The sequence below is a fragment of the Streptomyces sp. NPDC093225 genome (assembly GCF_044753805.1).
Taxonomy (GTDB): Bacteria; Actinomycetota; Actinomycetes; order Streptomycetales; family Streptomycetaceae; genus Streptomyces.
Genome location: NZ_JBIVNX010000059.1, coordinates 1 through 41288, shown reverse-complemented (window position 1 = coordinate 41288; position 41288 = coordinate 1). Strand labels below are relative to the sequence as shown.

Below are 41288 nucleotides of genomic sequence, written 5' to 3'. Positions count from 1 at the left end.
GGTGGGTGGGCGGTGTCGGGCCTGTCCGCCTGCCGAGGGTTTCCGGGCCGGGTCGGGGCGTCAAGGGCGCCCTTCGGGCGTCGCCTGCGGCGATTCCGCTGCGCTCCACCCTTGACGCCCCGACCCGGCCCGGAAAGGCAAAACCTCGGCGGACAGGCCCCGGAAAGACGCCCGGGGCAGGTGTGAAGACTTCGGCCTGTCGAGTCCGGCCGGCGGGGTCAGCGCCTCCGATCGCTACGCCCCTCCGGTTCGGGTGGCGGCCTCCGGGTCCGGTGGGGGCTGGGCATAAGCCGCCCACGATCGCTACGCCCCTCCGGTGCGGTGGCGGGTGCGGCTGGGTGGGGGCCGGACATAAGCCGCCCACGATCGCTACGCCCCTCCGGTGCGGTGGCGGGTGCGGCTGGGTGGGGGCCGGACATAAGCCGCCCACGGTCGCTACCCCTACTGGTCGGCTCTGCGGCTGCCGGGCCGGCGGGGGCTGGACGTAGCCGCTTACGGTCGCTGCACCCCCTTGGTCGGGTGGCGGGTGCGGGCCGGTGGGGCCGCCCAACGATCGTCACGCCCCACCGGTCGGTCGTGCCAGGTGGCCGAGTCGGCCGTGGCCGTCGCGTCAGATGTCGATGACGCGGTAGGCGATCGTGTAGACGCCGCCGGAGCCCTCCAGGGAGCGGTACTGGATCTCCGCGTCCGCCTCGGAGCCCGTCACGAGGGTGGCGCCGAGCTTGTCGTCGCCGCTGGTCGTGTCGTCGTCCCAGAGGGTGAGGGTGCGGGCCTGGTCGCGGCCCAGGACGAGGGCGGCGTTGCCGTTCGCGTCGGTCAGGGAGCGGACGTAGTTGGTGCCCATGGTCTGGTACTTCGCGGAGCCGGGCCAGACCTTGATCTGGTTGCCGTTGGCGTCGGTGATCTTGATGTAGGCCTCGTCGTGGTCGCCCTCGCTCTGCTGGTGGCAGGTCAGCTCCAGCAGCTCGATGCGGACCTGGTCGACGGGCGCGGCCTGGGCCGCGCCGGCCAGGGCCGTCAGGGTGGTGAGGGCCAGGGCGGTGGCGGTGGCGAGGCGGGTCTTCGTGCCGAGCATGTCGTTCCCCCGTGGGTGTTCGGCCGCCGGGGCTTTCCCGGTGGTGGGTCCACCGTGCCCGTGGGGCGCGGGGGCGCTCCACGTGCGTTCCGGTGAGTGGAACGGCTATCGGCGGACCACCGGTGGGAGCTGGGGCGCGGCGTGGCGGGACAGGGCCCGGGAGATGGCCAGGCCCGCGTCGGTGACGGCCTGGGCCAGGGCCTCCAGGGGGCGGCCCGCGCGGACCACCCCGGCGAGGGCGGCGACCGTGCGGCCGTCGGGGGTGCGGACGGGGACGGCGGCGCAGGCCACGCCGTCCATGACGGTCTCGCGGTCCAGGAGCGGGGCGGTCCGCCGGGGGCCGCGCAGGGCGCGGCCGGCGGCGGTGTCGAGGAGGAAGCTCATGCCGTCGCGGACGGGGACCAGGGGTTCGGGTTCGCCGGGGACCGAGCAGACCGTCATCGCGAGGTCCTCGCGCAGGACGGTCAGGACGGCGCTGGCGCCGGTGGCGGCGCGGAGGCGGTGCAGCGGGAGCCGGGCGGCGGCGCGCAGGCCCGGGTGGGGCTGCCAGCCCTGGCCGAGGCGGAACAGTTGCGGGCCCGTCCGGTAGCGGGTGCCGCGGCGCTCCACCGCGCCTACGGCTGCCAGCTGGTCCAGCAGCCGGTGCACGGTCGCCTTCGGTACGCCGCAGGCGACGGCGAGCTCCGTGACGCCGGCCTCGTCGCCGTGCAGGCGCAGCGCTTCCAGCAGGGCGAAGGCGCCCTCCAGTACTCCGCGGCCCTGATGCGGGGCGGGTGTGCCCATGGTGTTCCCCCGAACCGGGCCGGTCCGGCCGCATCCCCCCTGGCGCGGCGCCGTTGCCCGACACAGCAGGATGCAACGCGGCGGAGGCCGTTCGCGAAGGGTTGGCGGGCGTGTCCGAGCTCCTATGGACAGGCGCGGTGACCGGGCGGTAACTTAATAGTCTGAGCAAGCGCTTAGACAGGCGGCATCGGCCGCGCGACGGAGGGAGGCGGCCGTGCGCCGTACGGTATTCAACGAGGACCACGAGGCGTTCCGCGAGACCCTGCGGGCCTTCATCGAGGCCGAGGTCGTCCCGGTCTACGACGAGTGGTTCGCCGCCGGCCAGGCGCCCCGAGACTTCTACTACCAGCTCGGCGAGCTGGGCGTCTTCGGCATCAACGTCCCCGAGGAGTTCGGCGGCGCGGGCCTGGACACCCACAAGTTCGAGGCCGTCCTCTACGAGGAGACCGCGCGCGCGGGCGTGAACTTCGGCGGCTCCGGCGTGCACGTGCTGCTCGCCCTGCCCTACATCAAGATGCTCGCCTCCGACGAGCAGAAGAAGCGCTTCCTCCCGAAGTTCGTCTCCGGTGAGGAGATGTGGGCGCTGGCGATGACCGAGCCGGGCACCGGCTCCGACGTCGCGGGCATGAAGACCACCGCCAAGCTCTCCGAGGACGGCACGCACTACGTCCTCAACGGCTCCAAGACCTTCATCACCGGTGGCGTGCACGCCGACCGCGTGATCGTCTGCGCCCGCACCTCCGCCCCGAGCGAGGACGACCGCCGCTTCGGCATCTCGCTGTTCGCCGTGGACACCAAGGCGGAGGGCTACTCGATCGGCCGCAAGCTCGACAAGCTCGGCCTGCGCACGTCCGACACCGCCGAGCTGGCGTTCGTCGACGTCAAGGTCCCGGTCGAGGACCTGCTGGGCGAGGAGGGCAAGGGCTTCTACTACCTCGGCCACAACCTGGCGTCCGAGCGCTGGGGCATCGCCTTCGGCGCGTACGCCCAGGCCGCCGCGGCCGTCCGGTTCGCCCAGCAGTACGTGACGGACCGCACCGTCTTCGGCAAGCCGGTCGCGCACTTCCAGAACACCAAGTTCGAGCTGGCCGCCTGCCAGGCCGAGGTGGACGCCGCCCAGGCCGTCGCCGACCGCGCCCTGGAGGCCCTGGACGCGGGCGAGCTGACCCCGGCCGAGGCCGCCAGCGCCAAGCTGTTCTGCACCGAGGTCGCGCACCGCGTCATCGACCGCTGCCTCCAGCTGCACGGCGGCTACGGCTACATGAACGAGTACCCGATCGCCCGCCTGTACGCCGACAACCGCGTCAACCGCATCTACGGCGGCACCAGCGAGATCATGAAGTCGATCATCGCCAAGTCGATGGGCCTGTAATCCACTTGAACGAGGCACTCACCTCACTCCTCGATCTGCTCGACCTCGAGCAGATCGAGGAGAACATCTTCCGTGGGCTGAGCCGTTCGGCACTGATCCCGCGGGTCTTCGGCGGGCAGGTCGCGGCGCAGGCGCTGGTCGCGGCCGGCCGTACGGTGCCCGGCGACCGCACGGCGCACTCGCTGCACTCGTACTTCCTGCGGCCCGGCGACCCGGGCGCGCCGATCGTGTACTCCGTGGACCGGATCCGCGACGGGCGCTCGTTCACCACGCGCCGGGTCGTCGCCGTGCAGCACGGCCACCCGATCTTCCACCTCTCCGCGTCGTTCCAGACGTACGAGGAGGGGCTGGACCACCAGGCCGTCATGCCCGCGGCGCCGGACCCGGAGTCGCTGCCGACGGCCGCCGAGGCGCTGCCCCGCTACCAGGAGGTCTTCCGGGACCCGGGCACGGTCGGGCGGCTGCTGGAGGCGCGCGGGGCGGTCGACCTGCGGTACGCCACGACGCCCCCGTGGGGGACGGTGGGCGTGCCGGTGGAGCCGCGCTCGCAGGTCTGGTTCCGTACGGCCGGCAAGCTGGCCGACGACCCGCTGCTGCACACCTGCCTGGCGACCTACGTCTCCGACATGACGCTGCTCGACGCCGTCCTGCTCGCGCACGGACGTGGCGGCTGGGCGGTCGGCGACGTGGTCGGGGCCTCGCTGGACCACGCGATGTGGTTCCACCGGCCGTTCCGGGCCGACGAGTGGCTGCTGTACGACCAGGAGTCCCCCACCGCCCACGGCGGCCGGGGCCTGGGCCAGGCCCGCATCTGGACCCAGGACGGCCAGCTGGCCATCACGGTCATCCAGGAGGGCGTGGTCCGCGTCCCGCGCTGATCAGAGCGTTCCTGGCGGGGCGACCCAGACGGTGGGCTGCCCCGTGACCCGGGCCACCGTCTCGAAGTCGGCGTCGTAGTGCAGGACGGTGAGACCGTTGAGTTCCGCCGTGGCCGCCAGGAGCAGGTCCACCGGGCCCGCGCTCCGGTGCTCGCCCCTGTCCGTGAGCATGCGCTGCACCGTGAGCGCGCGACGTACGGCGTCATCGGGCATGGGCACCCAGTTGAACAGTTCGGCCAGCTGTTCCTGCTTGGAGATCCGGTCCCCGAGCGACCTGGCGGAGTACAGCAACTCCAACTCGGTGACCTCGCAGACCGCGACGACGCCCTCGACCAGGTGATCGACCCAGCGGGCCTGAACGTTCTTGTCCTCGAGGACGCGCACGATCGCGGACGTGTCGATGAGGTGTGTCACTGCGCTCATCGACGGTAGTTCGCCTTGTCCTTCAAGATCTCGAAGTCGCCGCGCTCGGCCATGGCGGTGAGTGCTTCCAGCGCCTTGAGACGACGACGGCGCTTCGCCACCTCGAGGAGGGCGGCGTTGACGGTGTCCTTCTTGGTCTTCGTACCCAGTATCGAGGCGGCTTCGCTGAGCGCCTCGTCGTCGACCTCGACGTAGAGGTTGGACATCTTCGGCATCGCCATATCCTCCAATGAGTCGATCCATATAAAGGATAGGCGCGCCGAATCCGTCACGACAACGGTCGTCACCCTGCCGGGTGAGCCGCAGCCGCTACCCCTCCAGCAACCCCGCCCCGTTGAGCAGGTACGCCGTCATCGGGTCGTAGTAGCGCGGGTCGCGGACGTGGTCGTCGAGGGGGACGACGACCTGGAGGGTGCCCTCGGACTCGCCGAGGAAGAGGGCCGGGTCGTTGCAGTCGGCGTAGCCGACGGAGTCCAGACCGCGCTGGCCCGCGCAGCCGGCCCAGCCGTGGTCGGCGACGACCAGGTCGGGCTGGGGGCGGCCCTCGGCCGCGAGACCGTCGAGGATGGCGGCCATCGGGGCGGGCGAGTGGGTGTGCCACAGGGTCGCGCCCCGCTCGAGCACCGCGACGTCCGCGAACTGCCAGACCTGCGCCTCGTCCGCGGTCAGGCCCCCGGGGATGCGGACGATCTCGCAGCCGGCCGCCCGCAGGGCGTCGGCGGTGGCGCGGTGGACGTCGAGCAGGCCGCCCGGGTGGCCGGTGGCCAGCAGCACGCTCTGCTTGTCGACGGCGGCCTTGCGCAGCCGGGCCGCGAGCCGGTCGAGGGCGGCGACGGTCAGCTCGGGGTCGATGGTGTCCTGGCCGGCGCGGTGGTCGTGGTCGTCGACGACGCCGCAGCGCTCGGCCATGACGGCGAGGACGTCCTGCTCGTCGGTCCAGCGGTCGCCCAGGTCCAGGCCCAGCCAGTAGTGGCGGTCACCGTTCGCGAGCTTGCGGTAGTGGCTCAGGTTGTTCTCGCGCGGGGTGGCGACCTGGCCGGCGATACGCGTGCGGACGAGGTGGTCGGTGAGTTCGGCTCGGCTGGGTACCTGGCTGGATATCGGCATGGGGATCATTCTGCCGCCGCCGGGCCCGGCGCGGGCGACACGTCCCGATAGTCGGACCGCCGTCCGGGGAATCCGGCCCGTCGCCCCGGCGGCGCGACACGCCCGGACGCCGCCCGGCGCTAGTCCGACAGCGCCGCGAACGCCCCGTAGGCCAGCCGCCGCAGCAGCGACTCCGTCGCCCCGCGCCCGACCGCCCCCAGGTGCGGGGTCGAGTTCAGCAGGCCGAAGACGGCGTGCACGGCGACCCGGACCTCGGCCTCGGGCACGCCCGGGTGCAGCGCGCGTACGGTCTCCACCCACAGCTCGACGTACTGCCGCTGGAGCTGTCGCACCAGCTTGCGGTCCTCCTCGCGCAGCCGGTCCAGCTCGCGGTCGTGCAGGGTGATCAGCGGCCGGTCGTCGAGGGCGAAGTCGATGTGCCCGTTGATGAGCGAGGCCAGCACCGCGGCCGGGTCGCCGGCCGCCTCGGCCACGCGGTGGCGGCCGCCGGTCAGCAGGCGCTCGCTGATGCCCACCAGCAGCTCCGCGAGCATGGCGTCCTTGCCGGCGAAGTGCCGGTAGAGGCCGGGGCCGCTGATGCCCACGGCGGCGCCTATCTCGTCCACGCCCACGCCGTGGAAGCCGCGCTCGGCGAAGAGTCGGGCGGCCTCCTTGAGGATCTGCTCGCGGCGGCTCGGGGCCGCGGTGACGCCAGTGGCTCCGGTGGCTGCGGCTTCGGCTCTGGTGCTCATGGGAATTCATTCTAGACAGCGCTGTTAGCGCTCGTTAACCTGAAGGAAACGCGTTAACGCTCATTAACCGAGCAAGGGAGCTCGAGGGATGCAGCAGGCACCAGTGCTGGCGAGCGCCGCCGACCCGGCGTCCGAGGCCTGGCGGACCAACGAGGCCGCCCACCAGGAGCTCACGGAAGGGCTGCGGGCCCGCCTCGCGGCGGCGCGCGAGGGCGGTGGCGAACGCGCCCGCGCCAAGCACACCGCGCGCGGCAAGCTGCTGCCGCGCGACCGGGTGGACACGCTCCTCGACCCCGGTTCCCCGTTCCTGGAGCTGGCCCCGCTGGCCGCCGAGGAGATGTACGGCGGGGCCGCCCCGGCCGCCGGCGTGATCGCGGGCATCGGGCGGGTCAGCGGCCGCGAGTGCGTCGTCGTGGCGAACGACGCCACCGTCAAGGGCGGCACGTACTACCCGATGACCGTCAAGAAGCACCTGCGCGCGCAGGAGGTGGCCCTGGAGAACCGGCTGCCCTGCCTCTACCTGGTCGACTCCGGCGGCGCCTTCCTGCCCATGCAGGACGAGGTCTTCCCCGACCGCGAGCACTTCGGGCGGATCTTCTACAACCAGGCCCGCATGTCGGGGGCCGGCATCCCGCAGATCGCCGCGGTCCTCGGCTCCTGCACCGCCGGCGGGGCGTACGTCCCCGCGATGAGCGACGAGGCGGTGATCGTCCGCAACCAGGGCACGATCTTCCTGGGCGGCCCGCCGCTGGTGAAGGCCGCCACCGGCGAGGTGGTCACGGCCGAGGAGCTGGGCGGCGGCGAGGTGCACAGCCGCGTCTCCGGCGTGACCGACCACCTGGCCGAGGACGACGCGCACGCGCTGCGGATCGTCCGCAACATCGTGGCCACCCTGCCCGAGCGCGGCGCGCTGCCGTGGCCGGTGCAGGCCCCCGAGGAGCCCAAGGTCGACCCGGCGGGGCTGTACGGAGCGGTCCCCGTGGACTCCCGCACCCCGTACGACGCCCGCGAGATCATCGCGCGGATCGTGGACGGGTCGCGGTTCGCCGAGTTCAAGGCGGAGTTCGGCACGACGCTGGTCACCGGCTTCGCCCACATCCACGGGCACCCGGTCGGCATCGTGGCGAACAACGGCATCCTGTTCGCCGAGTCCGCCCAGAAGGGCGCGCACTTCATCGAGCTGTGCGACCAGCGCGGCATCCCGCTGCTGTTCCTGCAGAACATCTCCGGCTTCATGGTGGGCCGCGACTACGAGGCCGGCGGCATCGCCAAGCACGGCGCGAAGATGGTCACCGCCGTGGCCTGCACCCGCGTGCCGAAGCTGACCGTCGTGGTCGGCGGCTCGTACGGCGCCGGCAACTACTCGATGTGCGGCCGGGCGTACTCGCCGCGCTTCCTGTGGATGTGGCCGAACGCCAAGATCTCGGTCATGGGCGGCGAGCAGGCCGCCTCCGTGCTGGCGACGGTCAAGCGGGACCAGATGGAGGCCCGCGGGGAGTACTGGTCGGGCGACGAGGAGGACGCCTTCAAGGCTCCGGTGCGCGCCCAGTACGAGGAGCAGGGCAACGCCTACTACGCCACGGCCCGGCTGTGGGACGACGGCGTGATCGACCCGATGGAGACCCGGCAGGTGCTGGGGCTCGCGCTGACCGCCTGTGCCAACGCCCCGCTGGGTGACAGCGGCTTCGGCATCTTCCGGATGTGAGGACGATGTTCAACTCTGTTCTGGTCGCCAACCGCGGTGAGATCGCGGTCCGCGTCATCCGCACCCTGCGCGCGCTCGGCATCCGGTCGGTCGCCGTCTTCAGCGACGCCGACGCCGACGCCAAGCACGTGCGGGAGGCCGACACGGCGGTGCGGATCGGCCCGGCGGCCGCCGCCGAGAGCTACCTGTCGGTGGAGAAGCTGATCGACGCGGCCCGGCGCACGGGCGCGCAGGCGGTGCACCCGGGATACGGCTTCCTCGCGGAGAACGCCGGCTTCGCGGCCGCCTGCGAGGCCGCGGGACTGGTCTTCATCGGCCCGCCGGCGAGCGCCATCTCCCTGATGGGCGACAAGATCCGCGCCAAGGAGACGGTGAAGGCGGCCGGCGTGCCGGTCGTGCCCGGCTCCTCCGGCAGCGGCCTGTCGGACGCCGAACTGACCGCGGCCGCCGCCGAGATCGGCATGCCGGTGCTGCTCAAGCCCTCCGCGGGCGGCGGCGGCAAGGGCATGCGGCTGGTGCGGGACGCGGCGCTGCTGGCGGACGAGATCGCGGCGGCCCGTCGCGAGGCCCGCTCCTCCTTCGGTGACGACACGCTGCTGGTGGAGCGGTGGATCGACCGACCCCGGCACATCGAGATCCAGGTGCTGGCGGACGGGCACGGGAACGTGATCCACCTCGGCGAGCGCGAGTGCTCGCTGCAGCGGCGGCACCAGAAGGTGGTCGAGGAGGCCCCCTCGGTGCTGCTGACCCCCGAGATCCGGGCAGCGATGGGCGAGGCGGCGGTGTCCGCGGCCCGGTCGTGCGGGTACGTCGGGGCGGGCACGGTGGAGTTCATCGTGCCGGGCGGGGACCCGTCCTCGTACTACTTCATGGAGATGAACACCCGGCTCCAGGTGGAGCACCCGGTGACCGAGCTCGTGACCGGGCTCGACCTGGTGGAGCTCCAGCTGCGGGTGGCGGCCGGCGAGGCGCTGCCGCTCGCGCAGGCCGACGTGCGGCTGGACGGGCACGCGATCGAGGCGCGGGTCTGCGCCGAGGACCCCGCACGCGGGTTCCTGCCGTCCGGCGGCCGGGTGCTGGCCCTGTCGGAGCCGGACGCGAGCCCGGTCCGTACGGACTCGGGCCTGACGGCCGGGGTGGACGTGGGCAGCACGTACGACCCGATGCTGTCGAAGGTCATCGCCTGGGGTCCGGACCGGGCCGCCGCGCTGCGGTCGCTGCGGGCGGCGCTGGCGGACACGGTGATCCTGGGCGTGCCGACGAACGCGGGCTTCCTGCGGCGTCTGCTGGCCCACCCGTCGGTCGTCACGGGCGACATGGACACCGGCCTGGTCGAGCGCGACCTCGCCGACCTGCTGCCCGAGGGCGTGCCGGCCGAGGTGTACGCGACGGCCGCGCTGCTGCGCGGGGCCCCCGCGCAGCGGGGGGCGGGCTGGGTCGACCCGTTCGGGTCGGCGAACGGCTGGCGGCTGGGCGGCACCCCCGCCTGGACCGTGCACCCCTTCCGCATCCCGGGCCAGGACCCGGTCGAGGTCCGCACCCGCGCCGTCGCGGGCGGCGTCGAGGTGCTGCTGCCCGGCGGCGACGCGCTGCGGGCCCGGCTCGTGGCGGGCGGCGCCGACCGGGTGACGGTCGAGCTCGACGGCGTCACGCACGCGTTCGCGCACGCCACCTCCCCCGAGGGGGTCTGGCTGGGCCGGGACGGCGACACCTGGCACGTCACCGCGTACGACCCCGTCGAGGCGAGCCTGTCCGGCCGGGCGCACGCCGGGGCGGACACCCTCGCGGCGCCGATGCCCGGCACGGTCACGGTCGTGAAGGTGGCCGTCGGCGACAAGGTCACGGCCGGTCAGAGCCTGCTCGTGGTCGAGGCGATGAAGATGGAGCACGTCATCTCCGCCCCGCACGACGGCACGGTCGCCGAGCTGGACGTCATCCCCGGCACGACGGTCGCGATGGACCAGATCCTCGCCGTCGTGACCCCGGACGCGGAGGAGGAAACGGCATGAGCGTCCCCGGACTGCCCATGAGCGTGCCCGGCGCCGGCCTGCCGGCGCGGGTGCGGATCCACGAGGTCGGCGCCCGCGACGGGCTGCAGAACGAGAAGTCGGCCGTGCCGACCGAGGTGAAGGCCGAGTTCATCCGCCGCCTCGCGGACGCGGGCCTGACGACCGTCGAGGCGACCAGCTTCGTCCACCCCAAGTGGGTGCCCCAGCTGGCCGACGCGGAACAGCTGTTCCCGCAGCTGGCGGACCTCGAGGACGTCCACCTGCCGGTGCTCGTGCCCAACGAGCGCGGCCTGGACCGGGCCCATGAGCTCGGCGCCACCCGCATCGCGGTCTTCGGCTCGGCCACGGAAACGTTCGCTCAGCGCAACCTGAACCGCACCGTCGCCGAGTCCCTGGCCATGTTCGAGCCGGTCGTCGCCCGGGCCAGGGCCGAGCGGATGCACGTGCGCGGCTACCTGTCGATGTGCTTCGGCGACCCGTGGGAGGGCCCGGTCCCGGTCCACCAGGTCGTCCGGGTCGCCAAGGCCCTGCTCGACCTCGGCTGCGACGAGCTGAGCCTGGGCGACACCATCGGCGTGGCCACGCCGGGGCACGTCCAGGCACTGCTGGCGCAGCTGAACGAGGAGGGCGTGGGCACCGACCGGATCGGCGTGCACTTCCACGACACCTACGGCCAGGCGCTGTCGAACACCCTGGCCGCCCTCCAGCACGGCGTCACCACCGTCGACGCCTCCGCCGGCGGCCTCGGCGGCTGCCCGTACGCCAAGAGCGCCACCGGCAACCTCGCCACCGAGGACCTGGTGTGGATGCTCGACGGCCTCGGCATCGAGACCGGTGTCGACCTCGGCAAGCTCACCGCCACGAGCGTGTGGATGGCCGAACAGCTGGGTCGCCCCAGCCCCTCCCGTACCGTCCGCGCCCTCTCCCACAAGGAGTAACGACCCATGCCCCTCGACCACCGGCTCACCCCCGAGCACGAGGAACTCCGCCGTACCGTCGAGGCGTTCGCCCACGACGTGGTGGCCCCGAAGATCGGCGACTTCTACGAGCGCCACGAGTTCCCGTACGAGATCGTCGCCGAGATGGGCCGCATGGGCCTGTTCGGCCTGCCCTTCCCCGAGGAGTACGGCGGCATGGGCGGGGACTACCTCGCCCTCGGCATCGCCCTGGAGGAGCTGGCCCGGGTCGACTCCTCGGTCGCCATCACCCTGGAGGCGGGCGTCTCGCTGGGCGCCATGCCGCTCTACCTCTTCGGTACGGACGAGCAGAAGCAGCAGTGGCTGCCGAAGCTGTGCGCGGGCGAGATGCTGGGCGCGTTCGGCCTGACCGAGCCGGGCGCCGGCTCGGACGCCGGCGGCACCCGCACCACGGCCGTCCGCGAGGGCGACGAGTGGGTCATCAACGGCTCGAAGTGCTTCATCACGAACTCGGGCACGGACATCACGGGCCTGGTCACGGTCACCGCGGTCACCGGCCGCAAGGCGGACGGCCGCCCGGAGATCTCCAGCATCATCGTGCCCTCCGGCACCCCCGGTTTCACGGTGGCCGCCCCGTACTCCAAGGTCGGCTGGAACGCCTCGGACACCCGTGAGCTGTCGTTCGACAACGTGCGCGTGCCGGTGGCGAACCTGGTGGGTCAGGAGGGTCGCGGGTACGCCCAGTTCCTGCGCATCCTCGACGAGGGCCGCATCGCCATCGCGGCCCTGGCCACCGGTCTGGCGCAGGGCTGCGTGGACGAGTCGGTGAAGTACGCCAAGGAGCGGGAGGCCTTCGGCCGGCCGATCGGCTCGAACCAGGCCATCCAGTTCAAGCTGGCGGACATGGAGATGCGGGCGCACATGGCCCGGATCGGCTGGCGGGACGCGGCCTCGCGCCTGGTGGCGGGCGAGCCGTTCAAGAAGGAGGCGGCGATCGCGAAGCTGTACTCCTCCACGGTCGCGGTGGACAACGCCCGCGAGGCGACCCAGATCCACGGCGGGTACGGGTTCATGAACGAGTACCCGGTGGCGCGCATGTGGCGCGACTCGAAGATCCTCGAGATCGGCGAGGGCACGAGCGAGGTCCAGCGGATGCTGATCGCCCGGGAACTCGGCTTCACCGCTTAGACGTTGCCCTGGTGTTCAGGGGAAGTCGAAGCCCCCGCGACCTGACCGCGGGGGCTTCGGCGCTTTTTCGTTTCTGCAGCACTTCGATGCCGCGGATGACCGTCCAATGCTCACTAATACGCCCATATCGCCTTTCCACCCACGCGGGAGCGTTGCGTGATTTGACCAATTTTGCGGTGCTACGTTGCGGCCCCCAGCCCTCTAGCAATGGAGCATCTGCAGTGATCAGATCCGTGCAGTCGCCCCTCTCGTCGCCCGGCCGCCGCCTGCGGGCCGCGCTCGCGACCGCCGTGCTCTCGGCGTCCTTCACCGCCCCCCTGGCGCTGGCCACCGCGACGACGGCGGCCGCCCAGACGTGTACGACGGCGAACGTGCTCGCAGGCAGCCACTTCGAGATCGACGTCAACGCCAACCTCATCGTCAACGGCGGCGTGGACTGCATCGACTGGCTCACCGGCGGCACCGGCACCCCGTTCCGCAACCCGCAGGGCGTCAAGACCGACCGGCCGAGCGGCTCCACCGACGACGCCTTCGGCCAGGGCTCGAAGGAGGACGACCCGAACCCGACGATCGTCCTCGGATCGATCCCGCCCAACAAGAGCGACCTGCTGAACTTCGGCGTGTTCACGGAGACCAACACGACGCCGAAGTTCCTGGAGCTGTTCTGGCGCCGGGTCAACAACCCGTCCGGCACGACGAACATGGACTTCGAGCTGAACCAGAAGTTCTGCGACCCGACCGCGACGCCCACGAACTGCGCCAACAACGGGTCGATGGAGACCGCGACCCCGGTCCGCACCATCGGCGACAAGCTGATCACGTACGACCTCGCCAACGGCGGCACCGTCCCGATCATCTCCCTCCGCAACTGGACCGGTTCCGCCTGGGGCGCCCCCTCGATCATCAGCGGCGGCGCCAACCCGCTGGCCCTGGGCTCGGTGAACACCACCGCCATCCCTGCGAACCAGGCCGGCAGCCTCGGCGCCCTGTCCCCCTTCACCTTCGGTGAGGCCGCGATCTCGTTCAACGCGATCTTCCCGTCGGGCGGTGCCTGCACGAGCTTCGGCTCCGCCTACGTCAAGAGCCGCTCCTCGGACGCCTTCAACTCCGAGCTGAAGGACTTCATCGCCCCCGAGCGGGTGCAGATCACCAACTGCGCCTCGCTGATCACCACCGCCTCGGACACCGTCACCATCGGCAGCTCGATCAGCGACACCGCGACGCTGGGCGGCGTCGCCGCCAACGCCGGCGGGAACATCGTCTTCCGCGCGTTCAACGCGGCCGGCTGCGCCCCGGGCGCCCAGGTCTTCACCTCCACCGTCCCGGTGAGCGGCCCCGGCAACTACGGCTCCGGCAGCTTCTTCCCGGCCGCCGTCGGCAGCTACTTCTGGACCGCCGCCTACAGCGGCGACGCCAACAACGCCCCGGCCGCGACGGCCTGTGGGGACGCCAACGAGACGAGCGTGGTCCAGAAGACCCGGCCGTCGATCGCCACCGACCTCTCGGCGGACACGATCACGCTCGGCCAGTCGGCCTTCGACTCGGCCACCCTCAGCGACGCGACCTCCGACGCGGGCGGCACGGTCACGTACACCGTCTACACCGACAACCTCTGCACCCTGAACCCGCGTGACGCCGGCACCAAGACCGTCGTCAACGGTGTCGTCCCGAACTCGGACTCGCTGCAGTTCAACACGGTCGGCACGTTCTACTGGCAGGCCGTCTACAGCGGCGACGCCAAGAACATGTCGGCACAGAGCCCCTGCCTGACCGAACCCCTGGTCGTGGACAAGGCCCCCGCGACGGTCGCCACCGCGCAGGAGTTCTTCCCGCAGGACTCGGCCACGGTCTCCGCGACCGCGGGCGGCACCCCCACCGGCACCGTCACGTTCCGCCTGTACGGTCCGAACGACACCACGTGCAGCCTCCCCCCCGTGCACGAGGAGCTGAACGTCCCGCTCGTCGGCGGTTCCGCGGCGACGAACAACACGAACTTCAGCATCGACGCCACCAACGACGGCGAGTACCACTGGAGGGTCCTGTACTCCGGCGACGCCAACCACAACCCGGCCACCAGCCCCTGCTCCGTCGAGCACTCCGAGCTGACGGTCACCGACAGCTGATCCCCCGCCCCCAGGGGCAGTGAACGCGACGAGGGCCTCCCGCCACCCGGCGGGGGGCCCTCGACGCGCACCCCCTACCCACCGGCCGCGCAGCGCAGCACCCCACCTGACGGCAAAAAAGTAAGGACTCCCTTACCTGAATTGGCTGAGGTTAGGCTAACCTACGTTCCGAATCGGCCCGCGTGGCCGGACCGGATCGTACGAAAGCGGACACCGACATGCCCAAGTCCCGTGCTGCCCACCTCTCCCGTCGCGGCGTCCTCGCCGCCGGCGGCGTCCTCGGCCTCGGTGCCGTGCTCGCCGCGTGCGGGGACGGCGACACGAAAAAGGACTCCGGCAACGGCTCCGCCGACAACGCCAAGAAGGGCCCCTGGAGCTTCAAGGACGACCGCGGCACCACGGTGAGCACCAAGGCCGTCCCGAAGAACATCGTGGCCTTCACCGGAACCGCCGCCGCGCTCCACGACTTCGGCGTCCCGGTCAAGGGCGTGTTCGGCCCGACGAAGCTGCCCGACGGCAAGCCCGACGTGCAGGCCGGCTCGCTCGACATCTCCAAGGTGGAGATCCTGGGCAACGTCTGGGGCGAGTTCAACGTCGAGAAGTACGCGGCCCTCGGGCCCGAGGTGCTCATCACCAACATGTGGATCAAGGACCAGCTCTGGTTCGTGCCGGACGAGTCCAAGGACAAGATCCTCAAGCTGGCCCCGAGCGTCGCCCTGTGGGCCGCCGACACCACCATCCCCAAGGTGATCCAGCGTCACGCCGAGCTGGCCGAGTCCCTCGGCGCGGACCCGAAGGCCAAGAACGTCGCCGACGCCAAGGCCCGCTTCGAGAAGGCCGCCGCCCGGCTGCGCTCGGCCGCCAAGGCCAACCCGGGCCTGAAGGTGCTCATCGGCTCCGGCAGCGCCGACCTGTTCTACGTCTCGGCCGCCAAGCCCGGCGCGGACACGCGCTACTTCCAGGAGCTGGGCCTGACCTTCGTGGAGCCGAAGGTCAACGCCCAGGGCTTCTTCGAGGAGCTGTCCTGGGAGAACGTCGGCACGTACAAGGCCGACATCATCATGCTCGACAACCGCACGGGCACCCTCCAGGCGAACGACCTCAAGGCGAAGCCGACCTGGAACCAGCTGCCCGCCGTCAAGGCCGGCCAGGTCATCCCGCGCGTGACCGAGCCGATCTTCTCGTACGACAAGTGCGCCCCGATCCTGGAGGACCTCGCCGCCGCGGTCGAGAAGGCCAAGAAGGTCAGCTGACCGCACGACCAGGGGGATCCACGCCATGACCACGAGCACGACCACTGCCACGACCACTTCCACGACCACCGACGCCGACCGGGCGGCCCTGCACTTCGGCTTCTTCGAGCTGGAGGTACTGCGCACCCGCCGCGTCGGACACTCCTTCCTGCGCGTCACGTTCGGCGGTGAGTCCCTCGCGGACTTCCGCTCCGGCGGCCGCGACCAGAGCCTGTCGCTGTTCCTGCCGCAGCCGCACGTCGAGCACACCGTGCTCCCGTCGACCGACGAGGACACCTGGTTCGCCGCCTGGCGCGGGATGCCGGCCGACGAGATGCCGGTGATGCGCTCCTACACCGTGCGCGAGCAGCGCACCGCGCCCGGCGGCGCGGTCGAGGTCGACATCGACTTCGTGCTGCACGGGGACTCCTCGCCCGCCTCGAACTGGGCCGGCCGGGCCCGCGAGGGCAGTCGCATCATGGCGATCGGCCCGCGCGTGGCGGCGAACAAGTCGGTCCGCTTCCAGGTCCGCCCGGACGCCGACCTGCTCGTGATGTACGCCGACGAGACCGCGCTGCCGGCCGCGGCCGCGATCCTGGCGGCCCTGCCCGCGGGTCACCGCGTCCGGGCCGTCTTCGAGGTCCCGCACGAGGACGACCGGCTGGCACTGGAGACCGCGGCCGAGGCCGAGTTCACCTGGCTGGTCCGGGACCCGGGTACGGGTGCCGCGCGCGCCGACGCGGTGGTGGGCGCGCTGCGCGCCGCCGAGCTGCCCGGGATCGCGGACGGGTCGGCGTACGCCTGGCTCGCGGGCGAGGCCGGCACCGTACGGGCGGCGCGCCGCCACCTCGTCCAGGAGCGCGCCCTCGACCGCCGGGCGGTGCGCTTCACCGGCTACTGGCGGCTCGGCGCCAGCGAGGAGGAGCTCCTCGCCGAGGCGTACTCCGGCCGCGCCCCCAGCGAGGACCCCGAGTCCGCGCTCTGAGGGCGAGCGCTCCGAGGGCGAGCGTCCGGGGCGCCCGCTCCCTGGGGCGAGCGCCCCGAGGAGAAGCGCTCTGACGCGTGCACCCCTCGCGTCAGCAGCCCCGCAAGACCTCCGCGCGCGGGTCCCCCCGGCTCGCGCGCGGAGTCCCCAACTCCCTTCGTTTCCAAGGCAGTCAGCGCGTCAGGCCCCACCGTTTCCGGCTGGGGCCTGACTTGCGTTTCGGACAACTTAGGTTAGGCTAACCTTATCTGGAACAGCCCCCCTGTACTTCCCCTGCCTGCCCCGGAGGACCACTGATGCGTTCGCATCTGCTCAACGAGACGACCGCGGACCACTACCGTCGATCCGTCACCGAGGGCGTCGAACGCGTGGCCGCCAAACTCGCCGCGACCACCCGCCCCCACACCGGCATCTCCGTCGACGAGCTCGCCCCGGTCATCGCGGGCATCGACCTCGACCGCCCGCTCGCGGACCCCGCCGCCGCGCTCGACGAGCTGGAGGAGGTCTACCTGCGCGACGCGGTGTACTTCCACTCCCCGCGCTACCTGGGCCACCTGAACTGCCCCGTGGTCATCCCCGCCGTGCTCGGCGAGGCCGTCCTCTCCGCGGTCAACTCCTCCCTGGACACCTGGGACCAGTCCATCGGCGGCACCCTCATCGAGCGCCGCCTGGTCGACTGGACCGCCGGCCGCATCGGCTTCGGCCCCGGCGCCGACGGCGTGTTCACCTCCGGCGGCAGCCAGTCCAACTTCCACGCCCTCCTGCTCGCCCGCGACGAGGCCTGCCGGCTCGTCATGAAGAACAGCGAGCGCGAGCTGTCGAAGGCCGAGCTCCTGCCGAAACTGCGCATCTTCACCTCGGAGTGCAGCCACTTCAGCGTCAAGAAGTCCGCCGCCATGCTCGGCCTGGGCTACGAGGCCGTCGTCTCCGTCCCCTGCGACCAGAACAAGCGCATGCAGACCGTGGCCCTGGCCCACGAGCTGGAGAAGTGCGAGCGCGAGGGCCTGTACCCGATGGCGATCGTCGCCACCGCCGGCACCACCGACTTCGGGTCCATCGACCCGCTCCCGGAGATCGCCCGACTGGCCGCCACCCACAGCGCCTGGATGCACGTGGACGCCGCGTACGGCTGCGGCCTGCTGGTCTCCCCCACCCGCCGCCGGCTGCTCGACGGCATCGAGCTGGCCGACTCGGTCACCGTCGACTTCCACAAGTCGTTCTTCCAGCCCGTCAGTTCGAGCGCGGTACTGGTCCGTGACCGGGACACCCTCAAGCACGCCACCTACCACGCGGACTACCTCAACCCGCGCCGGATGGCCGAGGAGCGGATCCCCAACCAGGTCGACAAGTCCATCCAGACCACCCGCCGCTTCGACGCCCTCAAGCTGTGGATGACCCTGCGCGTCATGGGCGCCGACGGCGTCGGCGAGCTCTTCGACGAGGTCTGCGACCTCGCCGCGGCCGGCCACGCGCTGCTCACCGCCGACCCGCGCTTCGAGGTCGTGGTCGCGCCGCAGCTGTCCACCCTCGTCTTCCGCTACTCCCCCAGCTACCGCTGGGAGGTGCCCCCGTCCGAGGGCGTCACCCACCCCGACCTCGTCGACCGCGCCAACCTGCACGCCCGCAAGGCGCTGTTCGCCTCGGGCGAGGCCGTGGTCGCCGGCACCAAGGTCGCCGGCTCCCACTACCTCAAGTTCACCCTCCTCAACCCGCAGACCACGACGGCCGACATCGCGGCCGTCCTCGACCTCCTCGCCGCACACGCCGAGCAGTACCTGGGAGAATCCCTTGTCCACGCCTCGTGAGACCCGTCAGCCGTACGACTTCATCGGGATCGGCCTGGGCCCCTTCAACCTGGGCCTGGCCTGCCTGACCGCTCCCATCGACGAGCTCAGCGGCCTGTTCATCGAGTCGAAGCCGCACTTCGAGTGGCACGCCGGGATGTTCCTCGACGGCGCCCACCTGCAGACGCCCTTCATGTCGGACCTGGTCACGCTCGCCGACCCCACCTCGCCCTTCTCCTTCCTCAACTACCTGAAGGACAAGGACCGGCTGTACTCGTTCTACATCCGCGAGAACTTCTACCCGCTGCGCGCCGAGTACAACGACTACTGCCGCTGGGCCGCCGACCGGCTCGACAGCGTCCTGTACTCGACCACGGTCACCGAGGTCACCTACGACGCGGCCGCCGAGCTGTACGAGGTCACCACCGACGGCGGCGAGACGTACCGCACCCGCAAGCTCGTGCTCGGCACCGGCACCCCCGCGTACGTCCCCGAGGCCTGCGCCGACCTGGGCGGCGACTTCGTCCACAACTCCACCTACATGGACGCCAGGGCGGAGCTGCAGAAGAAGGAGTCCATCACCCTCGTCGGCTCCGGCCAGAGCGCCGCGGAGATCTACTACGACCTGCTCAGCGAGATCGACGTCCACGGCTACCGGCTCAACTGGGTCACCCGCTCCCCGCGCTTCTTCCCGCTGGAGTACACCAAGCTCACCCTGGAGATGACCTCGCCGGAGTACGTGGACTACTTCCACGGCCTGCCCGAGGACACCCGCTACCGCCTGGAGACCCAGCAGAAGGGCCTGTTCAAGGGCATCGACGGCGAGCTGATCAACGCCATCTTCGACCTGCTCTACCAGAAGGACGTCGAGGCGGGCGACCGGCCGGTGCCGACCTCCCTGCTGACCAACACCGCCCTGAACGCGGCCGCGTACGACACCACCACCGGTACGTACACCCTGGGCCTGCGCCAGGAGGAGCAGGAGCGCGACTTCACCCTCGCCACCGAGGGCCTGGTCCTGGCCACCGGCTACAAGTACGCCGAGCCGGCCTTCCTCGCGGGCATCCGCGACCGGCTGCGCTACGACGGCCGCGGCCGCTTCGACGTGGCCCGCAACTACTCCGTCGACACCACCGGCCGCGGGGTGTTCCTGCAGAACGCCGGCGTCCACACCCACTCGATCACCTCGCCCGACCTGGGCATGGGGCCGTACCGCAACGCGTACATCATCCGCGAGCTGCTCGGCCGCGAGTACTACAAGGTCGAGAAGTCCATCGCGTTCCAGCAGTTCGCCGCCCCGGAAGGCACCCTGGCATGAGCACCACCCCCTTCTCCCGCACCGACGCGGCGCTCGGCGGCTTCGCCGTCCGCCCGCTCGACCCGCTGACGGACGCCGAGCTGCTGCACGGCTGGGTCACCCACCCCAAGGCGTCCTTCTGGATGATGCAGGACCACTCGCTGACCGACGTCGAGCGCGAGTACATGGCGATCGCCGCGTCCGAGCACCACCACGCGTTCCTCGGCCTGCACGACGGCCGGCCGGCCTTCCTGATGGAGTCGTACGACCCGGCGCACGTCGAGCTCGTGGACCTGTACGAGCCCGAGCCCGGCGACGTCGGCATGCACTTCCTCGTCGCCCCCACGGACACGCCGGTCAGCGGCTTCACCCGGGCCGTCATCACCACCGTGATGGCCGCCCTGTTCGCCGACCCGGCCGTCCGGCGGGTCGTCGTCGAGCCGGACGTGCGCAACACCGCGGTACACGCCCTGAACGAGGTCGTGGGCTTCGTCCCCGAGCGGGAGATCGCGAAGCCGGAGAAGACCGCCCTGCTCAGCTTCTGCACCCGCGAGCAGTTCGAGGCGGCCGTGGCGGGCGTCTCGGGCGCGGAGGTGTCGATATGAGCACCACCGGTACGAACGCCCCGCGGTCGCCCTACGCCGGGGACCCGGCCGGCGCCGTGGCGCACCTGACCCCCGAGCTGTGGGCGCGCGCCAACCGGGCCCTGGTCCGCAAGGCCCTGGCCGAGTTCGCCCACGAGCGCCTGCTGACCCCGGCCCCCGCCGACGACGGCACCTGGTCGGTGCGCAGCGACGACGGCACGGTCGAGTACCGCTTCCGGGCCGTCCGCCGCGCCCTGGACCACTGGGCCGTGGACGCAGAAACGATCACTCGCCACCGGGACGGGGCGGAGCTCCCCCTGGACGCCGTCGACTTCCACATCGAGCTGCGCGAGTCCCTGGGCCTGAGCGCCGCGGTCCTGCCCGTGTACCTGGAGGAGATCTCCTCCACGCTGGCCGGTACGGCGTACAAGCACACCAAGGAGCAGGTGCCCGCGGCCGTCCTCGCGAAGGGCTCCTTCCAGGACATCGAGACCGGCATGACCGAGGGCCACCCCTGCTTCGTGGCCAACAACGGCCGGCTCGGCTTCGGCGTCCACGAGTACCGCGCCTTCGCCCCCGAGGCCGCGCACCCGGTCCGCCTGGTGTGGGTGGCCGCGCACCGCGAGGTCGCGGCCTTCACCTCGGGCGCGGACCTGTCGTACGACTCCTTCATCCGCGCGGAGCTGGGCGGGGCGGCCCTGGCTCGGTTCGGGGCGGTGCTGTCCGGGCTGGGCCTGGACCCGGCGGACTACCTGCTGCTGCCGGTCCACCCCTGGCAGTGGTGGAACAAGACCACGGTCACCTTCGCCGCGGAGATCGCCGAACGGCGGCTGGTGCTGCTGGGCGAGGGCGACGACGCCTACCTCCCGCAGCAGTCCATCCGGACCTTCTTCAACACGGCCTCCCCCGAGAAGCACTACGTGAAGACCGCCATCTCGGTCCTCAACATGGGCTTCATGCGGGGCCTGTCGGCGGCCTACATGGAGGCCACCCCGGCCATCAACGACTGGCTGCACCAGCTGATCGAGGGCGACGAGGTGCTGCGGTCGGTCGACTTCTCGATCATCCGGGAGCGCGCCGCGGTCGGCTACCGCCACCGCCAGTACGAGCGCGCCACCGACCGCTACTCCCCGTACCGCAAGATGCTGGCGGCCCTGTGGCGCGAGTCTCCGGTGCCCACGCTCCAGGACGGCGAGCGGCTGACGACGATGGCGGCCCTGCTGCACGTCGACGCGGAGGGCCGGTCGTTCGTCGGCGCCCTCGTCGAGGAGTCGGGCCTGTCGGTCGCGGAGTGGATGCGGGCCTACCTGCGGGCGTACCTGCTGCCGCTGCTGCACTGCTTCTACGCGTACGACCTGGCGTACATGCCGCACGGCGAGAACACCATCCTCGTCATCAAGGACGGCGTCGTGCAGCGGGCGATCTTCAAGGACATCGCCGAGGAGATCGTCGTCATGGACCCGGACGCGGTGCTGCCGCCGGCGGTGGAGCGCATCCGCGCCGAGGTCCCTGAGGACATGAAGCTGCTGTCGGTCTTCACCGACGTCTTCGACTGCTTCTTCCGCTTCCTGGGCTCGATCCTGGAGGACGACGGGGTATGCCCGGAGTCCGAGTTCTGGCGGGCCGTGGCGGACTGCGCCCACGCGTACCAGGAGTCGGTGCCGCAGCTCGCCGATCGGTTCGCCCAGTACGACCTGTTCGCGCCGGAGTTCCAGCTCTCCTGCCTGAACCGCCTCCAGCTGCGCAACAACGAGCAGATGGTCGACCTCTCCGACCCGTCCGCCGCCCTCCAGCTGGTGGGCACGCTGGCGAACCCCCTGGCGCCCTTCGCGCGCCGCTGAGGACCGCCGGCCGGCGCGCGAACCGAACGGCCCGCGCCGGCCGGCCCGCCCGGGGCGGGCGCACCCTTCCGTACGACGGTCCCTCGGGAGGTGCGCCCGCCCCGGCGCCGTCCCGGGACGTCGGGGACCGTGTCCCTGGGACGGACGGGACACCTGCGGCGGTGGTGGGACGGCCTAGGTTCGGTCCGGGCCGACCCGGCGCCGGATACCGGTGGGCGGCCCGTCACCTCAGCCACCGTCGAACCGGAAGGTCCCATGCGCAAGCCACTCGTCGCCCTCGGCACCACGGCCCTGCTCCTCGCGTCGTCCCTGACCCTGACCCTCGGGTCGGCCTCCGACGCCGCGGCCGACGGCCGCGCGTACTGCAAGGCCATGTTCGGCAGCTACGAGCCCCTGCTCTACCAGGGCATCCAGGGCTACACCCTGGAGGTCCAGGAGCTCCAGTGCGAGCTGAACTACTGGCGGCCGAGCCTGAACCTCGCCCAGGACGGCAAGTTCGGCCCCGCCACGCGCGCCGCCGTCGTGACGTTCCAGAAGTTCGCCGGCCTGGACCCGGACGGCAAGGTGGGCTGGTACACGTGGACCAAGCTCGACGCCTGGTGCAACTACCTGGAGACCTGACCGGGCCCGGGGGCCCCCTCACCCGCCGCGGGGCGGAATCGCGCCACCGCCAAGGCTCTCCGCCGGTTCTCCAGCACTTCACGCAGCGCGGTGTTGACCGTCTCCGACGTGGTGCTCGTGCCCAGGGCCGTCGCCACCTCGGCGATCGGCTCCTCATCGAGATCGATCGCCGTCCTGGCCATCACACATCTCCTGTGACAGGGCGAGCATGTGCCCTCAGGCTGCGGCCTTGGCGGTGCAGTCGGCGCAGCGGGGCTTGGGATCGTGGGTGCGGAAGGCCTTTTCACAGTCCTCGCAGGAGCGCAGCGGTGCCGGGCGGGGCGGGGGCGGGGCCGCCGCCGGGAGCGGGGGCGGGAGCAGCGCGGTGAGCCGGTACTCCAGGAAGCGCGGCGGATGGTGGATCGGCGTCGAGGCCGGCGGCAGGTTCGCCGTGAGGGTGCGGATCACCTGCTCGGGCGTCGCGTCCCGGGCCAGCCAGTCGTCGACCGCGGGCGCCAGCCGGTTCACGTCCCGTACGGACAGCAGCAGGCGGGGGTCCGCGACGCGCAGCCGGGCGAGGACCTCCGCCGCCGGCCCGGTGACGGGCGGGCCGTCGGGGGCCGCAGGAACGCGTGCGGGGCCGGGAGCCGCGGGTGTCGGGGGCGGGGGCTCCGGGGGCTCGACTGCGGCCGGGGGCTCGGCTACCGCCGGGGGCGCGGGTTCGGCCGGGGCTGGCCGCTCCGGCCGAGGCGGCGGCGGGGCCGGAGCTGTGGGGGCAGGCCGGGCCGAGGGCGGGACGGCCTGCTCGGCCGCGTCACCGCAGCCGGGCTTCTCGTAGTAGATCGTTCGGGTGGCGAAGCGGCCGGCGCCCAGCGGCACCCGGCGCCGCTCCAGGTACCCGGCCGCGACCAGCTCGTTCAGGGCCCGCCGGATGGCGATCTCCCCCTCGCGGTAGCGCCGGGTGAGGGCCTTGACGGACACGTCGGTCCCGTCCGGGACGGACTGGATGTACAGCGCCACGCCCACCGCGAGACCCGAGAGGTCGGGGTGCTGGGCGAGGTGGTTGCCGACCACGGTGAACCGGCTCTCGTGGCGGTGCGACCGGTGGATCACCCCGGCGCGGGGAGCGTCCTCGGGGAGCGGATTCACGGGGTGCGCGGACGCGGCCGCGCTAGACTGCGAGCAAGCCATCGGGAAGGCGTCTTCTTCCTGATCGGTCAGGCCCTCGCCGGGATTGCCGTCCTGCCGGGGGCCGAAGTCTTTTTGGGGTTGTTGCGGCCGACCGTAGCGCACGGATACGTGCCGCTGTCATATCCGTCACCCGATCGTGTGAGCGGGTGGGTTGAGGGCGGCGGGGGTCGGGTTCGGTTGGTGATTTCCCCCGGCTTTAGGAGGGACGTCCGCGTCACCGCAACCCGCCGGGCCACGCCCCGGTGGGCGCTACCCCCGGATGTGCGCCACGAACGCCGCCCAGACGGGCGCGGCAATGATGACTACGGGCCCAGAAACGTTCTTGCTGTCGCGGACAGGGACGACTCCCGGCACATCGTCCGCGATCTCCACGCAGTCGCCGCCTCCCGCCGAGCTGTAACTGCTCTTGCGCCACCGCATGGCGGCTTCCGCCGCTTTGGTCACGTGCATGGGTACCGCTCCTCAATGGCTGCGCGGACGAGTCTCGCCGAGGCGACCGGCGACAGCGCGTCGGCCTGGAGGCGATCGTAGACAACCGTTCGTCGCAGCACTTCGCCCGTATCTTCGAAGAGACGCCCGAACGTGACCCCCTCCTCGTACGCCACCTCTCGCCCATCGGGCAGGGACAGCACCGTGAAGGAACTCCCGATGGTGGCGGGTTCGGCGCTACTGAACGGCAACACCTGAATGCGAACCCTTGGGAGCCGCCCCAGATCCAACAGGTGCTCCAGTTGTTCGCGCATGACCAGGCGGCCGCCGACGGGGCGGTACAACACGGCCTCGTCGAGGATGAACCACATCCACGGCGGCACCTCCCTCCGCAGGATCGACTGGCGATCGAGCCGGGCGCCATCCCCAGCAGCGTGACGCATATGCCTCTAGCTGGTGACGGAGTCAACTCCGGGACGTGGTTCACACGTGCGGCCGGCGTTCCGGCGTTCTCCGGTGATGCGCCCGGCGCGCTGGTGAGAATGCGGGCCATGGGACCCTCCCCGACGAACGTCGCCTCCGAGCCGCCCGAGCAGGAACCCTGGTCCCGCTGGCCCGTCCCCCCTCCGGGCGGCTGGGCCGCCGATGACCTCGACCGGCTTCGGGACCTCCCTCCGCACACCGAGTTGATCGAAGGGCAGCTCGTCTTCGCGCGGACGCGGACGCTGTTCCACCTGCGAGCCGTCGACTTGCTTCGCGGCGGGCTCCAGTCCGCAGTCCCTGCGGGACTGGAGGTCGTCCGCGAGTTCACGATCGACATCGACCGGCAGAACCGCCCCGAGCCAGACGTCATCGTCGTCGACGACGACGTACTCGTCGACTTCGGACTGACCAGGCTTCCCGCATCCACCGTCCGGCTCGCCGTCGAGGTCGTCTCCCCCGAGTCCGTCGGCCGGGACCGGGACACCAAGCCGGTCAAGTACGCCCGCGCCGGGATCCCGCACTTCCGGCGGGTGGAGAGCGCCGAGGGCCGGGCCGTCGTCTACGTGTACGAGCTCGACCCGGCCACCGGCGCCTACGTGGCCACCGGGATCTTCCACGACCGGCTGAAGGTCCCGGTGCCTTTCCCCATCGACCTCGACCTCACGGCCATCGTCCTCCGGCGGGGCGGGGCCGACGCCGAGTAGGCGACCCCCGGTTCCCCCGCCCCCGTCAGTGGGCCAGCGGGCCGACGGGACCGTTGTGGCCGGCCGCGGGGCCCAGGGTCTTCTTCGAGAGGGTCTGGAGGGCGGTGACGGCGAGAGAGCCGCCCGCCTTGCGGAGCTTCAGCACGTAGACGAAGCCCACCTCCGGCTCCGTCAGGGTGGTGGCGTCGGGGGCCAGGACGACCGCCTCGGGCCGGCGGTCGCCGTCCACGTCCAGCAGGGCTCCGGCCGCGGGCCGGGAGTTGAGGTGCTTGACGGCGGCCCAGGTGAACCGGCCGGCGGTGGCCGGGCCGCGGGTGGAGCCGAGCAGGGCCGCCGTGTAGCCGTGGTCGGCGATCTGTCCGTACGCGCCCGCGGGGGTGGTGACGAGCAGGTCGTCGGTGCCGTTGCCGTCGATGTCCCCGGCGGCGAGGTCGCGGCCGAAGGCCGCGCCGGCCTGACGGGCGCGGCCGGCGTGGCCGGCCGTCAGGACCCGGGCCGCGGTGGCCAGTCCGGTCGTGCCGCCGCGCAGGACCGCCACGACGCCCTCGCCGCACGGGCCGCCGTTCGCGCCCGTGGCGGCCACGGCCAGGTCCGCGTACCCGCCGCCGTACAACCGGCCGGTGACGGCGACCGTGCCGGCCGGGGCGTTCGCGCCGACGTCGAGGTCGCCCGTGCCCAGCCCGGCCGCGGTGAAGTACTGCGCTCCGCCGGCGGTCGGGCCGCCGGAGGTGCTGCCGCGCAGCACCGTCAAGGAGCCGCGGGGCCGGGACCGGAGGGGGCCGGCGGGGCTGGTGCACGACGTCGCGCGGGTGCCGGCCGGCGGCGGGTCGAACGGGGTGACGACGACCAGTTCGTCGGCCCGGGTGCCGGCCAGGTTGCCGGTGGCCAGCCGGTGGCCGAACCGGTGGCCGAAGCCGAGGGTGCCGGGGATGCCGGGGCTGTTCTGGGTCAGCAGCCTGGCGCCGGTGGCGGTCAGTCCGCCGCGCGTGCCGCGCAGGAGGGTGACGGAGCCCGCGTCCTGCTCGCTGCCGAAGGACTCGCGCGGGGTGCCGACGGCGAGGTCGGCGTACCCGTCGCCGTCGAAGTCGCCGCTGGCCAGGGCACTGCCGAAGTGGTCGTCCTCCTCGGCCCGGTCGGGGATGCCGGGGGTGTCCTGGGTGAACACGCGGGCGCGGGTGTAGTACGGGGCGGTCGCCCTGCCGTACAGGACGCCGACCGCGCCCGCCCAGGTCGCGCCGCCGACGCCGGCGGTCGGGGCGCCGACGGCGAGGTCGGTGCGGCCGTCGCCGTTGAAGTCGCCGTACGCGAGCACCTGTCCCCACGCCTCGGGCCAGGCGGGGTCGTCCTTCAACGGGATGCCGGGGTCGTGCTGGTTGACCGCGACGGCACCGCGACCGAGGGTGCCGACCGGCGCGCCGGGTACGAGCTGGAACTCCTCGCCGCCGTCGTGGAAGCCGCCGTAGACCGCGAGGTCGGCCCGGCCGTCGCCGGTGAGGTCGCCGTGCATCGGCGGCCGCGCGGCCGCCGTACCGGCCACCGCCACCGCGCCCGCCGTCTCCGCCCTCGCCGGCGCCGCCTGCGCCGGGCAGGCAGGACCGCCCGCCGCGAGCCCGCCGACGGCTGCCACCACCAGAGCCGTCTTGATCTTCGTCATCCTCATGGCGTCACGCTACCGGGCGCGGCCACCCGGGCCACGGGCCGTCAAGTCCCTTGCGGTCGGGCTCCGTACGGACCGGAACCGCCTACGATCACGGCATGCAGAAGCGCTGCGCGGACTCGTCCCTGTCCCTCTGGTCGCGGAACTCGATCCTGTCGATCGGGTCCGTGGACTCGGTCCTCTCCATCGGCTCGGCCGGATCCGTGCTGTCCGTCGGCTCGGTGGGCAGCGCCCTCTCGTTCGGTTCCATCGGCTCGGCCGCCTCCGCCCTCTCGGCCGGCTCGTGGCTGAGCCTGGGCTCGGTGCTGTCCGCCCAGTCCTGCTGGTCGACCCTCTCCTGGCGTTCCCGCGGCGGCATCATGGCCGCCGGCGCGGTGACCGCGGCGGCCCTCGCCTGCACCGCCGTCACCACCGCCCGCCGCCGCACCCACTAGGACCGGCTGGCTCCGGTCTCCGGCAGGCTCGGGCCAGGACCGGATGAGGCGCCGGCTACGCCTCTTTCGACCGTGTTCTGGGAGGCGACGGGAAGGAGCCGCTGATGAGCGTCGAGGCGATCATGCACACCGAGTTCCCCGAGGGATACACAGTCTTCTTCGGTGCCGACGGGAAGGTGATCATGACCCCGCGAAGCTTGGAGCACTCCAGCACCATCCGCTCCATGCAGATCGATACGCTGGCTCTGGGACGTCACGCGAAGGTCACCTCCGACGTGTACATCGACTTCCCGGCGGACGAGAACTCCGCTCCCGATCTCGCGATCCTGCGTGAGGACTCCCAGCGGGTGGGCAAGCGCTACAGCTTCGAGGACGTGCTACTGATCGCGGAGGTGGTGTCCGTCTCCTCGGCACGCAAGGACTACGACGACTGCACCGCCAAGTACGGCCGCTACGGCATCCCCGTCTACCTGGTGGTGGATCCGTACGCCGCGGAAATCGTCGTCCACACCCAGCCCACCGGAACCGGCTACATCGCGGCTCACACACACAAGTACGGCACCGGCAGGCTCCCCATCGAGCTGGCCGACGGGCGTACCTTCACGCTCGACCTGGACGAGCTGCCCCGGCCCGAACCGGAGACGGTGCACCAGTCCCGCGACTAGTCCCGCGGCGGCCGGCCCGTCCCGCCGCGCCTGCGCCCCGCTACGCCCACGGCACCTCCGGCGCCCGGTAGTACCCCACCCCCAGGGCCGTCAGCCGGGGCCCCTGGGCCGCCAGCCGCAGCCGGTACGCGTCCCACGACAGCGCCGAGGCCGGCGACCAGCCCAGCTCCGCGATGCCGAGCGCGCGCGGGAAGGCCATCAGGTCCGCGTCCGCCGCGGTCGCGACGGTCTCCGTCCACAGCGCGGCCTCCACGCCCAGCACCGCCGCCCCGTCGACACCGGCCAGGTACGCGCCCGGGTCCCACTCGTACGCCCGCCGCACCGGCACGTACCCGGCCCAGCTCAGCCCCGGCCGGGTCGCCGCGTCGTACTTCATGTCGAGGTACGCCCGGTCCGCCGGGGACAACACCACCTTCGCCCCCGCCCGCACCGCCTCGGCGACCTTCGCCTTCTCCGCGGCCGGCGTCCGGTCCAGGCCCCAGTACTGCAGCACCGTGCCCGAGACCGGTCCGGCGCCCGCCAGCTGGTGCCAGGCCAGCACCGTCTCCCCCTGCGCCACCACCGCCTGCTGGGCCCGCCCCATGAAGGTGGCGTAGTCGGCGTGCGGGGTGGCGTACGCCTCGTCCCCGCCGATGTGGAGGTAGCGGCCGGGGGTCAGATCGGCCACCTCCCGGAGCACGTCCGCCACGAACTCGTACGTCCGCTCCTTCGCGACGCACAGCGAGCTGAAGCCGACCTTGGTGCCGGTGTACCGGTCGGGGGCGACGCCGTCGCAGTTCAGCTCGGCGTACGAGGCCAGGGCCGCGTTCACGTGGCCCGGCATGTCGATCTCCGGGACCACCTCCACGTACCGCTCCCCCGCGTACCGCACCAGGTCCCGGTACTGCGCCTTCGTCCAGTACCCGCCCGGGCCGCCGCCGACCTCGGTGCCGCCGCCGTGTTCGGCCAGCCGCGGCCAGGAATCGACCGCCAGGCGCCAGCCCTGGTCGTCGGTGAGGTGCAGGTGCAGGACGTTGACCTTGTAGAGGGCGAGCCGGTCGACGTAGCGCTTGACCTGGTCGACGGTGAAGAAGTGGCGGGCGATGTCGATCATGGCTCCCCGGTAGGGGAAGCGCGGGGCGTCGGAGACCGTGCCCCCCGCCACCACCGGGGGCCCGGTCACCGGCACCAGCTGCCGCAGCGTCTGCGCGCCCCGGAACAGGCCGGCGGGACGGAGTGCGGTGATCACGACCCCGGTGCGGTCGGCCCGGAGGCGGTAGCCCTCCTCCCCGTAGGAGGTCGCGTGCGCGTCCAGGCGCAGCCGGATCCCGTCGGCCGCGGGGCCGCCCGCGTCGGTGCCGGACACCCGCAGCGCCGGCCCGGTCGCGGGGCGCAGCGCCTGGGCGAGCAGTTCGCCGACCCCGCGGGCCGCGGCCGATCCGGCGGTGGTGCGGATCACCGTGCGCGCGTCGAGCGGGTAGCCGGGGCCGCCGGGGGCGGTGTGCGCCGGGGCCGGCACGATCCGCTCGTACGCGGTCGGGTCCGCGGCCCGCGCCCGGTGGCCGGCTCCCGCCGCCGGCACGGGTACCAGCAGCGCCGCGCACGCCACCAGGGCCAGGAGCCCCATCGGTCCGGCCGGTCGCCGTGGGCCGCGCGGCCCGTTCCGCCCACTCAGCAGTCGCATCCCCCACATATAGGGGCGCCTCGGCCCCCGGCCCTGCACACGCAGCCGGGCCGGGGCACGAGTCCATCCGTAAGGGGGGCGTCACCGGGAGCCACCACCGAGGGGCGATTTGCCCGGACTTTAGTGGAATCTCGCATTCCATTGGTCCGTACCTTGTGATTCCTGCCCGGAATCGGGCAGGAATGTTGCATTCCACGGCTCCGAGACCTCAATATCTACGGGTGCTCGATCGCCGCCCGTCACATGACGACCTCGTCGACCACCTGGTGCGCAGCACCGCGCTGCAGCGCGGTGAGGCCTCCCGGGTGGTGCTCGACGTGCTGGCGTACTTCGACGAGACGACCGAGGAGTTCGTCCGCCGTCGCCACCGGGAGCTCCAGGCCGGCGGCTCGGTGAACGCGGAGATCTTCGAGCGGATCGCGGCCGAGCTGCCGCACCGCGCCGTGGCGCCGCCGGAACTGTCCCTCCGGCAGCTGCGCCGCATCGTCTACGGCTGAAGCGGCCGAACACAGCACACCCAAGACTTCGGAGGACTTTCACCCATATGTGCGGAATCGTCGGTTACATCGGCAAGCGCGACGTGGCTCCGCTGCTGCTCGAAGGCCTGCAGCGCCTCGAGTACCGCGGCTACGACTCGGCGGGCATCGTCGTCAACAGCCCCAAGACGCCGGCCCTGAAGGTCGTCAAGGCCAAGGGCCGCGTCCGCGAGCTGGAGTCCCGGGTCCCCAAGCGCTTCGCCGGCACCACCGGCATCGCGCACACCCGCTGGGCCACCCACGGCGCGCCGAGCGACATCAACTCGCACCCGCACCTGGACCCCGAAGGCAAGGTCGCCGTCGTCCACAACGGCATCGTCGACAACGCCGCCGAGCTGCGCGCCAAGCTGGAGGCCGACGGCGTCGTCTTCGCCTCCGAGACCGACACCGAGGTCATCGTCCACCTCGTCGCCCGCTCCCAGGCCGACTCCCTGGAGGAGAAGGTCCGCGACGCGCTGAAGCTGATCGAGGGCACGTACGGCATCGCCGTCATGCACCAGGACTTCCCGGACCGCATCGTCGTGGCCCGCAACGGCTCGCCGGTCGTCCTCGGCATCGGCGAGAAGGAGATGTTCGTCGCCTCCGACGTCGCCGCGCTGATCTCCCACACCCGCCAGGTCGTCACCCTCGACGACGGCGAGATGGCCACCCTCAAGGCCGACGACTTCCGCACGTACACCACCTCGGGCACCCGCACCACCGCCACGCCCGAGACCGTGGAGTGGGAGGCCGCCTCCTACGACATGGGCGGCCACGACACGTACATGCACAAGGAGATCTGCGAGCAGCCCGACGCGGTCGACCGCGTGCTGCGCGGCCGCATCGACGAGAAGTTCTCCACCGTCCACCTGGGCGGCCTGAACCTCGACGCCCGCGAGGCCCGCGGCATCCGCCGCGTGAAGATCCTCGGCTGCGGCACCTCGTACCACGCGGGCATGATCGGCGCCTCGCTCATCGAGGGCCTGGCCCGCATCCCGGCCGACTCCGAGCCGGCCTCCGAGTTCCGCTACCGCAACCCGGTCGTGGACCCCGACACCCTGTACATCGCCGTCTCGCAGTCGGGTGAGACGTACGACGTGCTGGCCGCCGTCCAGGAGCTCAAGCGCAAGGGCGCCCGCGTCCTCGGCGTGGTCAACGTGGTCGGCTCGGCCATCGCCCGCGAGGCCGACGGCGGCGTGTACGTGCACGCCGGCCCCGAGGTCTGCGTCGTCTCCACCAAGTGCTTCACCAACACGGTCGTCGCCTTCGCTCTGCTCGCCCTGCACCTGGGCCGCATCCGCGACCTGTCGGTGGCCGACGGCAAGCGGATCATCGAGGGCCTGCGCAAGCTGCCCGCGCAGATCCAGGAGATCCTCGAGAGCGAAGAGGACATCAAGAAGCTGGCCGCCGAGTACGCGGAGGCCAAGTCGATGATGTTCATCGGCCGTGTCCGCGGCTACCCGGTCGCGCTGGAGGCCTCCCTCAAGCTGAAGGAGATCTCCTACATCCACGCCGAGGCGTACCCGGCCTCCGAGCTCAAGCACGGCCCGCTGGCCCTGATCGAGCCGGCCATGCCGACCGTCGCGATCGTGCCGAGCGACTCGCTGCTGGAGAAGAACCGCGCGGCGCTGGAGGAGATCAAGGCCCGCAGCGGCCGGATCCTCGCGGTCGCGCACACCGAGCAGGAGAAGGCCGACCACACCATCGTCGTCCCGAAGAACGAGGACGAGCTGGACCCGATCCTGATGGGCATCCCGCTGCAGCTGCTGGCGTACCACACCGCGCTGGCCCTGGGCCGGGACATCGACAAGCCGCGCAACCTGGCGAAGTCCGTCACCGTCGAGTAGTCGCGACGGTGGTCGCGGAAGGGCCCCTCGTGCTCCTGCACGAGGGGCCCTTCCCTTTGCGCGGTGCGCGGTGCGCGTCGCACGGTTCGCGTTGCGCGTTGCGCGTTGCGCGGTCGGCGGTACGAGCGCTCAGCTCGCGGCCACCGCCCCGCTGCCGGAGGCGCGGCGGACCGAGGCCGGCCAGCCGGTGAGCGCGGCCGTGGCGCCGTACCAGGCCAGCAGGCCGCCGACGGCGGCGACCCAGCCGCCCGCCTTGGCCAGGGAGCCGGCGTCCGCGAAGGCGGATACGGCCAGCAGGAGGAGGGAGAGGAACTGCAGGGCGTAGACGCCCTGACTGAAGAGCCCGCCCGGCGCGGCTGCCGCAAGGGTCAGCGCGAGCAGGGCGAACAGGACCAGAAACGTTCCGGCAGCGTCCTCGGAGGCCTTCCCGCCGGCCGCGTTGGCCCATGTGAACCAGAGGGCGCCGAGGCCGGCGAAAGCGGTGCCGTTGAAGCCGTTGCCGCCGCGGTACTCGAGGACTCCGAGGACGAACAGCGTGAGTCCGCCGACGTACGTGGCGAGCGAGACGGAGTCGGCCGCGGTCACGCCGTCGATGACGCCGGTGTGGCCGATACCGAACGCGAGAAGGGTGAGACCCAGGGCGATGTGCCCGAGGGTGGAAGTGGTGGCCTTGCTCCCCGCGGAGACGTCATTGTCCACGGCGGGCTCCCTTCGATCTGCACTTTTCTGCTGCTACCCAGCGACATTTATGTTCCCTTCACAAAGGAACAATGCACCCGTTCGTGGTCACGGAATGACAACGACCGGTCGCTGAGCGCGCTTGGCCAGCCGGCCCGCCACGGAGCCGAAGAGCTTGCCGACGATGCCGTGGGTGGAGCCCACCACGATGGCGTCGGCGGAGTACTCCCGGCCGACCTCCTCCAACTCGTGGCAGATGTCGCCGCCGCGCTCGACCAGGATCCACGGGACCTCGGCGAGGTAGTCGGCACAGGCGAGTTCGAGCCCGAGGACCTCGGTGCGGTGGTCGGGCACGTCGACGAAGACGGGCGGCTCGCAGCCGGCCCAGACGGTGGTGGGCAGCCGGTTGGCCACGTGCACGATGATCAGACCGGAGCCGGAGCGCTTGGCCATGCCGATGGCGTAGGCGAGGGCCCGCTCACTGGAGGTCGACCCGTCGAAACCGACCACGACGCCGTGCCGGAAGGCGGGATCGCACGGATGGCGCGGCTCTTCGACCGCTCGGAGGTCCGCCGCGGGATCGGCTACCCGCCTGCGCTTTCGGCCCGCGGGTTCGGAGAATTCGTGACCGGCCATGGGTGTCTCGGCGAAGAAAGTCCTAGTGGAGGCAACAGAGTGTGACGAAGCTGTGTCCGGGAATCATCTTCCCAAGCCCATACCCCCAAGGGTACGGCGACACTCCTCCCCTGCACAGGGCCGTCCGTCCCTTGGGAAAGCGTCCCGTGGAGCATGCCGGAGGCGGGAGGAGTTGGCAATGCCCCGTCCCGCCTACCGTCCGTGACGAGACACCCTCGCGGAGAGTGACCGACGCCTCGCGCGGCGCGTTGATCAAAGGTCAGACCGTCCCCGAAGAGCCCGCAGGGAGCGCTCCGTGCCCGGTCCTGGAGTCCACCACTCCGCCCATTCCGCCCGCCCCGGCCCCCCGTCATCCGCGCCGCAACCGGTTCACCCGTCCGGGGACCCCGCCGGGGATGTCGTACGGTGGGCCGCCTTCAGCTGCGTCCTGGTTCCGGTGGTCCTCGTGGTGTACGGGACCACCTTCGGCGGGGCCGCGGTCGCCACGCTCGGGCTGGTCGTCGTCACGGCCGTGTGCCGGGTGATGCTGCGCGCCTCCGAGAAGAACGCGCGGGCGGCGGCGCGCGTACCGGCCGCGACCGAGCCGGCCCAGGGCCACCCGGGCCACCGGGGCCGGCACTCGCGCACCGGGGCCGGGGTGCACCGCGGATGCCACGGTGGCGCCAACCCGCCCCCGCACGACTGACCGGTTCGCACACCCGCCCAGCGATTGATTTCAGCCAACTTCGGTTTCGGGCACAACCCTTGGCGGAATGTCCACCCAACCCCCCCACCACCAGCGACGACGCCCCGGTAGGGGGCGCGGCACCCTACCGGTACAGGCCACCGCGGCAAGGCGCGCTTCCCACCAAGGTCGCGGAGTGGAACGCTTCCTGATCGAATGCTTTACGCCAAGTTGCCAAGTCGACATAGCGCTGCGTGCTGAACTTGTCACGCCGACACCACGCGACGCAGTAGATTCGATCATGTATTTACGGCGGGGGAACACGTGCAAGGCCGAGGGGAAACGTGCCAGTGCGACCAGACCAAGGAGTCGCGACACCCAAGGGGGGCTTAGCGCCATGAGCCAGGACTCCACCGTCGTCACCATCGACGCGGGGCGGAAGCTCGCGGGGCGCCGCCGCAGGGAGATCGTCGCGGTGCTGCTGTTCAGCGGCGGACCGATTTTCGAAAGTTCCATCCCACTCTCCGTGTTCGGCATTGACCGGCAGGACGCGGGAGTGCCTCGATACCGACTGCTCGTCTGCGCGGGCGAGGAAGGCCCCCTGCGGACCACGGGCGGGCTCGAACTCACCGCGCCGTACGGCCTGGAGGCGATCGCCCGCGCGGGCACCGTCGTCGTCCCGGCCTGGCGGTCCATCACTTCACCACCACCTCCCGAGGCGCTCGACGCACTGCGTCTGGCGCACGAGGAGGGGGCCCGGATCGTCGGGCTGTGCACGGGGGCCTTCGTGCTCGCCGCGGCCGGCCTGCTCGACGGGCGACCGGCGACGACGCACTGGATGTACGCGCCGACGCTGGCCAAGCGGTACCCGTCCGTCCACGTCGATCCGCGCGAGCTGTTCGTCGACGACGGCGACGTACTGACGTCGGCGGGCACGGCGGCCGGGATCGACCTGTGCCTCCACATCGTGCGCACCGACCACGGCAGTGAGGCGGCCGGGGCCCTGGCCCGCAGGCTCGTCGTACCGCCGCGCCGCACGGGCGGCCAGGAGCGCTACCTCGACCGGTCGCTGCCGGAGGAGATCGGCGCCGACCCGCTGGCCGAGGTGGTCGCCTGGGCGCTGGAGCACCTCCACGAGCAGTTCGACGTGGAGACGCTGGCGGCCCGCGCGTACATGAGCCGGCGGACCTTCGACCGCCGCTTCCGGTCCCTGACCGGAAGCGCGCCGCTGCAGTGGCTGATCACCCAGCGGGTGCTCCAGGCACAGCGGCTGCTGGAGACCTCCGACTACTCGGTCGACGAGGTCGCCGGGCGCTGCGGGTTCCGGTCGCCGGTCGCGCTGCGCGGGCACTTCCGGCGGCAGCTGGGGTCCTCCCCGGCCGCCTACCGGTCCGCGTACCGGGCGCGCCGGCCGCAGGTCGACCCCGTCGCGGTGGCGGACCTGCAGTCGGGTCCGGTGCCGCACCAGCGCACTCCGCAGCCCCAGCGGGCGGCGGCGGCCCTGGCCGCCAGCGGCCCGTCGGTCACGGAGCTGTACGCCCCGGGCCGGGCGGCGCACGCCTAGCCGGCACCGGCACGAGCTCCGGCACCACCGGTGCACGCACCCCTGACGCGTGCGCCGGTGCCCTGCCGGGCGCCTTGTGAGCCGAGGTCCCGCGGATCTGTCCACCTACGATCCGCGGGACCTCCCATAAGGTAAGAGGCATGAACGATCGCATGGTGTGGATCGACTGCGAGATGACCGGGCTCTCGCTGACGGACGACGCACTTATCGAGGTGGCCGCACTGGTCACCGACTCGGAGCTGAACGTGCTCGGCGACGGCGTGGACATCGTGATCCGTCCGCCGGAGTCGGCACTCGAGACCATGCCCGACGTGGTGCGCCAGATGCACACCGCTTCCGGCCTGCTCGACGAGCTGGCCGGCGGCACGACGCTGGCCGACGCCGAGGCGCAGGTCCTGGCGTACGTACGCGAGCACGTGAAGGAGCCCGGCAAGGCTCCGCTGTGCGGGAACTCGGTCTCCACCGACCGCGGCTTCCTGCTGCGCGACATGCCGGACCTGGAGGGCCACCTGCACTACCGCATCGTGGACGTCTCCTCCGTCAAGGAGCTGGCCCGCCGCTGGTACCCGCGCGCGTACTTCAACAGCCCGCCGAAGAACGGCAACCACCGGGCGCTGGCGGACATCAAGGAGTCGATCGCGGAGCTGCGCTACTACCGCGAGGCCGTCTTCGTGCCGCAGCCGGGGCCGGACAGCGAACGGGCCAAGACCATCGCGGCGAAGTACGTGCTGCCGGCCGAGTAGGACGCCGAGCAGGGTCCGGAGCCTCGACGGCGCGATATGGCGAAGCGAGCACCCCTCCGGACCCTGTACTCTTTTCTTCGGCCGGTCGGAATTCCGACCGGACATGGTGGGTGTAGCTCAGTTGGTAGAGCACCTGGTTGTGGTCCAGGTGGCCGCGGGTTCGAGTCCCGTCACTCACCCTGATCGAGGGCCCCGGAGCGCGTGAGCGCACCGGGGCCCTCGCCGTTCTCCGGGCGCGGCCCACGGCGGACCCGGGCTTCGTCGGGCGCACGCCGGCGTCACGGGCGGAACTCGGCCGCGTGGTCGGCAGCCCAGGTCTCGAAGGACCGGGCCGGGCGGCCGGTCAGCCGCTCCACGCCGTCGCCGACCGGGACGGGCAGGCCGTCGGTGGCCCGCCACCAGCCGAGCAGGGCGTCGGCGTAGTCCCCCTGCAGCCACGCGGCGGCGTCGGCCTTCCACTCCTCGGGAGTGACGGTCTCGACCGGGATCGTGCGGCCCAGCGCACGGCCGAGGACGGCGAGCTGGGTGGCGAAGGTCAGCGACTGCGGCCCGCCCAGCGTGTACGCGCGGCCGCCGAGCCGATCGGGGTCGGTGAGCGCGGCGAGGGCCGCCTCGGCGATGTCGGCCTCGTGGACGGGGTCGCTGTGGCTGCCGGGGAACGGCAGCCGGACCGGGCTTCCCGAGCGGACGGCACGGGACCAGCCGCGGGCGTTCCCGGCGAAGGCGCCGGGGCGCAGCACCGTGGTGCGGACCGGGGAGGCCAGCAGGGCGCGCTCCACGGCCAGATGGGCGGCGGCGAGCGGATTGGCCGCGGCATCCGGCGCGAGGACGGCGGAGGAGGACAGCAGCACGAGGTGCCGCACTCCCGCGGTGGCGGCCTGCGCGGCGAAGGCCTCGGCGCCGGCGGCCTCGGCGTAGAGGAAGACGGCGCTCGCGCCGTCGAGGGCGGCCGGGAAGGTGGCCGGGTCCGCGAGGTCGAGGCGACGGGTCGCCGGCTGCTCCGGGGCGCGGGAGGCGAGCCGATGGGGCAGGCCGCGGGCGGCGAGGAGGCCGGTGAGGCGGCGGGCGACGGCGCCCCGGGCGCCGGTGACGAGGATCGTCAAGGAAGACTCCTGGGTAGCATGTGATATGCGGCGCAGACTCTGCGCTCCGCATTCACTGTGCCACACAATCATTGCGTTGCGCAGAGGTTTTTCTCGGGCAGATCGGAACGATCGGAAAGAGGGTGTCCGGTGTCGACGCGCAAGGAATCCCGCAAGGAATCCCGCGAGGAGCTGCTGGGGCGGATCGGCGCGGACAGCCAGCGCCACTACGCCGACTACGCACTGCTCAACCAGGCCATGGCCGACCGTCTCGGGCTGCACCCCACCGACCTCCAGTGCATCTCGATGCTGGATCTGGAGAGCGAGCCGGTGAGCACCGGGGAGGTGGCGAGGCTGACCGGCCTGACCTCGGGCTCCGCGACCCGGCTGGTGGACCGGATGGCCAAGGCCGGGCTGGTCGAGCGGCACGCCGACCCGCAGGACCGGCGCCGCCAGCTCGTCGCCCTCGCACCGGCCGCCCGCGAACGCATCGGAGCCGCCTGGGACGTCCCCGGTGCGGCCTTCCGCGCGCTGCTGGAGAGCTACTCGGACGCCGAGCTGACCGTGATCGCGGACTACCTGCGGCGGGCCTCGGAGGTCGGCCGCGAGCAGGCCCGGCGCCTCAACTCGGAGCCCCCGCAAGCCCGCTGAACCGCTTCCGACCGGCGTGACGGTCCGCTACGGTCGCCGCAACGGGCAACCACAGCGCGCCGGAGACACGGGCGGGTCGGCGTGCGGACGGAGGCTGCCCACCATGTCCCGACCCGACGCACCCCGGCCCACCACGCCCCAACCCACCACGCCCGGATCGGACGCACCCCGATCCGTCCCGCCCCGGCCCGACGCCCGCCCGGGGTTCCGCGGGGTGTTCCGGCTGGGCGGGGCCGCACTGCCCTGGCTCGCGTTCCTCGCCCGGCTGCCCGCCGCGCTCTGCCCCGTCGGCACCCTGCTGCTGATCAACCAGCGCGACGGCATCGGCGACGCCGGCACCCTCGCCGGCGCGCTCTGGCTCGGCCAGGCCCTCGGCGGCCCCCTCATCGGCCGCCTCGCCGACCGGCACGGCCACCGCCCGGTCCTGCTCGTCGCCTGCACCGCCAACGCGGCCGTGCTCGCCGGCCTCGTGGCCGCGGTGCTCGGCGGGCTCCCCCCGGCCGCCCGGATCGCCCTGGCCTGCGCGGCCGGCCTGACCGTGCCGCAGATCGGACCCCTGGCCCGGACCCGCTGGGTGCGGCTGGCCGGACCGGACCGCGCGCTCGTGGGCACGGCCCTGTCCTTCGACACCACCCTGGACGAAGCGAGCTTCATGGTCGGCCCGGCCCTCGCGGGGCTGCTGGCCGTCACCGTGCACCCGGCCGCCGCACTGGTACTCGCCGCGGCGCTGATCCTCGTCTTCGGCACGCTGTTCGCCCTGCACCCGAGCGCACCGCGCGGCGCCACCGCGAACCCGGGGAGGGGGGCGGGATCCGGGGCGGGAAAGGGGACCGCGACCGCGACGGGGCCGGAAGGAACCGAAACCGAGACGACGCCAGCCGAGGACCGAACCAGCGGCGGGACGGACGGCGGCGGGCCGAAGGGACGACTCCGCTCCCCCGGACTCGCCGTGCTGACCACCATGGCCGTGCTCCAGGGCGCCGCCTGGAGCAGCGCCAACACCGGCGTCAACGCCCTGGCCCAGCAGGTCGGCAACCCGGGTGCCGCCGGCCTGGTCTGGGCGGCCATGGCGGTCACCAGCTCGGCGGCGGGCTTCGTGACCGTCGCCCGACCCGGCCGCGCCGGTCTCGTCACCCGGCTGCGGCGCACCGCGGCCGCCCAGGCCCTGCTGACCCTGCCCCTGCTCGCGGTCGGCGGGTCGGCCGGGGCCGCGCTCGGCGGCGCCGCGCTCGCCGTGGCCGGGATCGGGCTGGCGGTCGCCCCGCACCTGATCGCCCTGTTCGGGCTCGCCGAGCGGCTCGCGCCGGCCCGGCGGATGGCCGAGGCCATGACCCTGCTCGGCAGCGGCCTGATCGTCGGCCAGGCGCTGGCCGCCGTCGCCGCGGGACGGCTGGCGGCGGCCTACGGACCCCGGGCCGCCTTCGCGCTGGCCTGCGCCGCCATGGCCGTGTCGGCGCTGGTGGCGCTACGCGGCGGCGGGCTGCTCCGGGACCCGGGCGGCGCCGGACTCAGCGCTGCCCCGACTTCAGCCGGGAGAACCCCTTCATCAGGTCCTCCTGGTTCATCACCGGCGTGATCTCGATCTCCGCGTGGAGGTCCACGAACAGGTCCTCGAACAGCGCCGGGAACTGGGACGGGTCGTCGAGGTCACACACGATGAACCAGGACCGGACGCCTTCCGAGAGGCCGAAATAGGCGCATTCGGGGTTGAGCTTGCCCATGAGGTCCTTGAGGATGCCCGGCATCCTGCCGTCCTTGAACGCCTCGTTGGTGGCCCCGGTGTCGAGGTGGGTCCGGATCATGCACCTCATGCGTGACTCCTTTCGTCACGCCCACACTCGGGCCCCCCGCAGGGGGCGGCAACACGGCCGCCTCCGTCCGGGCGTCGGCCTTCCGGGGTCGGCCTTTCGGGGTCGGCCTTCCGGGGGGGGGCGGCCGCCCGGGCCGTCAGGGCGGGACGCCCAGGTCGTACGGGAGCTGGTACCGCGTGGGGTCGTCCGGCAGGAACCAGTGGAAGCCCTCCTCGAAGAGGACCGCGACGATGTTGACGGCGATGACCGTGCCGAGGAAGCCGAGCGCCAGCTGCCCCGCCATCCGGTACGGGCCGTCCTCCGGGATCGTCCGGGCCGAGGTCGAGTGCGCCAGCGCCAGCACGACGCCCACCGCGACCACCGAGGCCTGGAAGAGGATCCACGCCCAGACGTAGAGGTGCAGCCCGAACGCCTCGCTGCCGTACCCCTTGTCGCCCGGGAGGACGTGCAGCATCGTCTGCCGCCACGAGGCGAACGAGCCGGCGATCACCGCGATCAGGGCCATCCCCCAGCCCATCATGTAGTCGCGGCCGGTGATCGACCCGGCCATGCCCCGGCGCACGATCGCCCCCGCCCCGATGGCCGCCAACAGCATGAACATCCGCTGCACGATGCACAGCGGGCACGGGTACTCCCACCTGACGAACTGGTAGTAGAGCCCGCCGCAGACGACACCCGTCCACCCGACCACGAAGAAGCACGCGAACCAGTACTGGACCTTGCCCAGGAGGCCGCTCTCGGCGGGCGCATCCGGCAGGATGCTGCTCATCGCCACCATGGTCAGTAGCTCAGCTTCAGGCCGAGGCCGCCGGTGATGTGGTGGGCCATCAGCAGGATGACGGCGGCCAGCATGACGAACCAGGCCCCGAGCACCACCATCCGGGACGACAGCCGGTACACGGCCAGCATGGTGGCGAACAGGCCGCCGAAGATCAGGGTGTCCATGGCACCGGACGGTACCCAGAACCGGACATGCCGGACACGAGGCGCGCCATGCCCGCCCCGCGCGGGGGCGGGTGTCGCACGGGGGCGGTGGTCAGCCAGGGCGGGTGCCGAGCACGGGCCGGCCCCACGTAGCCGCGTGCCACGCAGAGGGGCCACCGGTCCAGGGACACCCCGGTCACCGAATCCTCGGCGGTGCCGGTGGGTCCCGTGGTGTGTGGGGGAGGCGCTTGACGGGGGTGGCAGGCTGGACCGGAGGCAGGCCCGGGCCGGAGGTGGCCGAAGGCCAGGGCGA

General features: G+C 72.2%; 42 protein-coding genes and 1 tRNA gene. 25 read left to right on the top strand and 18 right to left on the bottom strand.

Annotation, left to right across the window (positions count from 1 at the left end):
- Positions 1-610: 610 nt before the first annotated feature.
- Both ACIQCH_RS33700 and ACIQCH_RS33695 read right to left on the bottom strand, forming a co-directional pair.
- Complete coding sequence (locus tag ACIQCH_RS33700; RefSeq protein WP_402587314.1) at positions 611-1075, bottom strand: hypothetical protein; 465 nt, start codon at positions 1073-1075, stop codon at positions 611-613.
- A 105-nt stretch (positions 1076-1180) separates the two neighbouring features.
- Positions 1181-1858, bottom strand: a complete 678-nt coding sequence (locus ACIQCH_RS33695; protein ID WP_402587312.1) for an IclR family transcriptional regulator — start codon at positions 1856-1858, stop codon at positions 1181-1183.
- A gap of 214 nt (positions 1859-2072) precedes the next feature.
- On the opposite strand from ACIQCH_RS33695, the gene ACIQCH_RS33690 reads away from it, so the two are divergent.
- Complete coding sequence (locus ACIQCH_RS33690) at positions 2073-3230, top strand: acyl-CoA dehydrogenase family protein (protein ID WP_402587310.1); 1158 nt, start codon at positions 2073-2075, stop codon at positions 3228-3230.
- A 5-nt stretch (positions 3231-3235) separates the two neighbouring features.
- Positions 3236-4108, top strand: a complete 873-nt coding sequence (gene tesB / locus ACIQCH_RS33685; RefSeq protein WP_402587308.1) for an acyl-CoA thioesterase II — start codon at positions 3236-3238, stop codon at positions 4106-4108.
- Here the strand turns inward: tesB and ACIQCH_RS33680 are convergent, their stop codons facing one another.
- The 4 genes from ACIQCH_RS33680 to ACIQCH_RS33665 form a co-directional block, all read right to left on the bottom strand.
- Positions 4109-4531, bottom strand: coding sequence for a PIN domain nuclease (locus tag ACIQCH_RS33680; RefSeq protein ID WP_402587306.1), 423 nt, complete (start codon positions 4529-4531; stop codon positions 4109-4111).
- Positions 4528-4746 carry a type II toxin-antitoxin system VapB family antitoxin gene (locus ACIQCH_RS33675; protein ID WP_402587304.1) on the bottom strand — a complete coding sequence of 73 codons (219 nt, stop codon included), beginning with the start codon at positions 4744-4746 and terminating at the stop codon, positions 4528-4530. The genes ACIQCH_RS33680 and ACIQCH_RS33675 overlap by 4 nt, the downstream gene beginning before the upstream one ends.
- 94 nt (positions 4747-4840) lie before the next feature.
- On the bottom strand, positions 4841-5647 hold the full coding sequence (locus ACIQCH_RS33670) for a phosphatase (protein ID WP_402587302.1): 807 nt from the start codon (positions 5645-5647) through the stop codon (positions 4841-4843).
- A gap of 110 nt (positions 5648-5757) precedes the next feature.
- The gene (locus ACIQCH_RS33665) at positions 5758-6369 is read right to left on the bottom strand and encodes a TetR/AcrR family transcriptional regulator (protein WP_402587300.1); all 612 of its coding nucleotides are present in this window, start codon (positions 6367-6369) and stop codon (positions 5758-5760) included.
- A gap of 88 nt (positions 6370-6457) precedes the next feature.
- Here ACIQCH_RS33665 and ACIQCH_RS33660 point away from each other — a divergent pair, with 88 nt between their 5' ends.
- The 12 genes from ACIQCH_RS33660 (at position 6458) to ACIQCH_RS33605 (ending at position 22655) form a co-directional block, all read left to right on the top strand.
- Positions 6458-8074: a carboxyl transferase domain-containing protein gene (locus tag ACIQCH_RS33660; protein ID WP_402587299.1), complete on the top strand. Its 1617-nt coding sequence runs from the start codon at positions 6458-6460 to the stop codon at positions 8072-8074.
- Positions 8075-8079: 5 nt separating this feature from the next.
- Positions 8080-10083: an acetyl/propionyl/methylcrotonyl-CoA carboxylase subunit alpha gene (locus ACIQCH_RS33655; RefSeq protein ID WP_402587297.1), complete on the top strand. Its 2004-nt coding sequence runs from the start codon at positions 8080-8082 to the stop codon at positions 10081-10083.
- On the top strand, positions 10080-11021 hold the full coding sequence (locus tag ACIQCH_RS33650; protein ID WP_402587295.1) for a hydroxymethylglutaryl-CoA lyase: 942 nt from the start codon (positions 10080-10082) through the stop codon (positions 11019-11021). Before ACIQCH_RS33655 ends, ACIQCH_RS33650 begins: the two co-directional genes overlap by 4 nt.
- A gap of 6 nt (positions 11022-11027) precedes the next feature.
- A complete protein-coding gene (locus ACIQCH_RS33645) occupies positions 11028-12188 on the top strand; it encodes an acyl-CoA dehydrogenase family protein (protein WP_402587293.1) in 1161 nt (386 codons plus the stop codon).
- Positions 12189-12409: 221 nt separating this feature from the next.
- Positions 12410-14311: a hypothetical protein gene (locus ACIQCH_RS33640; protein WP_402587291.1), complete on the top strand. Its 1902-nt coding sequence runs from the start codon at positions 12410-12412 to the stop codon at positions 14309-14311.
- Positions 14312-14529: 218 nt separating this feature from the next.
- The gene (locus tag ACIQCH_RS33635; protein WP_402587289.1) at positions 14530-15564 is read left to right on the top strand and encodes an ABC transporter substrate-binding protein; all 1035 of its coding nucleotides are present in this window, start codon (positions 14530-14532) and stop codon (positions 15562-15564) included.
- Positions 15565-15589: 25 nt separating this feature from the next.
- On the top strand, positions 15590-16528 hold the full coding sequence (locus ACIQCH_RS33630; RefSeq protein WP_402587287.1) for a siderophore-interacting protein: 939 nt from the start codon (positions 15590-15592) through the stop codon (positions 16526-16528).
- A 296-nt stretch (positions 16529-16824) separates the two neighbouring features.
- On the top strand, positions 16825-18333 hold the full coding sequence (locus tag ACIQCH_RS33625) for a pyridoxal phosphate-dependent decarboxylase family protein (protein WP_402587285.1): 1509 nt from the start codon (positions 16825-16827) through the stop codon (positions 18331-18333).
- Positions 18317-19630 (top strand): lysine N(6)-hydroxylase/L-ornithine N(5)-oxygenase family protein, encoded by a 1314-nt coding sequence (locus ACIQCH_RS33620; RefSeq protein WP_402587283.1) that lies wholly within the window; start codon positions 18317-18319, stop codon positions 19628-19630. The genes ACIQCH_RS33625 and ACIQCH_RS33620 overlap by 17 nt, the downstream gene beginning before the upstream one ends.
- A complete protein-coding gene (locus ACIQCH_RS33615) occupies positions 19627-20214 on the top strand; it encodes a GNAT family N-acetyltransferase (RefSeq protein WP_402587281.1) in 588 nt (195 codons plus the stop codon). Before ACIQCH_RS33620 ends, ACIQCH_RS33615 begins: the two co-directional genes overlap by 4 nt.
- Positions 20211-22034 (top strand): IucA/IucC family protein, encoded by a 1824-nt coding sequence (locus ACIQCH_RS33610; protein ID WP_402587279.1) that lies wholly within the window; start codon positions 20211-20213, stop codon positions 22032-22034. Before ACIQCH_RS33615 ends, ACIQCH_RS33610 begins: the two co-directional genes overlap by 4 nt.
- Positions 22035-22289: 255 nt before the next feature.
- A complete protein-coding gene (locus tag ACIQCH_RS33605) occupies positions 22290-22655 on the top strand; it encodes a peptidoglycan-binding protein (protein WP_402587277.1) in 366 nt (121 codons plus the stop codon).
- On the opposite strand, the gene ACIQCH_RS33600 is transcribed toward ACIQCH_RS33605, so the two are convergent.
- The 4 genes from ACIQCH_RS33600 to ACIQCH_RS33585 form a co-directional block, all read right to left on the bottom strand.
- Complete coding sequence (locus tag ACIQCH_RS33600) at positions 22640-22837, bottom strand: type II toxin-antitoxin system VapB family antitoxin (protein ID WP_402587275.1); 198 nt, start codon at positions 22835-22837, stop codon at positions 22640-22642. The genes ACIQCH_RS33605 and ACIQCH_RS33600 overlap by 16 nt on opposite strands.
- A gap of 34 nt (positions 22838-22871) precedes the next feature.
- Entirely contained in the window at positions 22872-23783 is a 912-nt protein-coding gene (locus ACIQCH_RS33595; RefSeq protein ID WP_402587273.1) for a hypothetical protein, read from the bottom strand.
- Positions 23784-24074: 291 nt separating this feature from the next.
- Positions 24075-24275: a DUF397 domain-containing protein gene (locus ACIQCH_RS33590; protein WP_402587271.1), complete on the bottom strand. Its 201-nt coding sequence runs from the start codon at positions 24273-24275 to the stop codon at positions 24075-24077.
- Positions 24266-24697, bottom strand: a complete 432-nt coding sequence (locus ACIQCH_RS33585; RefSeq protein ID WP_402587269.1) for a DUF5753 domain-containing protein — start codon at positions 24695-24697, stop codon at positions 24266-24268. Before ACIQCH_RS33585 ends, ACIQCH_RS33590 begins: the two co-directional genes overlap by 10 nt.
- Positions 24698-24805: 108 nt before the next feature.
- Here ACIQCH_RS33585 and ACIQCH_RS33580 point away from each other — a divergent pair, with 108 nt between their 5' ends.
- The gene (locus tag ACIQCH_RS33580; protein ID WP_402587267.1) at positions 24806-25441 is read left to right on the top strand and encodes a Uma2 family endonuclease; all 636 of its coding nucleotides are present in this window, start codon (positions 24806-24808) and stop codon (positions 25439-25441) included.
- Between the two features lie 25 nt (positions 25442-25466).
- Here the strand turns inward: ACIQCH_RS33580 and ACIQCH_RS33575 are convergent, their stop codons facing one another.
- Positions 25467-27101: a hypothetical protein gene (locus ACIQCH_RS33575; protein ID WP_402587265.1), complete on the bottom strand. Its 1635-nt coding sequence runs from the start codon at positions 27099-27101 to the stop codon at positions 25467-25469.
- Between the two features lie 95 nt (positions 27102-27196).
- Here ACIQCH_RS33575 and ACIQCH_RS33570 point away from each other — a divergent pair, with 95 nt between their 5' ends.
- Positions 27197-27532 (top strand): hypothetical protein, encoded by a 336-nt coding sequence (locus ACIQCH_RS33570; RefSeq protein WP_402587263.1) that lies wholly within the window; start codon positions 27197-27199, stop codon positions 27530-27532.
- A gap of 104 nt (positions 27533-27636) precedes the next feature.
- Positions 27637-28197 (top strand): Uma2 family endonuclease, encoded by a 561-nt coding sequence (locus tag ACIQCH_RS33565; protein WP_402587261.1) that lies wholly within the window; start codon positions 27637-27639, stop codon positions 28195-28197.
- A gap of 40 nt (positions 28198-28237) precedes the next feature.
- Here ACIQCH_RS33565 and ACIQCH_RS33560 read toward each other — a convergent pair whose 3' ends face one another.
- A complete protein-coding gene (locus ACIQCH_RS33560) occupies positions 28238-29803 on the bottom strand; it encodes a beta-N-acetylhexosaminidase (RefSeq protein ID WP_402587259.1) in 1566 nt (521 codons plus the stop codon).
- Positions 29804-30081: 278 nt separating this feature from the next.
- Between ACIQCH_RS33560 and ACIQCH_RS33555 the strand changes: the two genes are divergently transcribed.
- Complete coding sequence (locus tag ACIQCH_RS33555; RefSeq protein ID WP_030205065.1) at positions 30082-30357, top strand: hypothetical protein; 276 nt, start codon at positions 30082-30084, stop codon at positions 30355-30357.
- A 47-nt stretch (positions 30358-30404) separates the two neighbouring features.
- The gene (gene glmS, locus ACIQCH_RS33550; protein ID WP_402587257.1) at positions 30405-32222 is read left to right on the top strand and encodes a glutamine--fructose-6-phosphate transaminase (isomerizing); all 1818 of its coding nucleotides are present in this window, start codon (positions 30405-30407) and stop codon (positions 32220-32222) included.
- Between the two features lie 129 nt (positions 32223-32351).
- Here the strand turns inward: glmS and ACIQCH_RS33545 are convergent, their stop codons facing one another.
- Entirely contained in the window at positions 32352-32921 is a 570-nt protein-coding gene (locus ACIQCH_RS33545) for a GPR1/FUN34/YaaH family transporter (protein WP_402587255.1), read from the bottom strand.
- Between the two features lie 87 nt (positions 32922-33008).
- Positions 33009-33536: a universal stress protein gene (locus ACIQCH_RS33540; protein ID WP_402587253.1), complete on the bottom strand. Its 528-nt coding sequence runs from the start codon at positions 33534-33536 to the stop codon at positions 33009-33011.
- Between the two features lie 445 nt (positions 33537-33981).
- Between ACIQCH_RS33540 and ACIQCH_RS33535 the strand changes: the two genes are divergently transcribed.
- The 4 genes from ACIQCH_RS33535 to ACIQCH_RS33520 all read left to right on the top strand — a co-directional run bounded on the left by ACIQCH_RS33535 (position 33982) and on the right by ACIQCH_RS33520 (position 36686).
- Positions 33982-34221 carry a hypothetical protein gene (locus ACIQCH_RS33535; RefSeq protein ID WP_402587251.1) on the top strand — a complete coding sequence of 80 codons (240 nt, stop codon included), beginning with the start codon at positions 33982-33984 and terminating at the stop codon, positions 34219-34221.
- 376 nt (positions 34222-34597) lie between these two features.
- A complete protein-coding gene (locus tag ACIQCH_RS33530; protein WP_402587250.1) occupies positions 34598-35764 on the top strand; it encodes a helix-turn-helix domain-containing protein in 1167 nt (388 codons plus the stop codon).
- Between the two features lie 140 nt (positions 35765-35904).
- Positions 35905-36507 carry an oligoribonuclease gene (gene orn, locus ACIQCH_RS33525; RefSeq protein ID WP_030205031.1) on the top strand — a complete coding sequence of 201 codons (603 nt, stop codon included), beginning with the start codon at positions 35905-35907 and terminating at the stop codon, positions 36505-36507.
- A gap of 106 nt (positions 36508-36613) precedes the next feature.
- Positions 36614-36686 (top strand) — tRNA-His (locus ACIQCH_RS33520).
- A gap of 99 nt (positions 36687-36785) precedes the next feature.
- Here the strand turns inward: ACIQCH_RS33520 and ACIQCH_RS33515 are convergent.
- Positions 36786-37610 (bottom strand): NAD(P)H-binding protein, encoded by an 825-nt coding sequence (locus tag ACIQCH_RS33515; RefSeq protein ID WP_402587247.1) that lies wholly within the window; start codon positions 37608-37610, stop codon positions 36786-36788.
- A 129-nt stretch (positions 37611-37739) separates the two neighbouring features.
- Between ACIQCH_RS33515 and ACIQCH_RS33510 the strand changes: the two genes are divergently transcribed.
- Positions 37740-38240, top strand: coding sequence for a MarR family winged helix-turn-helix transcriptional regulator (locus ACIQCH_RS33510; RefSeq protein WP_402587245.1), 501 nt, complete (start codon positions 37740-37742; stop codon positions 38238-38240).
- 103 nt (positions 38241-38343) lie between these two features.
- A complete protein-coding gene (locus tag ACIQCH_RS33505; protein ID WP_402587243.1) occupies positions 38344-39816 on the top strand; it encodes an MFS transporter in 1473 nt (490 codons plus the stop codon).
- Here the strand turns inward: ACIQCH_RS33505 and ACIQCH_RS33500 are convergent.
- From ACIQCH_RS33500 to ACIQCH_RS33490, 3 genes are all read right to left on the bottom strand, one after another.
- Entirely contained in the window at positions 39749-40051 is a 303-nt protein-coding gene (locus tag ACIQCH_RS33500; RefSeq protein WP_402587241.1) for a DUF3303 family protein, read from the bottom strand. The two genes, ACIQCH_RS33505 and ACIQCH_RS33500, sit on opposite strands and share 68 nt — an antisense overlap.
- A gap of 136 nt (positions 40052-40187) precedes the next feature.
- On the bottom strand, positions 40188-40820 hold the full coding sequence (locus tag ACIQCH_RS33495; protein ID WP_402587239.1) for a disulfide bond formation protein B: 633 nt from the start codon (positions 40818-40820) through the stop codon (positions 40188-40190).
- A gap of 11 nt (positions 40821-40831) precedes the next feature.
- Positions 40832-40996 carry a DUF5993 family protein gene (locus ACIQCH_RS33490; RefSeq protein ID WP_402587237.1) on the bottom strand — a complete coding sequence of 55 codons (165 nt, stop codon included), beginning with the start codon at positions 40994-40996 and terminating at the stop codon, positions 40832-40834.
- Positions 40997-41288 lie beyond the last annotated feature (292 nt).

What these genes read in the sequence shown, in the direction of transcription:
- glmS (WP_402587257.1), top strand. Translation starts at nt 30,405, where the DNA reads ATGTGCGGAATCGTCGGTTACATCGGCAAGCGCGACGTGGCTCCGCTG.
- ACIQCH_RS33500 (WP_402587241.1), bottom strand. Translation starts at nt 40,051, where the DNA reads ATGAGGTGCATGATCCGGACCCACCTCGACACCGGGGCCACCAACGAG.
- ACIQCH_RS33590 (WP_402587271.1), bottom strand. Translation starts at nt 24,275, where the DNA reads ATGCACGTGACCAAAGCGGCGGAAGCCGCCATGCGGTGGCGCAAGAGC.
- ACIQCH_RS33575 (WP_402587265.1), bottom strand. Translation starts at nt 27,101, where the DNA reads ATGAGGATGACGAAGATCAAGACGGCTCTGGTGGTGGCAGCCGTCGGC.
- ACIQCH_RS33630 (WP_402587287.1), top strand. Translation starts at nt 15,590, where the DNA reads ATGACCACGAGCACGACCACTGCCACGACCACTTCCACGACCACCGAC.
- orn (WP_030205031.1), top strand. Translation starts at nt 35,905, where the DNA reads ATGAACGATCGCATGGTGTGGATCGACTGCGAGATGACCGGGCTCTCG.
- ACIQCH_RS33675 (WP_402587304.1), bottom strand. Translation starts at nt 4,746, where the DNA reads ATGCCGAAGATGTCCAACCTCTACGTCGAGGTCGACGACGAGGCGCTC.
- ACIQCH_RS33700 (WP_402587314.1), bottom strand. Translation starts at nt 1,075, where the DNA reads ATGCTCGGCACGAAGACCCGCCTCGCCACCGCCACCGCCCTGGCCCTC.
- ACIQCH_RS33560 (WP_402587259.1), bottom strand. Translation starts at nt 29,803, where the DNA reads ATGGGGCTCCTGGCCCTGGTGGCGTGCGCGGCGCTGCTGGTACCCGTG.
- ACIQCH_RS33585 (WP_402587269.1), bottom strand. Translation starts at nt 24,697, where the DNA reads ATGCGTCACGCTGCTGGGGATGGCGCCCGGCTCGATCGCCAGTCGATC.
- ACIQCH_RS33570 (WP_402587263.1), top strand. Translation starts at nt 27,197, where the DNA reads ATGCAGAAGCGCTGCGCGGACTCGTCCCTGTCCCTCTGGTCGCGGAAC.
- ACIQCH_RS33615 (WP_402587281.1), top strand. Translation starts at nt 19,627, where the DNA reads ATGAGCACCACCCCCTTCTCCCGCACCGACGCGGCGCTCGGCGGCTTC.
- ACIQCH_RS33660 (WP_402587299.1), top strand. Translation starts at nt 6,458, where the DNA reads ATGCAGCAGGCACCAGTGCTGGCGAGCGCCGCCGACCCGGCGTCCGAG.
- ACIQCH_RS33670 (WP_402587302.1), bottom strand. Translation starts at nt 5,647, where the DNA reads ATGATCCCCATGCCGATATCCAGCCAGGTACCCAGCCGAGCCGAACTC.
- ACIQCH_RS33665 (WP_402587300.1), bottom strand. Translation starts at nt 6,369, where the DNA reads ATGAGCACCAGAGCCGAAGCCGCAGCCACCGGAGCCACTGGCGTCACC.
- ACIQCH_RS33540 (WP_402587253.1), bottom strand. Translation starts at nt 33,536, where the DNA reads ATGGCCGGTCACGAATTCTCCGAACCCGCGGGCCGAAAGCGCAGGCGG.
- ACIQCH_RS33600 (WP_402587275.1), bottom strand. Translation starts at nt 22,837, where the DNA reads ATGGCCAGGACGGCGATCGATCTCGATGAGGAGCCGATCGCCGAGGTG.
- ACIQCH_RS33645 (WP_402587293.1), top strand. Translation starts at nt 11,028, where the DNA reads ATGCCCCTCGACCACCGGCTCACCCCCGAGCACGAGGAACTCCGCCGT.
- ACIQCH_RS33505 (WP_402587243.1), top strand. Translation starts at nt 38,344, where the DNA reads ATGTCCCGACCCGACGCACCCCGGCCCACCACGCCCCAACCCACCACG.
- ACIQCH_RS33625 (WP_402587285.1), top strand. Translation starts at nt 16,825, where the DNA reads ATGCGTTCGCATCTGCTCAACGAGACGACCGCGGACCACTACCGTCGA.
- ACIQCH_RS33680 (WP_402587306.1), bottom strand. Translation starts at nt 4,531, where the DNA reads ATGAGCGCAGTGACACACCTCATCGACACGTCCGCGATCGTGCGCGTC.
- ACIQCH_RS33635 (WP_402587289.1), top strand. Translation starts at nt 14,530, where the DNA reads ATGCCCAAGTCCCGTGCTGCCCACCTCTCCCGTCGCGGCGTCCTCGCC.
- ACIQCH_RS33650 (WP_402587295.1), top strand. Translation starts at nt 10,080, where the DNA reads ATGAGCGTCCCCGGACTGCCCATGAGCGTGCCCGGCGCCGGCCTGCCG.
- ACIQCH_RS33565 (WP_402587261.1), top strand. Translation starts at nt 27,637, where the DNA reads ATGAGCGTCGAGGCGATCATGCACACCGAGTTCCCCGAGGGATACACA.
- ACIQCH_RS33605 (WP_402587277.1), top strand. Translation starts at nt 22,290, where the DNA reads ATGCGCAAGCCACTCGTCGCCCTCGGCACCACGGCCCTGCTCCTCGCG.
- ACIQCH_RS33610 (WP_402587279.1), top strand. Translation starts at nt 20,211, where the DNA reads ATGAGCACCACCGGTACGAACGCCCCGCGGTCGCCCTACGCCGGGGAC.
- ACIQCH_RS33530 (WP_402587250.1), top strand. Translation starts at nt 34,598, where the DNA reads ATGAGCCAGGACTCCACCGTCGTCACCATCGACGCGGGGCGGAAGCTC.
- ACIQCH_RS33495 (WP_402587239.1), bottom strand. Translation starts at nt 40,820, where the DNA reads ATGAGCAGCATCCTGCCGGATGCGCCCGCCGAGAGCGGCCTCCTGGGC.
- ACIQCH_RS33580 (WP_402587267.1), top strand. Translation starts at nt 24,806, where the DNA reads ATGGGACCCTCCCCGACGAACGTCGCCTCCGAGCCGCCCGAGCAGGAA.
- ACIQCH_RS33490 (WP_402587237.1), bottom strand. Translation starts at nt 40,996, where the DNA reads ATGGACACCCTGATCTTCGGCGGCCTGTTCGCCACCATGCTGGCCGTG.
- ACIQCH_RS33695 (WP_402587312.1), bottom strand. Translation starts at nt 1,858, where the DNA reads ATGGGCACACCCGCCCCGCATCAGGGCCGCGGAGTACTGGAGGGCGCC.
- ACIQCH_RS33655 (WP_402587297.1), top strand. Translation starts at nt 8,080, where the DNA reads ATGTTCAACTCTGTTCTGGTCGCCAACCGCGGTGAGATCGCGGTCCGC.